The organism is Pseudoalteromonas luteoviolacea NCIMB 1942, from assembly GCF_001625595.1.
Taxonomy (GTDB): domain Bacteria; phylum Pseudomonadota; class Gammaproteobacteria; order Enterobacterales; family Alteromonadaceae; genus Pseudoalteromonas; species Pseudoalteromonas luteoviolacea_A.
Genome location: NZ_AUXT01000162.1, coordinates 1 through 57,671 on the forward strand (window position 1 = coordinate 1; position 57,671 = coordinate 57,671).

At 46.2% G+C, this 57,671-nt stretch carries 28 protein-coding genes (1 of these 28 running past the window's edge); 11 read left to right on the top strand and 17 right to left on the bottom strand.

The features are described 5' to 3' along the window. Window positions 1–146: 146 nt before the first annotated feature. From N482_RS12170 to N482_RS12185, 4 genes are all read right to left on the bottom strand, one after another. Window positions 147–659, bottom strand: coding sequence for a DUF4124 domain-containing protein (locus N482_RS12170; RefSeq protein ID WP_063377293.1), 513 nt, complete (start codon window positions 657–659; stop codon window positions 147–149). 184 nt (window positions 660–843) lie between these two features. Then, window positions 844–1,584 (bottom strand): phosphoadenylyl-sulfate reductase, encoded by a 741-nt coding sequence (locus tag N482_RS12175; RefSeq protein WP_063377294.1) that lies wholly within the window; start codon window positions 1,582–1,584, stop codon window positions 844–846. Window positions 1,585–1,620: 36 nt separating this feature from the next. Then, the gene (gene cysI / locus N482_RS12180) at window positions 1,621–3,345 is read right to left on the bottom strand and encodes an assimilatory sulfite reductase (NADPH) hemoprotein subunit (protein ID WP_063377295.1); all 1,725 of its coding nucleotides are present in this window, start codon (window positions 3,343–3,345) and stop codon (window positions 1,621–1,623) included. A gap of 54 nt (window positions 3,346–3,399) precedes the next feature. Next, window positions 3,400–5,217 carry an assimilatory sulfite reductase (NADPH) flavoprotein subunit gene (locus N482_RS12185; RefSeq protein ID WP_063377296.1) on the bottom strand — a complete coding sequence of 606 codons (1,818 nt, stop codon included), beginning with the start codon at window positions 5,215–5,217 and terminating at the stop codon, window positions 3,400–3,402. Between the two features lie 270 nt (window positions 5,218–5,487). On the opposite strand from N482_RS12185, the gene N482_RS12190 reads away from it, so the two are divergent. Then, window positions 5,488–7,116: an endonuclease gene (locus N482_RS12190; protein ID WP_063377297.1), complete on the top strand. Its 1,629-nt coding sequence runs from the start codon at window positions 5,488–5,490 to the stop codon at window positions 7,114–7,116. A gap of 189 nt (window positions 7,117–7,305) precedes the next feature. On the opposite strand, the gene N482_RS12195 is transcribed toward N482_RS12190, so the two are convergent. Together N482_RS12195 and N482_RS12200 are read right to left on the bottom strand one after the other, a co-directional pair. Further along, a complete protein-coding gene (locus N482_RS12195) occupies window positions 7,306–8,490 on the bottom strand; it encodes a DUF3103 family protein (RefSeq protein WP_063377298.1) in 1,185 nt (394 codons plus the stop codon). Window positions 8,491–9,108: 618 nt separating this feature from the next. Beyond that, entirely contained in the window at window positions 9,109–9,489 is a 381-nt protein-coding gene (locus N482_RS12200; RefSeq protein WP_063372490.1) for a hypothetical protein, read from the bottom strand. A 189-nt stretch (window positions 9,490–9,678) separates the two neighbouring features. Here N482_RS12200 and N482_RS12205 point away from each other — a divergent pair, with 189 nt between their 5' ends. The 5 genes from N482_RS12205 (at window position 9,679) to N482_RS12225 (ending at window position 14,074) form a co-directional block, all read left to right on the top strand. Continuing rightward, window positions 9,679–10,386: a hypothetical protein gene (locus tag N482_RS12205; RefSeq protein ID WP_063377299.1), complete on the top strand. Its 708-nt coding sequence runs from the start codon at window positions 9,679–9,681 to the stop codon at window positions 10,384–10,386. Window positions 10,387–10,450: 64 nt separating this feature from the next. Continuing rightward, entirely contained in the window at window positions 10,451–11,071 is a 621-nt protein-coding gene (locus N482_RS12210; RefSeq protein ID WP_063377300.1) for an endonuclease, read from the top strand. A 200-nt stretch (window positions 11,072–11,271) separates the two neighbouring features. Next, window positions 11,272–12,891 (top strand): S41 family peptidase, encoded by a 1,620-nt coding sequence (locus N482_RS12215; RefSeq protein ID WP_063377301.1) that lies wholly within the window; start codon window positions 11,272–11,274, stop codon window positions 12,889–12,891. Then, window positions 12,884–13,276 carry a hypothetical protein gene (locus tag N482_RS12220; protein WP_063377302.1) on the top strand — a complete coding sequence of 131 codons (393 nt, stop codon included), beginning with the start codon at window positions 12,884–12,886 and terminating at the stop codon, window positions 13,274–13,276. Before N482_RS12215 ends, N482_RS12220 begins: the two co-directional genes overlap by 8 nt. 111 nt (window positions 13,277–13,387) lie before the next feature. Continuing rightward, entirely contained in the window at window positions 13,388–14,074 is a 687-nt protein-coding gene (locus N482_RS12225) for a 4'-phosphopantetheinyl transferase family protein (RefSeq protein ID WP_063377303.1), read from the top strand. A 53-nt stretch (window positions 14,075–14,127) separates the two neighbouring features. On the opposite strand, the gene N482_RS12230 is transcribed toward N482_RS12225, so the two are convergent. Continuing rightward, window positions 14,128–16,497: a TonB-dependent receptor gene (locus tag N482_RS12230; protein WP_081227928.1), complete on the bottom strand. Its 2,370-nt coding sequence runs from the start codon at window positions 16,495–16,497 to the stop codon at window positions 14,128–14,130. A gap of 279 nt (window positions 16,498–16,776) precedes the next feature. Then, the gene (locus N482_RS12235; RefSeq protein ID WP_063377304.1) at window positions 16,777–18,402 is read right to left on the bottom strand and encodes a cyclic peptide export ABC transporter; all 1,626 of its coding nucleotides are present in this window, start codon (window positions 18,400–18,402) and stop codon (window positions 16,777–16,779) included. Between the two features lie 338 nt (window positions 18,403–18,740). On the opposite strand from N482_RS12235, the gene N482_RS12240 reads away from it, so the two are divergent. The 5 genes from N482_RS12240 to dhbA are packed head-to-tail and all read left to right on the top strand — an operon-like array spanning window position 18,741 to window position 24,540. Next, window positions 18,741–19,970: an isochorismate synthase gene (locus tag N482_RS12240; RefSeq protein WP_231100853.1), complete on the top strand. Its 1,230-nt coding sequence runs from the start codon at window positions 18,741–18,743 to the stop codon at window positions 19,968–19,970. 5 nt (window positions 19,971–19,975) lie between these two features. Next, complete coding sequence (locus tag N482_RS12245) at window positions 19,976–21,577, top strand: (2,3-dihydroxybenzoyl)adenylate synthase (RefSeq protein ID WP_063377305.1); 1,602 nt, start codon at window positions 19,976–19,978, stop codon at window positions 21,575–21,577. A gap of 8 nt (window positions 21,578–21,585) precedes the next feature. Next, window positions 21,586–22,452 carry an isochorismatase family protein gene (locus tag N482_RS12250; RefSeq protein WP_063377306.1) on the top strand — a complete coding sequence of 289 codons (867 nt, stop codon included), beginning with the start codon at window positions 21,586–21,588 and terminating at the stop codon, window positions 22,450–22,452. Then, window positions 22,452–23,765 carry a condensation domain-containing protein gene (locus N482_RS12255; RefSeq protein WP_063377307.1) on the top strand — a complete coding sequence of 438 codons (1,314 nt, stop codon included), beginning with the start codon at window positions 22,452–22,454 and terminating at the stop codon, window positions 23,763–23,765. The genes N482_RS12250 and N482_RS12255 overlap by 1 nt, the downstream gene beginning before the upstream one ends. 10 nt (window positions 23,766–23,775) lie before the next feature. Beyond that, window positions 23,776–24,540, top strand: a complete 765-nt coding sequence (dhbA, locus tag N482_RS12260; protein WP_063377308.1) for a 2,3-dihydro-2,3-dihydroxybenzoate dehydrogenase — start codon at window positions 23,776–23,778, stop codon at window positions 24,538–24,540. A gap of 234 nt (window positions 24,541–24,774) precedes the next feature. On the opposite strand, the gene N482_RS12265 is transcribed toward dhbA, so the two are convergent. From N482_RS12265 to N482_RS12305, 9 genes are all read right to left on the bottom strand, one after another. Further along, window positions 24,775–26,880: a TonB-dependent siderophore receptor gene (locus N482_RS12265; RefSeq protein ID WP_063377309.1), complete on the bottom strand. Its 2,106-nt coding sequence runs from the start codon at window positions 26,878–26,880 to the stop codon at window positions 24,775–24,777. A 203-nt stretch (window positions 26,881–27,083) separates the two neighbouring features. Then, entirely contained in the window at window positions 27,084–27,356 is a 273-nt protein-coding gene (locus N482_RS12270; protein WP_063377310.1) for a hypothetical protein, read from the bottom strand. Next, entirely contained in the window at window positions 27,356–27,664 is a 309-nt protein-coding gene (locus N482_RS12275) for a hypothetical protein (protein WP_063377311.1), read from the bottom strand. Before N482_RS12275 ends, N482_RS12270 begins: the two co-directional genes overlap by 1 nt. Then, window positions 27,664–29,178, bottom strand: a complete 1,515-nt coding sequence (locus N482_RS12280; RefSeq protein WP_063377312.1) for a PepSY-associated TM helix domain-containing protein — start codon at window positions 29,176–29,178, stop codon at window positions 27,664–27,666. The genes N482_RS12275 and N482_RS12280 overlap by 1 nt, the downstream gene beginning before the upstream one ends. Window positions 29,179–29,375: 197 nt before the next feature. Further along, a complete protein-coding gene (locus tag N482_RS12285) occupies window positions 29,376–33,179 on the bottom strand; it encodes a non-ribosomal peptide synthetase (RefSeq protein ID WP_063377313.1) in 3,804 nt (1,267 codons plus the stop codon). Continuing rightward, on the bottom strand, window positions 33,176–38,767 hold the full coding sequence (locus N482_RS12290; RefSeq protein ID WP_063377314.1) for a non-ribosomal peptide synthetase: 5,592 nt from the start codon (window positions 38,765–38,767) through the stop codon (window positions 33,176–33,178). The genes N482_RS12285 and N482_RS12290 overlap by 4 nt, the downstream gene beginning before the upstream one ends. Window positions 38,768–38,835: 68 nt before the next feature. Then, window positions 38,836–42,006 (bottom strand): amino acid adenylation domain-containing protein, encoded by a 3,171-nt coding sequence (locus tag N482_RS12295; RefSeq protein WP_231100854.1) that lies wholly within the window; start codon window positions 42,004–42,006, stop codon window positions 38,836–38,838. Between the two features lie 314 nt (window positions 42,007–42,320). Further along, window positions 42,321–54,485: a non-ribosomal peptide synthetase gene (locus N482_RS12300; RefSeq protein WP_063377315.1), complete on the bottom strand. Its 12,165-nt coding sequence runs from the start codon at window positions 54,483–54,485 to the stop codon at window positions 42,321–42,323. A 331-nt stretch (window positions 54,486–54,816) separates the two neighbouring features. Next, window positions 54,817–57,671 carry the 3' portion of a type I polyketide synthase gene (locus N482_RS12305; RefSeq protein WP_063377316.1) on the bottom strand. It continues 1,519 nt past the right edge of the window, so the window shows 2,855 of its 4,374 coding nt (coding positions 1,520–4,374); the start codon falls outside the window, past its right edge; the stop codon is at window positions 54,817–54,819.

Here is a 57,671-nt window from a genome sequence, read left to right on the forward strand (position 1 = left end):
TCAATGATTATCTTCTTCGGTATATGGTTTGAAGATCTGATCACACTAAGGAAGTTTAGTTCAAAAAAATCCCCGCTAATTTCTTAGCGAGGATTTGTGTATACGAGACAGGCATAATACAGCCTTTTTTATCTCATATTTTGGTGTTAAATATCTTCGAGCGCTTTGGCACGTTGATCTATGAGTTTTTGCACATTCTGTGCATCTTTCACCAGTTTTTTCACATCTGTTGGCTTCATATTATCTACATCAATCTTGCCATCAGAGGGGCTTTTTTCTTGACGTAGCTGCTCCAAAATCTCAGTATTTTCAGCAGCCATAATAGTCATTTTAGTAGGATCAAGCGTATGAACTTGACTTTTTACTCGACTATTTGGCCTGTCTGAATAATGCCAATTTCCTTTTGCATCTTGCCACTTATAAATTGTTGTTTGTGAAGTTGCTGTTTGCTCATCGTCATTAAGCACTTTCTTAGCTGAATCGACGGCCTTGCCTAACTCTCGCTTTGACTGATCTAGCAGTGCACTTGCTTGCTGCTGCGCATTGCCAAAAATCATATCTACACTAAGCCAAGGTTTTCCGTCCGGACGTTTAATGACAAATAAAGAACCAAGCCCGATAAGCATGATCATAATGATGAGGTAACTGGAATATTTCATTTAGGCACTCCCTGTTTCTTGAGGCCACACCTTTAGAGTATAGCTCTTTCTAAGCTAGAGTTTGACAATTGAGTAGAAAATTATCAATCCATAAATAACAATATTTAGTGACCTACAAACTAAAACAGCCACTCGATAAGAGCAGCTGTTTAGTCACAAGAATTAGTACATGTATTACAAGTATTTAAATACCATCGCCATCAATATGAAGGCCACACTCTCGATTTAACCCAAAGAAACGCGTTTCTTCTTCAGTCATACCCGGCTCAAGTTTTCGGGTTGTGTGTACATCCCCCATTGACACATAACCTTGCTCCCAAAGAGGGTGGTAAGGCAAGTCATGTTTCGTTAGGTATTGATATACATCTCGATTATTCCACTCAATAATCGGATACACCTTTACACTACCTCGGCTGATCTCTAAAACCGGCTTGTCAGCACGAGAGGACGACTGCTGTCTGCGTAAACCACTAAACCATGTGCCAACATTCAGCTCTTTTAAAGCACGCGTCATTGGCTCAACTTTATTTAGTGTATTGTATTTTTTAATCCCTTCTTCACCTTGTTCCCACAATTTGCCAAACTTAGCTTCTTGCCAAGCAGGACTATAGTCACTGCGATAGACCCGAAGGTTTAAGTTTAGTCTTTGTGTCAAATCATCAATGAATTGATACGTCTCAGGAAATAGGTAACCGGTGTCAGTTAAGACCACAGGAATATCTTTTTTTTGCTGTGATACCAGGTGCAACATCACCGCTGCCTGAATACCAAAACTGGATGACAGCATATGGGTATCAGGCAAGTTCTCAAGTGCCCAAGCAACACGCTCTTCGACACTTTTTTGTACCAACATGCCGTTAGCATCGGCAAGCAACGCTTGTTGTGTTGCCTTGTCTAACGTCAATATTTGCTTAAACTCGCTCATAGCTTGTCCTATTATCGGGCGCGAAGCGCCCATTAATTAAGCGTGGAAATCCGTTTTAGAAACTTTCACTTCTGCAACAATGCCTTTGCGAATAACAAAGTCACCAAAACACTCTTGTTCGTTGCGCTCTGAAGCCCACTGACCAATTAATTCATCTAATGCAGGTAGGTATGTTTCTTCACCCACATTCTCTAAGTAAAGTTTCGGTACACGTGTACCTTCACGGTTACCACCAAGATAAACGTTATATTTACCCGGACCTTTACCTACTAAGCCTACTTCTGCCAACATGGCACGGCCACAACCATTCGGACAGCCAACAACACGTAAAATAATGTCATCATTTGCGATTTCATGTTTCGCAAGCAATGCTTCCGTTTTTTCAACTAAGTCAGGTAAGTAACGCTCTGCTTCAGCCATTGCAAGTGGGCACGTCGGCATTGCCACACACGCCATAGAGCTCTTTCTTTGCTCTGTATGTGTGTCGTCAATTAAACCGTGTTCACGGGCAATCTGTTCGATCTGTGCTTTGTCTTCTTCCGCCACACCTGCAATGATCAAGTTTTGATTCGCAGTCATACGGAAGTCACCTTTATGGATTTCTGCAATCTTGCGACAACCAGTTTTTAGCGACTTTTCAGGGTAGTCAAGAATACGGCCACTCTGTAAAAACAGCGTCAAGTGATGTTTGCCATCAATACCCTCTACCCAACCGAAGCTGTCACCGCGGTGGGTAAATTCGTAAGGACGGCTCTGTTCAAATGTAACACCTGCACGTTTCTCTACTTCAGCCTTGAAAGCATCAATGCCAAACGCGTCGAGCGTGTATTTGGTCTTTGCATTTTTACGATTTACACGGTTACCCCAGTCACGCTGTACACTCACTACGTGCTCTGCCACTGCTAAGGTGTGCTCTAGCGGGATAAAACCAAAATCATCTGCACGACGTGGGTAGGTGTTCACATCGCCGTGTGTCATTGCCAATCCACCACCTACTAACACGTTAAAACCAACTAACTTGCCTTCTTCCGCGATTGCTACAAAGTTCAAGTCATTTGCATGCACGTCAACTTCGTTGTTTGGTGGAATAGTAACAGTCGTTTTAAACTTACGTGGCAAGTATGTTGAACCTAGGATAGGCTCTAGCTCTGTCGAGTCTTTACGCTCACCATTGAGCCAAATTTCTAAATACGCGCGCGTCTTAGGTAGTAGATGCTCAGAAATTTTTGCAGCCCATTCATACGCTTCTTGGTGTAGCTCAGATTCTACAGGGTTCGTTGTACATAAAACGTTTCGGTTTACGTCACCCGCCGTTGCAATCGAGTCAATGCCAACATCATGAAGTGTTAAGTGCATTTCTTTAATATGTGGTTTTAACACACCGTGAAATTGGAAAGTTTGACGCGTTGTAAGACGGATACTCCCGTAAGAAGTTTTCTCTTCAGCAAATTTGTCAATTGCTAACCACTGCTCTGGCTTAATAATCCCGCCAGGCATACGCGCACGTAGCATTACATTGTGTAGCGGCTCAAGCTTTTGCTTGACACGCTCGGCACGAATATCACGGTCATCTTGCTGATACATACCGTGGAAACGGATCAGCTGGAAGTTATCTTTGGTAAAACCACCCGTTAACTGATCACCTAAATCAGTTTCGATGGTGCCACGTAAGTGTTCACTATCGGTTTTTAATCGCTCGTTGTCAGCAAATTTTGCATCGGGATCGTGCTTACTATTTGGCTTGTAATCTTGGTTGCTCATTGTCATTCCTAAATTCGTATGCTGTGACGGAAAATAAGTGCGTTATGACGTCTATTAATAGACGTCTTTTTGATAACGGTTAGCACTACGCAGCTCTTTTAAATATTGCTCGGCCTGCTCATCGTCTTTTCCACCATGGGTCTTAACAATGTCCAACAGTGCCTGGTGTACATCTTTAGCCATACGCGTGGCATCACCACATACGTAGAAATGTGCACCTTTCTCTAACCAAGCAAAAACGTCTGCGCCCTTCTCACGAATACGATCTTGGACGTAAATTTTCTCTGCCTGGTCCCGACTAAATGCCAAATCAACACGATTTAGCATTCCAGATTTCACATACCCTTGAACTTCAACTTGGTATAAGAAATCTTGTGTAAAGTGTGGGTTACCAAAGAACAGCCAGTTCTCACCTTCCGCTTCACGTGCATCACGCTCCTGTAAAAACGCTCTGAAAGGCGCAATCCCAGTACCTGGACCAACCATGATTACAGGCGTGTTATCGTCAGCTGGCAAACGGAAGTTATCATTGTGTTCGCTAAATACTTTGACCTTTGTACCTTCTTCTACGCAATGTGCTAAGAAGCCTGAACAGCCACCATAATGTTGCTCACCAAAGGCTTCGAATTCAACTAGCCCCACAGTCAAGTGCACCTCTTCTTCTACCTCTGCTTGGCTTGAAGCAATCGAGTACAAACGCGCTTGGATTTTACGACAACAGTCCACAAGGGCTTGTGCTGCAATGTCGCTTGGATTTTGTCTAATAACATCAAATATCTGACGGGCATCTAGATACTCACGCAGTGCCGCTTTGTCGGTCACCAACTGTGCAAGTTCCTCATTCCCAGTTGCCGCAGCATATTTTTCGACAAAGCCAGGGTAAGATTGTGTCAACTCTAGCTTTTCAATTAATGCTTCTCGAACACTTAACGTATCTTCGCCTAGCTTAACTTCGGCATCAGCAGCAATATTTAAGGCAATGAGTACTTCATCAACCAGCGCTTCGTCATTTAAGAAATACACACCAAGTGCATCACCTGGTTGGTAGCTTATGTCAGACCCTTCGAGGTCGATTTCAATATGACGAACATCTTTAGTCGAATCACGTCCAGTAATCTTAACTGCTGACGAAATTTCAGCTGTAAAAGGGTTCTGTTTTGTATATTGGCTATGTGCAGCTTGCGGTGCGCCAAATGGCGCATTTACTACATTGGCACCGCCAGCACTTTGCTGTGCTTTTAACTCTGGTTCAAGTGCATCTAAGGCAGATGCAATCCAAGCTTCTGCTTGCTCATCATAATCGACATCTAAGTCAGCACGTGCCACAACGCTTTGCGCACCCAGCTTTTGCAAGCGCTCTTCAAAATCAATGGCAGTTTGACAGAAAAACTCATAGCTAGAATCACCCAACCCAAGTACGGCGATTTTTACACCCTCTAACTTTGGCGCTTTTTTGCCAACCAAAAATTCATGTAGATTTTCTGCGTCTTCAGGTGGCTCACCTTCACCGTATGTAGAAACAGCAACAGCGATGAACTTTTCTTTTTTCAAGTTGCCCGGCTTATAATCGGCCATGTTAACAAGCTTAGCCGTTAAACCACGAGCCTTAGCTTGTGCTTCAAGCTGTGCCGCAACGCCTTTGGCATTGCCTGTTTGCGAACCATATAAAATAGTAAGTGGTGCTGCTTCTTGCGCAGGTGCAGCCGTTTGCCCGATTACGCCACCGAGCGCCGCAGTATTGGCATTAGCAGCCAAGTAACCACTCACCCAAGCCTGTTGAATTGGATTAAGCTCAGCCACCAACCCTTGTAACTTTTGCAGTTGTTCTTGTGAAAGCGGACTTGCCGCAGCACTCAGTTGACTCAACAACATTGATTATTCCCCGTAACCCATTTCGATTTACTTGCTCTCGCACCTGATTGTTCAGGTCATTTTATAGCATGCAGGATACTGTTCCTATCTCACAAAAAAAAGAACAGTATCTGCTTTGTTATTCCTTTTAGTTATGAAAAGAAAAAAACTCCAAATAAAACAGATTAAAAGTAGTGAACATTTTTTGATCAAAAGTTACTTAACATATTAATAACCATCAAGTACATTATCTGACCTTAATTAACCTACTCAAAACAATAAGAGAGAAAAATGAAACACCGTAAAAATCACAGGTTCAGTATAAAGACTGCTGTTTTAATTGGGTTAGTTTGCCCAACAGTAAGCGCTGAAATCAGCAATGGTAGCTTTGAAAATTGGCTACAAAGCACGCCGAGTAATTGGTCTACTATTGATACTGGCATTACACTTAGCCAAGTAAGTTCGCCTATAAAAGACGGTCAAAGCGCCGCTGCTGTTACAGTAAATACAGCGACGCAGGGTCGTACCGACTTGCGACAGACGATTTCTGTCACTGGTGGACAAAGCTATACATTCAGTACATGGGTCTATCACACCGAAGGCAATGTAAAAGCAAGGTTATATGTTGATGGTTACAGGGGTTACTCCAACGAAAATCAAACTGCCCAATGGCAGCAATTAACCTATCAATATACAGCCAACAGCAGTAAAAACATTGAGGTCGGCCTGCGATTTTATGACACAAACGGGTTTGATGGCTCAGAAGTGGTGTATGTAGATCACTTTATGCCAAGTGACACAACGACAACTCCTCCTCCTCCTACCCAATGCCAACAAAACCCAGTCCAATTTAAACTTGTCACCGATAACTATGCCAACGAGACAAGTTGGGAGTTGAAAAACAAGCAAGGACAAGTAATAAAAAGTGGCAATGGCTACGCCAATACCACGACATATACCGAGTCACTATGTTTAGCAGACGATACATACACATTTATTATTTCTGATAGCTATGGAGATGGCATTTGCTGTTCACAGGGCAATGGTAGTTATGAATTAACATTCAATAATCAAGTACTGGTTTCTGGTGGCCAATTTAGTAACCAAGAGCAAAAACAATTCACTCTAGGGAATGGTGATGGTGGCGGTGGCCAAGACCCAACTGGTTACTACGCATCTGCCGCTGGTCTATCAGGATTTACACTAAAATCTCAACTGCATGCGATCATTAAAGATCACAACAACCGTGGTTACAGTGCCCTTTGGTCCTTCATTGATCAGTACGAACGCGACAGCTTCTTTGAGAAGGACAATACCGTGTTGGATAGATATTCTGAAAAGCCAACCACTGCTGATACCGTGAGCTTTACAGCGGTAGGCGATCAATGTGGTAGCTACAGAGGCGAAGGTGATTGTTACAATCGAGAGCACTCATTTCCTAAGAGCTGGTTTGGTGGCAAAGTAGAACCAATGAACTCTGATGTGCATCATATTTTCGCTTCAGATGGTTTTGTTAACGCAAAGCGCAATAGCTACCCATTTGGTGAGGTTGGTAGTGCCAGTTATTCCTCCAGCAACGGTAGTAGGCTGGGAAGTGCCAGTGGTATCAATTACTCAGGTACAGTCTTTGAGCCCATCGACCAGTTCAAAGGAGACATTGCGCGTATTTATTTCTACATGGCAACACGCTATGAAAATGTCGTTGCTGGTTGGCAGAATAAATCTAGCTACGGCAACGATGTATTAAATGGTACTGCGAATGTGGTTTTTGAACCTTGGGTAGTTGCACTTCTTAAACGGTGGCACCAACAAGACCCAGTGGATGATTTAGAGCGTGCGCGTAATCAAGCGGCCTATGAATACCAAGGCAACCGTAACCCTTATGTTGACCATCCAGAATTTGTCGAAAAAATTTGGTAACTAGGGTGGCATACTGTTGCTGTTTTAACGTGTTAAAACAGCTGTAAAGAAAAAAGCGGCCTAATCCATTAGGCCGCGCAACATACTCAGCGCAGAGTCTACGTGAGTGTTTAATAAAGGTAAGCTAACCTTCTTCCTATCCTGTAAACCGTTTTGATCTTCCACCACCGCCGCGATTTACAAGTGTACTTACCTTGGCTCTATCGTTAAGGGAGATAAAGTCATTTTCGCGTTATTGCTTGCCCCCATTACATTGTTGTATTGGCGGTTTTCAAATAACGTATAAAATACATCAACATAATCATCATCATTGGTGAACCAGTGACTCGGCATTGCCTTGATTAACTCATTGGTTAACTGAGGAATAATCGCGTAGCCTTGCACGTTAGGATCTGGTATCAACCTCATTACTTGCGTCACAATATTCAAGAAGGTTGTTGCAAGCTCTTGATAGTTTGTATTGTCATCATGCTCCATCAACAATACATCAGCTGCCTGCCAACGGTATCTTTCCCAATGAATAAGTATCTGGTTAGGCGTGTAATCTTGGCCATCATGATCTAAGTAAGGTAAATCCACGACGTCTAAAGCTGGCTCGTCACGGGTTGGACTCACCCCATTTACCACGGCGTACACCTCTGCTGCGCCAGAGATCCAAGGCTCTTTGTCGTCATTTAAACGAATGCGGCTTATAACAGAAGTGGATATAGGTGCAGCTTGTTGCTCCAAAAACCCTAAAGACAGTGTATTGCTGTTGCCACCAACAAGTTCGCGATTTTGATTGAAAACTTTGCGCATCACTTCAATGCCTTCGCGTTGTACGAGTTGTTTATCCAACTCTACAACCAATACCGGACGAGTAGGCATTTTTTGTGCGTCTAATAAATGTAGCTCACCATTTGCATCAAATGCTTCAACATGTAACCATTCTGTATCATCGCCACGGGGTGCAAAAGCGATTAGAGGCACTTGACCACCTTGCCATTGCGATAGCATTGAATCATCCGCTAAGCGTAGCTGGTATACGTTACTACCTTGGCTAGATAGTCCTTTTAACTGTCGAGTTTGTTCACTGGCTTGTGCACTTAATTGCGCACTAGTCGCAGGTAGGCCTAAGTCCGAAAAGTTCAGTTTATTAGCACTATTCAATTGATTTAACCAACCAGCTTGCTTGGAGCTTAATTCCAAAGCCACTGTCTGAGCCACAACTCTTTTGATATCTGCAACTTGTATACTTTGCGAATTAAACCTATCTATCGATTCTAATGCACTTAAAGAAGCGCGATTGACGCTCGATAGTTGATCGGCAATAGCTGCTGTACTGGTTATCATTATGGCTGAATTCAGCGCCACAAACTTAAGTAACCTATTCATAACATTTCCTTGAAATAATCCGTGTGTTTTTTATTTGCCCTAAGATAAACAACTATGTGTGCAACACCACGATAAAACAGCACAATAGATTTATCAAGATATTAATAACAGATTAACATGAAAAAATTCACAACATCCATATCATAATGATATATAAGACTTTACCAATTATTTAAACAAAAAACTGGATAATGAATTATCGCAATAATAAGAATTACAGAACTGTGGCATTAGCAAAAAGAAGCCAGTTTGGCATCTAAACCACACCTTATACATTGCAACAGGAACTAAAATACAAAAAATTAAATTAATATATTGCAGGTACTTAATGATATATTGGATAGGAGTTTCGCGCTGACATATAGAGTATTTCAGAAATGTAAGAACAAGCTTAGAATGGTAATTCAAGCAGCCTATTCAGTTATTTTAAACAATCAAGTTAATCTCAACATTTTACCTATTATGGGTTTTTAATTAAAAATAACGTGAACTAAAATCTTGTTCTCAAGTAAAAGCTCAAAAAAGTCGCTTAAATGCTCATTAAAATTGGAAAGATTTTGCTTACTGCTGTCATGTACCATAATCAGCACTGACAGCAATATTGCATAAGATGAAAAATTATTTTTCTAGGGGGTAAAGTGTAATCTCAATACCTGCACCAATAGCAGATATACGCAATAAAGTATCAACGTCAATTGCCTGAGAGTAGCACTTAGGAGCGGTGCCTGAGGTAAAACCAATATCAAAGGTACGTTTTTTACATCCCAACCATTGCTTCAACGCAGCTTTTGAGCACGACTCAATTAACTCACATAAGTGGTTAATCGCCTTGTTAGGACTGGTGACTTCAGCACTAGATTCAATTCTAGCGAGCTCTCTATATTCATCTTTGTCATAGTGTAATACAACAGCATTGCGCTTTAGATCCTCAACCAAAGCGGAGATGTCGTGTTTGGACTCTAGCTCTAAATCGACATTTAAAAATTGGATTTCTGACATTGCGAGTGCGTTACCTTGCTTTGTGATGGGACCTAAGCCCGCTAATTATTTAATGTTCATACCGCAAATTACCACATAATGAGCGTCAGCCCCCCTTTAAAGTCATACTTTTGGGTGCGACAATTTGTCACCTTGGATTTTACGTTAATTTCAATAAGCTATCAGCAATTTTGACTAAAAAATAGAGTAATGAATAAAACAGCCCTAAAACCTGCCAGAAAAATACACAAATACCTTGGCTATTTACTTGCTCTGCAGATCTTTGCTTGGCTGCTTGGTGGTTTTGTGATGAGTGCTATTCCATTAGAAATGGTGCATGGTAAACACTTAGCTCAGAGGCAGTTGGAAAACCCTTTTCATGCTAAAGACTACACCGCGAGCTTAGACGACATAAAACACACTATCGTCAATTTACAAAAAATTGAATATACGCATTTTCTTGAACGCCCTATTATCAAAGTCACAGGCAAAACCATCCACTTTTTTGATGGACAAAGTGGCATGCCAGTGCAACCACCATCTGAGTCTCAAGTTCGCCAACAAGCGCATGCCCATTATTTGGGTAACGCGCAGTTAGCCACAATTGAGCTGCTAGAAAAAGGCCCAAGAGAAGTTCAATACCGTAACAACATTTGGCGTGTTGAATATGGAGATTGGGTTAGTACAACGATATATCTGGACAGTATTACAGGCCAAGTCATTACAGTACGCAGCACATTGTGGCGAATTTTCGACTTTTTCTGGATGTTGCATATTATGGATTACGACGAACGAGATGACTTTAACAACCCGTTGCTAATTTCGTTTTCAGCTACCAGTGTACTGTTTTGTATCAGTGGTATGATATTACTCTTGCAATCACCACCATGGCGACGCAGACGCATTCAACGTAATTAATCACATATTGCCGTTTATTTCGTTACGATGAGTACAGTCCTGAAGTCCACCTTAGGTGAGAGGCATGCTCAAAGTAATCCCTTTGGGTGTGGCATTGCTGTTGTTAACCACAGCAGTCCACGCCCAATCTTTCGATAGCTTTTATAAAGCAAAGAAATATTTAACGCGTCAGATAACACCACATGATACAACCATATACTGTAGTTGCGAGATCAAAAAGCAGGGCAAGAAACTTACCCCTGATCCTGCTGGCTGCGGTTATCAACCTAGAAAGCCCGTTACCCGAAACGGTAAGCCGAATGTGCGTGCAACTCGAATAGAGTGGGAGCACATAGTACCTGCTTGGGAGTTTGGCCACCAGCTCCAGTGCTGGCAAAATGGCGGACGCAAAAACTGCCGTAAAATCAGCGCTAAATTTCGCCAAATGGAAGCCGACATACATAACCTCGCTCCTGCAATTGGAGAAATCAATGCCGACCGCAGTAACTTTCGCTTTGGATTACTTCCCCACACTCCTTATCAGCATGGCGCATGTGACGTAAAAATTGACTTCAAACAGCGTATTATAGAACCCCCCTATTATGCTCGAAAGCAAATAGCGCAGGCTTATTTTTATATGCATAAGACCTATGGGCTTAAACTCAGTAAGCGGCAACGTAGACTCTTTTCTCTCTGGGCGGAATAAGGCTCGCTCCTAGAAAAAGTGAAAATCCTAATATCCTTCAGAAACAGGTACAAATATAGGGTGTTGTCATTGTAATCTTGCATAACAGTTGATAATTTGAGCCCATAATAAATATATTGGACATACATATTGAAAGCGCGTACCACTTTTAATAAGGTCTTTATTAAAAGTGTTACGCCTGCAGCAATTAGGAACGGAATATGAGACAAAAAAATAATCTCTACCTTGCTATTGGTTTAGCAATGACAACAGCCTTTCTCGCAGGGTGCGGTGGTTCTTCGGGAGGCAGTTCAAATAACAATCCTGTGGTCACCCCTGACCCGCAAACCACACCGCCAACTTGGCAAGCTGGTCAATTCCGTCCTTCAAGTGAATTCGCTAATTTGTGTGCAACGCCTCGTTCAGGCATTGACCCATTTGAGAATACACCATACCCAGACGCAGCCGGCACAGCAACGCATGAAAAAATGTGGTTGCGCTCTTTTAGTAACGAGACCTACCTTTGGTATGACGAAATAATTGATAATGATCCCAGTCAGTTTTCAACTGTCGCGGCGTATTTCGAACAATTAAAAACACCTTTGACCACTGCCAGTGGCAGGGATAAAGACGAGTTTCATTTCAGCGAAAGCTACGAAGATTTTAAGAAAGAGTCTCAAGACGGCGTATCTGCCAGTTTTGGTATTAACTGGACGATTCCGCAAACTCGTATGGCCTATGTAGCCTATGTCACTGCAAACTCTCCGGCAGCCCAAGCAGGCGTTGAGCGTGGGGACAGGTTACTCAAAGTAGGTGACCTAGACTTTACGACATTTAATAACCAAGACACAGCCCAATTCAATCAAATTATTAGCGCTTTTTCTCCGGCTAAAGATCAAACCGTCGTGCTAACTTTACTCGGTCAGAATGGTGAAGAAAAGCAGCTCTCTTTAACTGCCCTCGACCTCGAATTAGAACCTGTGCGCAAAACCCAAGTTTTTGAGTTTGAGGGTAAGCAAGTGGGTTATATGCAATTTAACCAATTTATTGCTAGTGCACAGCCTGAGCTTATAAGTGGTTTTAATCAATTTAGTAGCCTCGATGAATTGGTACTAGACATGCGTTATAACGGCGGTGGTCTGGTGTTTCAAGCTTCACAAGTCGCATATATGATTGCTGGAGATCAGCATAATAACCGCAACTTTTCAGTGAAAACCCATAACGATAAGCAAAGTGCCCAAAACGAGCCTCTGGGTTTTGTAGACCAGTCTATCAATTGGAATACATTGACCTATAACGACGATAAATTACCTGCGGCGAATATGAAACGTGTTTACATGCTCACTACCAGCGGTACGGCTTCAGCGAGTGAAAGCGTCATTAACGCGCTACGTGGCATTGATATAGAGGTAATATTAATTGGCGACAACACCCGCGGTAAGCCTTATGGCTTTGTCCCACAGCAAAACTGCGGGACTGTGTACTATACTATTCAAAACAAGTCAGCCAACAACAAAGGGTTTGGTGATTACGAAGACGGCTTTGTTATTACGCCTAGTGAACAGTTAGTAGGTGAAATAGGCCTTGATGCAAGGATACCTGGGTGCAAAATATCAGATGACTTTAGCAAAGCACTGGGTGACCAAACCGAAGGGTTATTGGCTGGCGCATTACATCATATTTCTACTGGCAATTGCCCAGTAACGGTAGCACGTGCATCCCGATCTGCTGTTACTCAAGATGTCGTAGAGCAAAATATGAGTAACAATTTTTCGTTGCCATATCACCCATTCAGACAGGGTGCCATCTATACACCAATGAAAGAGCCCTCGAATGACTAGATCATGGCTTACAACCTTGGCAATAGCACTCTCTGTGAGTGCTTGTCATAGTAACGACAAAGTCCAACCTGTACCGGCGTTATTGAGCGAAACGTCGCCTTCGGTGATTTCAGAGCTACAACAGGCCATTGTCACCTTAAAAGGGGGCAAACCGCCGACGCTGGCTTACAATGCACTCACTCACTCTCCCCAGCTGATAATCAATGCTGGGGGGCAGTCTAAATTGAGAGAAAACCCTGCCCTGATGACAGTAGAGCTTTCACAGTTACCCATCAGTGCATTTGAGTTACAAATAAGAGATGACTTATGTGTGCTCTATTTTTCGCGAGCAGACAAGTTTGTGCCGTTACAACATGCTAAATGCATCCGCTATAAACCTGACTAACCCTGCTATATTTACCACACTTGGTGGCAAATAAGCTTTTGTTAATATTAGTAAACTTGCATCCTCGTCTGGGATAGGACACACTACGTTGGCTTAGTCGAGGAGTTGTACATGCACATCACTGAACAGTCACCTTTTACACCCATATTGCCCTACTCGTTTCACTCCACAGCATTTGATGCTAGCCAATATCAGGATGACGATTACACATATTTTAACCAATCATTGCCCATCAAGCTGCAACGCGCAGTGGCGAAACGTAAAGCTGAATACTTGGCAGGTAGAGTATGTGCTGCAAAAGCTATGGCTCCCCTAGGCATCACCCATTTTGAGGTTCTCAGTGGAGAAGATCGCGCGCCCATTTGGCCCGCAAAAATCTGTGGTGCCATCACCCACAGTAAAGGAATTGCAATGGCCATGGTCACCGATGCCGAGAATGTTTTGGGAATTGGCATCGACATAGAGCACTATATGGCTGACAAACAAGAGTTGGAGCTACAAGGACAAATTCTCAGAGAAGATGAAAACGAAGCGTTTGCGCAGCTTGGTCAGCTACATGGTAAGCCGCTCACACTTGTTTTTTCTGCCAAAGAAAGCATTTACAAAGCACTCTACGGCCAAGTGCACAGGTTTTTTGGATTCGATGCCGCACGTCTTATAGGTTGCAGTGAAAACTCGTTACGTTTTGCACTCACGTCGTCACTTCATGAAACGCTACCACAAGGTTTCGAAATCACAGTTTTTTATCAGTACGCACACAATATGGTATTAACCGAGTGTGTACATTTGCGACAATAACAATACAACATAAAAAACGGTGCAAAGGCACCGTTGTTTTAATGGTTAGATTATTAGAAGCTGTATTCTAATTGTAATGCCACTTGTCTCTGTTGGCCCAATTCAACATAGTTCCAACGGCGACTACCTTGTGAATTGATATATTCGCGATCGAGTAGGTTATCAACCGTCAAGAATACACCCCAGTCAGCAGGCTTATAACCAACACGCGCATTTACGATTGTGCGACCAAGAATATCTGGATCGTCTAATACGCGGTCGCCATTCTCATCAACAGTCTGATAAACTGGCGCTGCAAACTGTTTCGCACCATCTTGATAGTTTACATTGATATTGGCCAACCAACCTGTGCCAGAGTCATAATCAACGCCTAGGTTTGCTGTCCAGTTTGGACTTTTTGGAAATGCACGACCGACAAAATCATCACCCGTTACAACTTCTGAGCGATTAAACTCAAAGTCTGTGATCTCAGTTTTAGCATACCCTAGCCCAGCAAATACCTTCGTGGTGTCCGACCAAGCGTAATCAAGACTGGTTTCAAAGCCTTTTACCTCAGACTTACCCGCGTTGGCCACTTCTAGGTCAAACAGGTTGCCAGACAGCTGCACACGCACCTGTTGGTCACGCCAATCGATATAGAATGCATTGGCATTTAGTACCAACTGTTCATCAAGCCATGTACTACGTAGACTTAATTCATAGTTATGCGTGTACTCTGGATCATAGGTGTAAATCGTATTTTTGGTCGTATTTACGCCCAAACCACCTGAACGGTAACCTTTTTGATAACTCAAGCTGACTGACATATCTTTGTCGATATGTAGGGTAGAGCCAATTTTAGGTAAGAAGGTTGTAAAAGACTCTTCAGCTCGAGGCTGCACACCAGATGCACGCTGCGCGTTAGCTGCAATCAACTGGTTAACACCCGTGATAAGTTCAACCATCAATGGGTTTTGTGCAAAGCTTTTTGGATCCGGTAATGTTGTTTCAGGCGCTAAAGTTTGACTTGCAACCGATGAGTTTACACGCGTCTCTTTATCCCAACGCGCACCACCAAATACCGACCACTGATCATTTATTTGATAGACAAAATCACCAAAGATCGCTTGGTTTTCGACTTCTTCAATTGGGTTTGTTGCACCGTTTACCATCACGGGATCAGCACCAGCCGCGCGATAAATACCTATCACTTGATCAGCCATCACTTCTGCTGGTAAACCTAATTTTGTAAATTGGGCAATCAGCTGATCACGCACACCTGTCTCAACGAAACCATAACTAATTTGAGATGCTGTCGTCATGTTACGATCATCATTCGCAACAAACGCACCAAATATACCACTGAGCTTATCACCTGAATAAGTGAACTTAAGCTCATGACCGCGACGTTTGTCATCATTTGTTTGTTGCCATACATCCGATTTAGCAATGCCAAAGTCGCTGTCATTTAAACGCGTGTAATCACTGTCACTGTATGAACCCGTATAAGAAACCAGCCACTGAGCTGAGAAATCATAATCTACATTTAGTACCCAGCGCTCAGAGTCATTTTCAGTGTATGCATCGGTATTAATGAACAGGTATCTTTTATCAAATAAATCGTTTACAGGGTATTTTGCATCTGGCGAAGTATTTGATTGGAATAAAGTGCCATTCTCGCTGCTGAAATTTGAGTAACTTAAACGCGCCGTTAGTTCAGTCATTGTAGAAGGCGTATAGGCTAGGTTGACACGCACAAAATCACTTTCTTTGTCATCCATGGTTTTGTTCAGCACAGGGTTGTATATTTCACCTTCTTGCTGTTTATGCTCAGCCGCTACGCGAAATGCCAACTCATCTTCGATTAAACTGCCACCAAATGCAACAGCGGCTTGCTGTTCGCCATTTTGTCCGTAGATTACACGCGCTTTACCAGAAGAAGTGTGCTCTGCTTCACGAGTTTTAACAACCACGGCACCCGCCAAGGCACTGCGCCCTTGCAGCGTAGATTGGGGACCACGAAGTACTTCAACTTGCTGTAAGTCCCATGTTGAAAACGCACCTGCTGCCGTCATGTCTTCAGACAATGCTGCACCATCAACGTAAATACGCGCTAGGCCACCATTGCCACCACCGGTAATGGTGTATGAATCGATACCACGAATGCGATAACCTGTGCTTGGATCACCAGATACGTTCGGGGTACGCATAGTAATGTCATAGAAGTCTTGAATATTCTCTTTTTCCATAGCCGCTGACGTGATAACAGCTACACTGGTGGGCGTTTCTTGCAAGCTTCTATCGATTTTCTGCCCGGTAACAACTATTTTTTCCAACTCTTGCTGCTCATCACTTAGCGCGGCGCCACTGTGCGCGCTCAGTGCCAAAGCAACACCGCAATAAAGTGGAGAAAAACGACCTAGTCGACCCAATGATGCAGACACAGCACCCTCCTTAAATTAATATGTACAATGATAATCATTATCATTGTACATATTAATTGCATAATTAAGAAAGCGTTTATTTTCTTTTTATTTGTTTTCTATTCAAAAAATCGAAATTTTAGTAATAAAAATTACATAAATGCGGGTTTTAGTGAAAAAGGAAGGGGTTATGGAGAAATACGACACTTTAAAAAAAGTAAATTATGTGACCGTCGTTGACGATGGACACTGACAGCGTGTGCTTTAGTATGCATCGTCAAAGACTTTACACTTTACTGGCTACCCTACCATTTTGCTAGCAAGGTGATTTGTACACTCTGTTAGGCAGCCATTTTCCATACGCAGGAGTCTATCAGCGAGGTGGAAGTATTTGTCATCATGGGTGATGACAAAAATAGTTTTGCCTTTCGCACTGAGTTCCGGTAACAACTCTTTGTAAAACACATCCTTAAACACGGGGTCCTGATCTGCTGCCCACTCATCGAAAATGTAAAAAGGCCTATCTTCTAAATACGTCACGACCAAGGCTAATCGCTTGCGCTGTCCTTGAGACAGCTTTTGGGTGGTAAACGCGCCATCTTTGATTGCCACTTTGTGGTGTAAATTCAGCTTTTTAATCAGCGCATTGCCCTTTTCTTGTAAGACTTTGTCTTGGCAATCAAGTAACCTATCAAATAAATGAAAATCACTGAATACGGCACTAAATAATTGGCGATAGCCATCTAACTGGGCGGCACTAATGTGGTTATCGTCAACATGTAGATCCCCTTCATTCGCAGGATATAAGCCACATAGCAGTTTAGCAAACGTCGTTTTACCACTGCCATTACCGCCTACTAGGTAAACTATCTCTCCTCGATTTAACGTCAAATCAATCGGGGTTAACGCAAACACTTCATCACTTTGCTCGTGATAATATCCATGGCTAAGTGCTTTTAGCTCAATTTTGTCGAAAGTTTCTAATTGAGTTTGAGGCGTTTGAGCAATTAAATGCATTTTTGACGTCATTTCGGTAATGGTGTTAGCCGATGCTTTAGCCGCTGCAGCTTTTGGTATCGCGGCTAACATCACCTCAAGCGGCGTCAGCATGTACAAGAACAATAAGGCAAAGCCTGACATGACTTTGGTGGCTTCATTGCCTTGCCCTGATAGGAAGTACAATGCGCCCCCAATAAATGCAAAAATACTGAACCCGCCCCAAGATGCAGCATAGTGGTAAATAGTTGCCCCTTGCACTCGACGCGTGCGCAGTAATTTAATGGTGTCTCCAATCACTTGATCAACAAAAATACGACGCTTTGATTTATGCAACTTCAGCTCTTTAGCACCATCATAAATTGAGTCAAACTGGCTATACAGCGTGTCTTGAACTCGTGCTGCTTCAGTCACTTTTTTAAATGCCGTCGCATTGGCAAGGCTATATCCAATAGAACCCACAACCAGAGTTAACACGGCAAATATAAATACTCGCCAATCTAACCAAGCCATGTAAGCAAAACTGCCCAGTACTATCATGGCATTAGTTAAAATCCCCGGTAAACGCTGGAAAAACTCCGACACACGTAGGCTGTGTTCCGTTAAACACGATTTAATTTTGCCAGCGCCTTGCGCCTCCACATCATTGAACTCAGCATTTACGACATGTTCAGCGACTTGATTTCTTACCGTTGCCTGACTTTGCTCTGTCAGTTGCTCTGCAAATATTTTTGAGCATAACTGCAGGATAACACCTGAGATTGCCAAAATGGCAAAGTAGGTAAACTGTTCAGAGCGCGCTTCCGAAGAGCTATTGATAATTTCATTGATCAGCGCAACTAGCGCAACACTGGCAAGGCCAAACAAGGTACTGGTGACGGCCGTTGCAACAAAACGCCACCAAGTGGCGCGGATTAGATTAGCAAGCACGTTACTTCTCTTTTCGTTAATTAGGACTAGGACTAGATACAGGACGAGAGCTGTGCAAAAAAATTCATAATCCACAGTGCATTTATGCAAGGAGCACAAACAATTCGCGAAATTGACCCATTATCAGTGTGAGGCCCGCAATTGCTGCGTGTTTAACCTCCCTATTTAAATGCACTTTTTGATTAACTTCGTTTCCTAAAAGCTGATACGTCGCAACCCCGTTGTCACTGCGCGTAATATAGTCAGAACAGAACAATCTTACACAGCACTAAATCTTTTTGTGATTGACACGTCTTGAACACACATTGAGGGCTGACCGCATTTATTGCAGCAGTCGAATGACAACGCAAAAAGGTTACATTATGCATGCTGGCGAAATATCCAACTTAGCGCAAGCTCAGTCTTTGGGCGAATTTCTATTAGATCAAGATTGTCTTTTTGTATCAGGCAATAACTGCTTACTTGGTCATGGTATCAAGCACCGCTTTAGTATCCCCATTGCTAATACCGAATATTTAGTCGAGGAACTTCAGTCACAAATGCGTGTACACCAAGGAGAAAGCGACAATGCAATCGCCTTTGGTGTATTGCCTTTTTGCAAACACCAAAACGCTCAGTTTATCATTCCAAAAACTGTCGCGCGTTGGGACAAAAGTGTGTTTAGCCAGTGGCTTAATGCCCAAGTTACTGAAACGGATGCCATCAGCAATTCGCTAAAAGCAGTAAATTATCTGCAAGATAGAACCCACTTTGAGCAAACAGTTAAGGATGCGAAGTCCCTGTTTAACAGAGATTTACTTGAAAAAATCGTGCTGAGCAAACAAGTCGATTTAGAGTTTTCAAAACCACTCAACCGCAAGCATGTACTGAATCAACTGTTGCAGCAAAGCCAATCGGGTTACCACTTTGCATTTCCTACTCAAAGTGATGCGGTATTAATGGGTGTTAGTCCAGAGCTATTGTTAAGCAAGCAAGATCAAACGGTGATTAGTAACCCTCTAGCCGGCTCGATCCCGCGCGATCCGTGCGAAAAAGTTGAGGCACAGCGTCGCGCTGTTCTATTTAGTTCGAAAAAAGATCGTTACGAGCATGCCGTGGTGATCAAAGACATGCGCCAGTTGCTTGAGCCCGTGTGTGACAACCTGACGATCCCCGCTGAGCCAGATCTACTCAGCACGGCAACCATGTGGCATTTGTCTACCGTGATCTCTGGACAATTAAAAGATCCAGAAACCCATATTTTAGGGTTAGCGAATCAGTTACACCCGACACCTGCACTGTGCGGTAAACCCACGAAACCTGCTTATCAACACATTCTCGATTTAGAGGGTCATGATCGCGGATTGTTTTCGGGGATCATCGGCTGGTGCGATCAACATGGCAACGGAGAGTGGGTAGTTGTGATCCGCTGCGGCGAGTTAAAAGAACGCGTTGCGCGTCTGTTTGCAGGAGCAGGTATTGTCGCCGCTTCTGATCCAAAATCCGAGTGGTTAGAAACCGAAGCCAAACTTAAAACGATGCTGAATGCCTTATCGGTACAGCAAGCTTATTCCAGTTTTAACAAGTAAAATATATGAGCATCGAATACACACCTTGGCCAGCTGAGCTGGCCGCACAATACCGCGCCAAAGGTTATTGGCAAGATAAACCGCTGACTACGATCCTATCTGATCAGTTGACAAATAATAGTCAAGGTATCGCCGTTGCTGACGGCCAACGCCAAATTACCTATGCAGAGCTTAATGACTACAGTGATAACCTTGCAGGTTATCTCAAGTCGCAGGGCCTCCAACGAGGCGATACTGCCGTTGTTCAATTACCCAACAGCATTGAGTTTTACATTACTTACTTTGCCCTCCTAAAGTTGGGAGCCGCACCGGTTTGCGCTTTGTTTAATCATCAGCGCACAGAGTTGCAAAGTTACTGTGAGATCTTGCAACCCAAAGTGATGATCGTCTCCTCGGCTCACGCTTTATTCGGTGACGAACAGTTTACAGATGAACTGTTCGGTCGCTTTTCTTGTTTGAGTAAGATCATCACAGATCACAGCAAAGGTAATAGCGAGCTAAAACAGGGCTACCTTCATAAACACACTTTTTGTGCAAACGATCTCAATCCTGAAGATGTGGCTTTTTTCCAGCTCTCAGGTGGCAGCACAGGTACACCAAAGCTTATCCCACGCACACACAATGACTATCTCTATTCTGTCGTAGCGAGTAAGGAGATCTGCGAGCTTGATGGTGATACGCGCTATCTATGTGCGCTGCCTGCACCGCATAACTTTCCACTCAGCTCTCCTGGTGCTCTGGGTGTGTTTATCGCCGGTGGTACCGTGATCTTGGCCAATGATCCAAGCCCGACGATCTGCTTCCCACTCATTGAGCGCTTTGCCATCACGCACACCGCTTTGGTGCCACCAGCACTACAACTTTGGCTTCAACATGCCAGCGCTTCTGATACCGATCTCACGAGCTTGCAAGTGATCCAAGTCGGTGGCGCGAAGCTCAGTCGCAGTGTTGCTGAACAGGTATCACCTGTACTTGGCTGCCAACTGCAGCAGGTGTTTGGTATGGCTGAAGGTCTTGTGAATTACACCCGATATGATGACGATCAGGAGTTGATCCTAACGACCCAAGGCCGCCCTATTAGTGACCTTGACGAAATAAAAATCGTTGATGAAAACGGACAACCTGTCACTTCAGGCGAATCAGGTCGGCTGATGACACGTGGCCCATATACATTCAGAGGTTACTACAAATCTCCAACACACAATGCCAATGCTTTCGATGAGGATGGTTTTTACAGTTCAGGAGACATTGTTAAACAACTGCCATCGGGCCATTTGATAGTAGAAGGCCGCGACAAAGATCAAATTAATCGTGGCGGAGAAAAAATAGCAGCCGAAGAAGTTGAAAACCACTTGCTTGGCCACGACCACATTCAACAAGTTGCGATTGTGTCCATGCCTGACGAAGCACTTGGAGAAAAAAGCTGTGCCTTCGTCGTTGCTGATCAAGACGTTAAGCTTACCACACTGATTTTGCGTAAGTACCTTCGACAGCTCGGCATCGCCGACTACAAAGTACCTGACAAATTCAAATTTGTAGAACAACTACCGTTAACAGCCGTGGGTAAAGTGAATAAAAAAGCCCTGCGTGCCACTTTCGAACAATAGAGAATAACATGAGCATTCCAAAGTTAAACCATTACCCGCTGCCACGTGACGCAGAGTTGCCACAAAACCGTGTTGACTGGGAATTAGATCCCACTCGCGCGGCACTGTTGATCCATGATGTACAACACTACTTTGTGGGTTTCTATGGTGAAGACAATCCATTGATCGAGACCATGATCCAGAATATTCAGGCACTCAAAGCATACTGTTACGAGCACAATATTCCAGTGTATTACACGGCTCAGCCAATCAAACAAGGTAAACACGAGCGCGGTTTACTATCGGATATGTGGGGTCCAGGCCTTCAAGATCCGACGCAGCAACCCATTGTCGATGCACTCGCGCCAACCGACAAAGACGTGGTGTTGACGAAATGGCGCTACAGCGCGTTTCAAAAGTGTGATTTTGAGCAACAACTGCGTGATAAGCAACGCGATCAGTTATTAATTGTTGGGATCTACGGCCATATCGGTGTAATGACCACAGCCGTTGATGCATTCATGCGTGACATAGAACCATTTTTAGTGGCCGATGCGATTGCCGACTTCGGTAAAGAAGAACATATGATGGCGCTTAACTTTGTCGCAAAGCGCTGCGGTAAAGTGATCGCTATGTCTGAAATCTTAGGTACACAGAGTCAAGATCTGACTTCTCTTGAAGGGCTTAAAGCACACATTCTCACTTTGATCGATTGTGAAGAAGACGAATTTGACGAGCACGAAAGTCTGATCGACTACGGATTAGATTCAGTTCAAGTGATGAACTTGATCTCCCTATGGCAACAACAAGGGATCGAAACCAATTTTATTGAATTAGCCCAGATCCCAACATTGGCTGCTTGGGTAGAGCTGTTAGAAGAACGTAAGGAAGACTAATGAGCCACCCTCTCTCGCTTACTGATTCGCAGCATGCTATGTGGCTGCTCGATACCATAAGTGGTCGAGGTGAGCTATTTAACGTCGCCGAGTGCTTAGAATTTAAAGGTAAGATCTCGGCAAACTGGCTACAGCAGTCATTGCATCATGTTTGGCAGGCAAGCGATACGCTTGCTTGTCGCTTTATACGCGGTGATGACTACACGCCAAAATTGCTCCCCGATGACACTGTGCCTGAAATCATCAGCCAAGAATTGGAAAACGCCCCTGCAGATGTATTTGCCTTTGCGCAAAACTTTGCCAAGCCATATTTAGCGAAGCCTTTTGACCTAAACCAACAAGCCCTCATGAAGTTGTTTTTGTTGCGTGCACCGGAGCAAGACTACTTGTTGATAGTTGCTCATCACTTACTCCTAGATGGCTATGGCTTTGGTTTATTCTTGCAATCGCTCAATCGCTGTTACAACACGCTCAGCAAAGGTAAACCCTTACCTAAACTGCGCTTCACTCAACAGCAGCAGTTACTCGAATTACATAGCAGTGAAGCCTATTTGGCACAGCAACAGCAAGCCAAAGAGACGCTTAATCAATGGCTTGATGCTGTACCAGCGGTCAATACTTTCAGTGATTCTAAAGCTGATGTTGCAGAGCCAAATACTCGCCTGACAACCACCTTTGAACAATCGATATGGCATACTATTCAATCCGCAGCGCAAGTTGCCGATACAACCAGCAGCGAAATACTACTGGCTGCGATAGCTGCATCTCTGGTTGCCCAGCATCAACACTATCATGTGACACTAGGTATGGTGATGATGAATCGCCATGCAATACCTGAACTGAGCTGCCCGTGTGTTCAGAGCAATGTGTTACCTTTGCCTCTAGACTTCGAAGAAAACACCGAATTAAGTGCTGCTACCGCGCTCATTAATCAACAAATTAAAGCACTTAAGAAAGTGCAGAGTTATCGTGTTGAGTCCCTCAAACGAGACAGAAAAAAACTGGGTAAATCACTGAGCATCCTAGGACCAACAGTGAACTTACTGCCTTTTGCTAGCGCCCCTAAATACGCAGGCATAGCAACAAACAGCCATATTCTAAGCGCAGGTACCACCGACGATATCATGCTGCAAATTCATCTCTTAGCAGATAAGCCTGCCACGGTCGACTTTGATAGCAATACCGCACGCTACACAGAAGCTGACACTTTAACGATTCAAGCACGTATTTTTGCTGCGGCAGAAATTTGGGCTGCGCAGCCTAAACTGACCCTCAGTCAGGTCGCAGAATTACTTCGCCAAAAATATCTATAAGGAGTTTATGATGCAGCTTGAACAAACCTTAAAGGAAGAATACCGTGACAAAATTGTCTGGGTCACAGGTGTAGGCCAAGGTATCGGCCTTGCGGTAGCAAAGCAGTTTGACGCCCTCGGTGCAAAAGTCATAGGATTTGACCGCCAATTTAGTGAAACAGATGCGCTACACAAACAAGTGTTTTGTGACCTTTCGCAGCCAGAGCAAGTGGCGCAATTGCTTACAGAGCTCATTGAACAACAACTTGCCCCCTACAATTTAATCTATGTTGCTGGAGTGCTTGAGATGGGCGCACTCGAAGAATTAAGCCTAGCCCAGTGGCAACACTGCCACAATGTAAATGCTGCCAGCCTCTTCACGTTTATTAAGTACTGTGGCGCACATTTCAAACAGCAGCGCACTGGTAGTTTAGTTACTATAGGCTCCAATGCCGCTGACACGCCACGTCAGAAAATGGCTGCCTATTGCGCCTCTAAGGCTGCGGCAACGCAATTAACGCTGACCGCCGGCATTGAGTGGGCAAATTACAGCGTGCGTTGTAACGTGATAGCACCGGGCTCAACCCTCACCCCAATGCAAACTGGTATGTGGCAGGACGACCAAGGCGCACAATGCGTGATTAATGGGTTTGCGGAGCAATATAAGTTGGGTATTCCTTTACAAAAAATCGCGACCCCTGAAGAAATTGCCAACAGTGCTGTGTTTTTGGCATCGAATCTTTCTTCACATACCACCATGCAAGTGTTAACCATTGATGGTGGCGCAACATTTTAACCCCCGATGGTGGTGTCCAACTTTGACCACACAAACCAAAGCCACCTCTCCTTAGCAGGTGGCTTTTATCAACCCTATTCGTCTAAAGCGCTACTCTAAAACAACTGACTGCATTGATCTCTAAATATGCAAGAAAACAGGCATCCCAAAAATAGCCCCACATCAGTGAGGCTTTGTACTGCGAATATACACTGCTAAGCGCCTAGCGCTAAACCAGGCACTTATATCGCGTATTTAGAACGAGTATGTCAGCTGAAGTGAGTAATTGCGTGGGTCACCTGGACGAACCGTCAAGAACGCAATCTTAGCGTCATACTCTTTATCTAGTAGGTTGTGAATATTGAACTTAGCACTCAATGCTTCATTGAATTCATAGTAAGCAGAGAAACCAAGCAGTGTATTCGAACTCACATCAAAATACTCTGTGCCACGGCCGAGACCATTAAAGCCTTTTCGGTCGCCAGCATACGTTAGGTAACCACCTATGCGTAAGCCTTGTAGCCCATCTTCAAAGTCATAGAAAGAACTGAACTTGAAGACCTCTTTTGGTTGAATAATGATGGTTCTATCAATCAAAGAATTCGGGTTTGATACGTCGATATCCGCATAAGATGCTGAAGCAAACCATTGATTTGTAATATGACCCGTTACCTCGACTTCATAGCCTTTTGATTCAATACCGCTCTGCCCTACGTAGTAAATCTCGCCGGAGTCATCTTGCGCAGCAACCCGCACTGGGTAGTTGTCCTGACTGATGTCAAAGTAAGCCACATCGACTGTAAAAGCATCGTCTTGCGTTGCATACCTAACACCGACTTCCTTATTCTTACCCACAGGAGAGTCAAGTAACTGGTTGTTTTTGTCGTAGTGTGCTGGCTGGTCAGAGATATCTGTATAGCTTGCATAGACCATCGTTTGCTCGTTGAAACGATACACACCACCGAAGTAGATATTCGTGTCAGAGAAGTCGCGCTTACTCGCTACATTGCGTGACACGCCTTCTGCTTTAATGTCTTTGTAGTTAGCACCAACCAAGAAGTTCAAGCTGTCTGTGACATTTAAATTCAATGCCAAACGTAAACTTTGTGACTCTAACTGACTATGTGTTAAAGCACCATTATCATAATCGAACGCAGGCTTTTCTGGCTTAGTTTGTGCTGGCTGCTGTGCATGCTCAGCGAAGAAGTTACCGCCAGCACCGCCGACAGGACGGTAGCTCCAATACTCCTCTTCAAACTCGGTATCCGCATACGTAAAGTTCAGGTCATGATCACGACCGAACAGGCTAAATTGGCCGTTTAAGTTGAACTCAGTACGCTCAGACGTGTAATCACGTCTGTTGTCGCGCAGATATAAGAAGTAATCACCGTTGCGTTCTAAGTGGAAATCAAGATCAGTATATAAATGATCATCTTCCATTTCCGATCTGTGTGTACGCGCAACTACATTCCATTTATCGTTGATCTGATAACGGACTTCACCCATTAAATTTTCTTGATCTGTGCTCTGCGTTGCCCAATCAGGATAAAAGTTCAGCTCGCTGCCAGCTTCTATACGCTCACCCGTAATAAATCTGTATGGTAAGCCGTTGGACATCGCATCCAAGTCATCACTTTGCTGACTAGTAAAGACTGATACTTGTAAATCATCGCTCAAGTCAGCAGTCAACGTGCCATAAATTACTTTACGTAATGAGCCTGAGCGCTCTACAAACGACTCTGCGTCATCATAGACAAGTACTGTACGCGCACGAACAGAGCCATCAGCGGTTAAAGCAACATTCACATCCGCATCAACACGGCGTTTATTCCAAGAACCATATTCCGCAGAAACGGAGCCACCAGTCGTGTTGTAAGCACGCTTTTGTACAAGATTTACTGTACCTGAAGGCTGCCCAATCTCTTGGAGCATACCTGTTGAACCACGGATCACTTCAACACTTTGGAAGATACTAGTATCCAATAGGTTACTGTTTACTGGACTGCTACCAGCCCCCATACCATCGATAAGGTAACGGTTAATTTCAAAACCACGTGAGTAAACAAAACGAGAGCGGTTAGCTAATGAGTTTTCAGCAAATACACCCGCACTGTGTGATAGCGCGTCACCTACTGAGTTAACGTCATGGAAAGACATAAATTCGCTGTCAACAATCGAAATTGACTGTGGTGTATCGCCAATTGCTAGTGGCAGACCTGTTGCACCTACATCACGGTGGTGTTTACCCACCACTTCGATACGTTCTAGATCTAATTTCGCATCATCTGCGAATACTACTGAAGAACTACTTGCCAATAGTCCGATACATACCGCTTTTGCAATCGTAGAATATTGCTTCATACGTCGTTTGACTCCCTTATCCTAGTCGAAGTAAAAACTCTTAATTACTGAAGGGTAGACGATGCAATATTCAAAAAATTTAGCGCCGTTGTGTCATTTGTAGTTAAAAGCAACACAACTTCAATTAAAACCTATTAATATCAAAACTTTAAATAGTGAAAAATATTTATGATTATATTAATAGTAAAATAATTTAAGACAATTTAGGCGAATGAATTAATCCCAAATAACAAAATAAATAATCCACCCATAGGGACTAAATACTTGGCGGCAAGCAGCATTTGAGACTTATAATCACCTAGCATAGTAAAATGAAAAGCAACCCCTGCAATTATTACGATGCTAAATAACTCTGAAATAGTCAGAACGCTATGAAAATCAAAATCAAATAAATCGAGGCTCAGCCAAATACCACCCCTTACGAGTAACCAACCAACCAGTAACCCAAGTACCACGCCAAAGTTCAAAACACGCATTATAATACTCCTCCAATCGCAGCGAGGGTCAGCAGCATAAGGACTGGTGCCGTGCCTCTGTGATGTCCCATCATAACCACGATTGGCAGACCGATACTCAGTGCAAATAACACCAAGAATAACGCAGCGAACAACCCCATTTGCAGATAGTAAACAACCGTCAATACTGTCACGCTTGCCAAGAGCACCAGCTTCGCACTCACCAGCGTAAACAATCGTTCAAACACACGCACAGGTGCATACGGCCAATACTTAGATTGGCTGAATAACACAAAACCTAATAACACAAAGTAAAACCACGCAATCATTAGGCAGGCTCCAGCTCAATACTGCGTTTTTTCACTTTATCTGTTACCCGTACCACCACAGTTGCCAAACCAAAACTCAAACCAGATAGTGCAATAAATGCGATGTTGACTGTGATCATGTCTCTGCCTACAAAGCTATACAATTCATGGCCTGAGACAAAGCGAATTAAATCAATGAGTGGCAACAATAAGAATAAAACCCCCGCTCCTTGCAGCACAGCATGAGCAGAATCTTTTGCTTGTGAAAAATACAGCGTTAGTGCACCACAACCGAGCAAGCTAAAGGTCACGATAAGTTGATTTGTAAGCACCAGTAATGGTTCACCTTGACTAAACAACCGTGTGCATACCAGCAGAAGTGCCACAGCAAATAAGGCCCCACATGTACCCGCCTCTAAACAAAAACGCTGCAATTTAAATAGAGTTTGTCCAGCACGCTTTGGCTCACGAATAGCTAACCAATACAAGTTCCCTATAAGCATCGCGGCGATGGCCATCATGGAAAGTACAAAATAAAGTAAATGCGATGACTTACCTAGCAAGTGCCCTTCATGCAGCTGTACCATAATGTTGTATACATCATTTAATGGCTTGCGCTCGGGCTCATACAATAAATTGCCATGGACATCATAAAATGCGGTTACAAACTCAAAGCTGCGGTCCGACTCTCCACTCACCCTGAGTCGAACCCAAGGTCGTGGGTATATATCAAAGCGCGCGATACGCATTTCAGGGTAAGCTTGCTGATAGTCAGAAATGACTTGGTTAAGTCGCTCTGCGGTTAGCTTTGCATCCATATCATAGTTGTTGGGCTTGCGTGGAAAACCCAGTTCATCCCAGTAGCTATCACCACTTTTTTGTGCATACTCGTGATATACTGGCCCGTTAATTTCGTAGCCAACGTTAAAGTAAGCACTGCTCCAGCCATACATCAGCATAAACAACAGTACGCCAAGCCCTAACAAGACATGACTGTCTTTAAACACATCGCGAGACTTGCCTTTGGCACGGTACTGGTGAAACTTTTTCAGCAGATCTTTCCAGCGGATCCATATTCCGCTAATGGTGACCATAATCAAGAAGATACACGCTAATGCAATGATATCCGTACCAATATGGGTGGTAAAATTAATGTGCCAAAAATACAAGAAGTCAGATACCGCTTGTTGTGCTGAGTCTTGGCCAAATAATTGTTGAGTTTGATTGTTGTAGAGTAGGCGCTCGTCGTGGCCAACGTAAATTTGAAACAAGTGATTGTGCTGCGGATCAGTCGTCAATGTGATACGTTTATCAACAAAGTCAGGGACCTTCTCAGTCAAGTCAGTAACCGCTGCCTGCCAAGACATTGAGCGCTCCAACTGACTATCTTGCTGCCAAGCAAACTGCCAATTAAGCAATTGGCCGCGGAAAAAAAGTAAGCTGCCACAAACAAAAACGATGGTAAGAATACAGGCGCTGATAGCACCTAAAACAGAATGTTGCTTGGTTAATCGGGTCAGCGTTTTTTTGTCCATAAACTCCTTCCTGTTTACTCCACGGCCGCTTAGATAACGTTACGTAATAGACCGCCAAAAATGCACCACTGAGATCGACGAAAGAAGTTTAAAAAAATTTAAGAAAATAAGATTAAACAACGCAAAATGGGGCCTTAGTTTCCCAACGCCCCATTTCAATTATGTTGTCAGGGCCTTCAATCGACCCGATCATTGGACTAGCCCGCCACAGCTTTTAGCAGATGCGCGTGACTCACCACCTGCTGGTGGCCACAGGCTAACCGTTGCTCTGTTAACTGCGCGCCGTTTGCAGATAAATGACCGCGATAAGACGCAATATCACTAGCTAGGCGCTCACTTGACCACCATACTTGTGTAGTCAGTGTTGTCGGTAAGCTTGGCAACGTACAGCCATTTTCACGCTGTGCCTTTAGCTTTTCACTATTGGCAAACGTCTCAGCCAATTGAGTACCATCAATAGCGCTGTAAGGCAGCGGTAACTGAGCGCTCTCGGCTTGCCAAAATACGGTTAACTGCGCTTTAAGTATGTCAGCTTCAAGCTCAGAGCTTTCCAGCAGAGGTTTGAAGTGCGCATCAATGCAGCTTGACCAAGCCTCTCCACCATTGCCTACCACCAATGTTAGGAATTCATGCACTGCTTGAAATTGAGTGACAACACGTGGTTCGACAGTGGGGATCCAGGAATCTGCCAAATAAAGATGCGTGACAGATTGACCAGTAGATTCTAGTAATACCGCTACTTTTGCCGCAAGGAGCCCTCCCATTGAAAAACCAAGTAATTCAATGTTCTCTCCACTAAACTGCGCTGTAATTTTTTCAGCATATAGTGTCGCTAGCTGATCAAAATCAGTAGCTTCAAGGTCCACTTTACTCGGCACTAAGGCAAACAAATTCACTTGCTCTGCCAGTTGTTCAGCTAACTCACGGTAACTTAAAGTGAGACCCAGTCCATCATGGAAACAGATCACCTGACGGTTACCCGCTTTATGCGTATTCAACGGCGTAATAGCCTGTGCATCACGGCGAGTTAGAGCCATAGCCAATTGCGCCACACTCGGAGCTTGGAATAGAACACCTAAATCAAAATGTAATGACGCAGCTTCTCGGTCCGCCCAGCGCTTCACCAACTTAATCGCTGAAATAGAATGCCCGCCCAACTGGAAGAAAGATGCGCTACGACTTACCTGCGTTAGCTCCAAGACTTCAGCGAATATGGCAGCCAAACGTCTCTCTAAATCACCTTGAGGCGCTTCATAAGCAACGACTTGCGTTGCAAACGAAGGCAGTGCTTTGCGGTCAACCTTGCCATTACCCAAACGCGGCCACTGCGCAACCACCATAAATGCCGAAGGCACCATCGCCTCGGGCAGCTTTTGTGATAAGGCTGCTTGCAGCGCCGTTGCCGCCCTGCTATCGAGTGCGCCCTCAGCAAATTGGTTAGCGACAATGTAAGCTTGTAAAGTGACCTGCCCATCTACTTTATCGGCAATCACCAAGCAATGTTCGATACCCTCAACTTGCTCAATGCTATTGGCCACTTCGCCCAGTTCAATTCTAAAACCGCGCACTTTAACTTGGTCATCTTTACGGCCAAGGATCATGACTGAGTTGTCAGGCATATAGCGCGCGAGATCGCCCGTTGCATATATGCGTCGCTCCAATTCATCATGCGCTGAAAATGCCGGATGCTCTGGCTGAGCCAGATAACCTTCACTCAGCTGTGCACCGGCGATGTACAGTTCACCCACTTCACCATAACTGCACAGCTGTCCAGCTTGATTTAATATATAAGTTTGAGTACCCGTAAATACTTGGCTCAGCTTAGCCACGCCACCATCGCCCGCCTGATAGCGATGACACATCACACCGACAGTTGCTTCACTGGGTCCATAGTGATTATAAATCTCACTTTGAGGTGCCCACTGTTGTAATGAGCGTAAAAATGTATTTGGACACGCTTCACCGCCGAGAATAATCTTTTTAGGGAAGTAAGGCAGTGCTTTCAGATCGCATAGCGCTTGCAAATGAGATGGTACAATCTTGATACAGTCAATCTGGTGTTGCTGTAAAAAGGCAGTAAACGCAGCGCTGTCCATACTTTGTTGTTCGTTAGCTATACATAGCTGCTTGCCTAGGTATAACGCATTAAATAAACAGGTATAACCCAGATCGGCGGCCACGGTTGCGGTTAGGGCAAAGTTTTGCTGCGCCGCTAAATTCAATGCTTCACTCGACGCATGACAATACGCACTTAATTGCTGCTGACCAATACGAACGCCTTTAGGTGTGCCTGTAGAACCCGACGTAAAAATAGTATAAGCCAGGCTGTCTGCCATCGCTTCAAGTGTCGGTAACAAAACATCACGGCTTGATTGAAGAGAGGTCAAAGTAACACCAAAGTCAGTCGATGCAGCAATCACCACCGCATTGTCAAACTGCGCCAGTACTTTATCAATGCGCGCCTGCGGCCAGCTGGGATCTAAAGGCACAAAGCCAAAGCCTGCGCGCATGCTCGCCAGCATCGCAACGATTAATTCAGTGCTTCTAGGGAGCAATAATAATACAGGTTGCAAAGACTCAGGTTGCTCTGTCATCAAGCCTTTGGCAACTTCCTCTACTTGCTGCCAAAGCGCTGCGTAGCTAAGCGAACCAAGCTCATCTGTCAGTGCTGTATGAGTGGGCTGAGCTTGGGCAAAGCCATAAACGCGCTGTACCACACTCTCCAATTGCTCACTAAACTCAGTACCATTGATAGCCATTAACTGAGATTTGTGAATATCACTCAGTACACTGATGTCAGCAGATTTGGGCTTGGTATTGCCTGTGGCAATAACATTGAGGACTTGCGCCAATTGAGCCAGTAAACTTGTCACGGCGGCAGCAGAGTAACTGCCTTGGGCATAAGTTAAAGTCAGCGCGCCATTTTGAGAAATCACGATATTTAAACCATGACCGTGACCTATATGCCAATCAAACGGTTGTTCGCCTTGTGGCAGCAGGTAATCCGCGGCGGTCAATGCGGTTTTCAGCTGAAACTCGTTGGCACTCAGCGCATATTGGCGAAGGTTTTCGCACTGTTCGTTCAAGTCGCTCAGCCATTTCTCTAGCGATTGCTCCGGCTGATATTCAACAATTAACGGTAATGCTTTTGCGTAGCGGCCAATGGCCCCCTCAAACGCCTCATCTTCTTGACGTGGGTCGTAATGCAACGCCGTTAAAAAGCGCGGTGTGGTTGCAAGACGCGCCATCAACCACCACCACGCATATTGCGTAAGGTTTTGCGCTGAGACACCTAATGTCTCGGCGTAGCTACTCGCTCCCTGCCATACATCCGCATTTAAAGTGTGTTGTATTTGACTAACACTGCATTCACCTTCGCTTACAGCCCTCATATTATATGGCAGCTGCAATACCGAAGGCACATCACCACTCAAGTAGTTTTGCCAAAATGCTTGCCCCGCCAATCCTTCATCTTCACTCTGCATCTCTTGCTGCCAAGCAACAAAGTCAGGGAATTGAAGCGCTTCTTCATCATCCGACTGGCCATTAATAATCGCAGCTATGAGCTCAAGCGAAGGTAGATCAACAGCACCAGCAAAGCCGCGCAGTGCAAGCAGGCTTTGCTCATCCGTTTGCACATACGTGAGCTGTAAGTTGCAACCACTTTGAGGTGCCAAATCCACAGGCGACAATAACGCTAACTGCGCGAGGCTTGGTACACCCGATGGAGACCATTCAATGCTGTCTACGGCAATTTTTGCACTTTCATTAGGCAGTGCACGCAGACCTTTAAAACCAGCGACTGGTTGATAATTTGACGCTAAGCTTATGTGAGACTGCACCAGTTCGTCAGCATAGCGTTGCACACTTTGGTACGTCGCAGAGCACGGTATCAGCAACTGTACAAGCGGCAGTGACTGATTGAGATCAGCAGTGAAACACTGCTGATTGGCCGTTAATACAACTCCTTGCTGATATTCTTCGATGTATTCAGCGATCATGCTAAACACTCCTGATCGGCTTTCGCCTGTTCAGCGTTCGCCTCAACCAACTGCGCTTGAGACACCATATCGCCCATTGCGACTACGATTTTTCGCGGCTCTTCATATGGGTCACGGGCATGGGCTGCCAGCATGTTGTCTAGCATCACCACATCGCCTTTTTGCCAGTCAAACCTCACCGCACAGCGCTCATACGCTTCACCAATGATCGCCATTTCTTCATAGCTGATTGGCGTCCCATCACCAAAGAACACGTTACGCGGTAAATACTCGTGACCAACCATCTCGAGGAGATCATCGCGCACACTTGCCTCTAAACAAGATTCGTGATGCAGTTGCACTTGGTTAAAGAAAGACTCCTCACCACTCAAGTGGTGCTTAATCACACCATGCGTTTTAGTGCGAGTTTGCAAGCCTCCATTGTCCAACCAACGGAACTCAGTGTTGCTTGCCGTAAGACGCGCTTCTACTTCAGCTTTGTCGTCCGTTTTGTAAAAATCTTGCCAAGCCACATCCAGATTTGGAATAAAGTTACGTACGTATAACAGTTCTTTTTCTTTGATTTTTGCAACGAGCTCTTCTGGCAGCTCTTTGAGCATACGACGGCAATCCACGATTGGCGTAGCGCCCCCTACTTTCGAAGGCAGTTCACAGAAGAACCATTGCTTGCGTGGCCATTTTCCTAAATGCGAGCTTTCATTGTGATACAGGATCATCTGACGCTCAGGGTAAGGCGTCGATTTATAGGTTTTTTTACCACCTTCTTTTTTCGGTAAGTCGCCGTATTGACCATATAGGCCCGGCTGAATGGCATCGGCAAAAGACTCAAACTCCTGCGGCGACTGAAGCGCGAAGTTTCTAAAAATGATCCCACCGTATTGTTGTAAATAACCGTCTATCACATCGCGGTTATTGCTTGCCCAGTTAATTGGGTCAAGATCGGGGGACGTCGGCTCTACGAGAATTGGAAACTGCTCAGTCTCGGGTAAAAAGTATGTTTTTATCGGCGCAGCAGGTGCCTTTGCACGTTTCTTAAGACCTTTTTTTAATCCTGAAAATGAATTTCCTCGGGCTGCTTTTTGCATAGTTTTAAATTCCTGAATCATTGGCGAAATTACATTGCGAACAGGCTGTTCGCTCATCTCTATGAGTTGCAACACGCATTGCTGCCAACGCCCCAACCATTGCTGCATAATCTCTGGGTTATAAAGCTGTTTTCTAAACACCCACTGGCATTGCAACTCATCCGCCTCAATGACGAAGAGCGCGCTATCAAATTTACTGCTAATCGCACTTAAACTCTCCACAGGTTCTAGGCTAATTTCAGCCATTGGCCATTGTTGCTGTGGCGTGTTTTGCATCACAAACAATTGCTGCACCAAAGGTTGAATATTGTTCACACGCGGTGTATCGACCAACTCAGTTAGTGACTCAAGCCCCAATGCTTGATGCGCCATTACTTGCAGTGACAAATCTTGTGTTTGTTTAATAAAATCAATAACTAAAAACTCTTCCTTGAGCTTACTTCGCTGTGGTAAAACCCGCACGAAGAAGCCAATGAGCGCCTCCAATGCTGGATTGTCACGCCCTGCAAAATCACTGCCCACAATCACATCTGGCTTGTCATTGACGGCGTGCAAGAATAAGAAGTACCCAGATAACAACAGTGCATTGAGTGAAAGACGCTGCTCGCTGGCAAATGCTTTTAAACGCTTGGTTTGATCTGCATCAAATGACCCTGTTACCAAACTGCCTTCATTACTTAATTGTGCGGGGCGGGGATAATGGTTTGGCAAGGCGCTATTTGCTGGTGCCGCCGCAAGGTGGTCGCGCCAATAATCACGTAACAGCTGACCGGCTTCTTGACTTTGCATGGCCTGCTGCCACTGCGCATAATCAACATAATCAATCTCTAGCGGTTGCCAGTTTGGTGATTGCTGGGTTGTTAGAGCTTGATAGGCCTTGCCCAGATCATCAATTAACACGCCCGTCGACCAACCATCCGATATGATGTGGTGCATGCTGACGGATAACAGAAACTCACGCCCCGCTAGTTTCACTAACATAGCACGCAACAGCGGAGCTGAATCTAAATTAAATGGCTGATTTTCAAATTCTTTTTGTAGCTTTTGTGTGTGTTCATCCCGCAGTATTAGGGCAAGGTGTGACAGGTCATGGGTGGCTAACTTAAACTCAACGTCGTCGGCGACAATCATGCTTGCTTCGCCTAAATGCTCTTCAAAACGCATACGCAATGATGCATGACGGGCAACCACCAGTGAAAATGCCTGTTGTAACAAATCGATATCCAACTCACCGCGCAGTGTCACAGCACCTGAAATATTAAAAGCATGTTTATCTTGTTCTTGCACCATCTGGTCTGACAACCACAAGCTCATTTGCGCGGGGGCAAGATCGTAACTAGGCTGCCTGTCTACCTTCTCAAGTACAGGGAGTACATTGGCTGATGCAGAGGTCAATCGTGCTGATAAGGCTGCCACCGTGGGCGCATCAAAAATATCTTTAACAGCGCAATTGAGCGTTAATGACGCACTGATGCGACTTGCCAATTGCAATGCAATGATTGAGTCGCCACCAAGCGCAAAGAAGTCATCTTCACGACCTATCGGTGAATACTTCAGGACCGTTTGCCAGATGTCCGCTAATTGCTGCTCTTGTTCGTCAGCCGGTGCGACAATGTCTTCACGGTGACTGTCTTGTACCTTGGGCAGTGCATGACGGTCAATTTTACCAGAGTTATTCAGTGGCAATGCATCGAGCACCACAATCACGCTCGGTACCATGTAATGTGGTAACACTTGCGCCAATTGGGTTTGCAAAGTATTGCTCTCAAGATCGCAACCAGCCACATACGCGACCAAACGTGCACCGGTTGGTAATTCTTCAGCTATCACCACGGCCTCAGTGACGTTCGATTGATGATAAAGCTGCGCTTCAATTTCACCCAATTCAATTCTAAAGCCGCGAATTTTCACTTGGTGATCGGTGCGGCCAAGGTACTCTAAGTGTCCTTCCACATTATATTTCACCAAATCTCCGGTGCGATACAGTCGGCTGCCGTTATCGCAAAATGGGTTTGCCACAAAGCGTTCAGCACTGAGATCTGGACGATTTAAATAACCTCGCGCAAGGCCTGCACCGGCGATATAAAGCTCGCCTGCAACCCCATTTGGTACAGGATTGAGCGCCGCATCCAAGACATGAAATTGAGTCGCGCGAACGGTTTCCCCGAGGTGTATTTGACCATCAACCACACGTTGACAGGATGACCAAATCGTTGTTTCAGTCGGTCCATACATATTCCAAAGTGTCACGTTGTGAGCCAGTAGCGTCTCGGCAAGCTCTGCTGGCAGCGCTTCGCCGCCACACAGCCCCAGCACCGGGCGCTGTATCAGATTTTCAGCCAGCAGTGCCCGCCAGCCAGCAGGGGTTGCTTGAATTAAAGCAACCTCCGCCAATATCGAGTCGTTTAAATCACTTTGTTGTTCTGCGACCAGCACCTGTGCGCCGGCATAAAGTGGCAGGTGTAACTCAAGGCCAGAGATATCAAATGACAAAGAGGTCAGTGCCAGCACTTTATCGCTCGCTTGCAGAGTAAGCTTGTCCTGCATCGCGGCTAAAAAGTTACTGAGATTTTCATGGCTAATCGCCACCCCTTTTGGTTTGCCCGTGGAGCCTGAGGTATAAATCACATACGCTAATTGCGCCCCGTGAATATCAACAACAGGCGCAGATTCAGGTTGTGATGCTAGCGCAAGTGTTGCAGTATTAATCGCCACAACCTTTTCAGCCAACTCCAATGGCGTATTGTGCAGCACCAGCAAAGACTCACTGTGATCCAAAATATAGTCAATGCGTGATTGTGGTAACTTAGGATCAACAGGCACATAAGTGCCACCAGCACGCATCACCGCCAACATCGCCACCAGCATGTCGATGCCTCGGCTAAACATCAGCGCCACGGTTTGCTCTGCCTGTAGCCCCTGCGAAATCAAGTAATTAGCTAACTGCGCGCTGCGCTTATTTAAGTCCCCATAAGTCAGGGAATGACCCTGTGGCTCCATCGCGGCAACTTGTACAGCATGTGACTCAAAACGCTCGGTCAATTTTGTTAAATAGCTTGGTGCTTGCGCGATTGGCTGAACGTCCGCAAGGGATTGCTGCACTGTCAGAGAGACGTTACCCATTGCTTGCTCTGGCTGTGCAACCAATCTCTCAGTCAATACCAAGAAGCTCTCAAGAAGATGGGGTAATACCTCTGCATCACAGTGCATGGGGTCGCCCTCAAACTGAATCAAAATCGAGTCTGCCTGCTCGACCACTTCCAATGAAAGCGGAAACTTGGCCTCGAATTGATCCACAATAATGGGCGTCAAAGGCAATGGCATCGGTCCATCACTACTTGGCTGATACTCCGAGAAATTGTACATGGCTTGGAAGTGACTTTGCTCTGCCGTTTGCTGCCATCCCAGCTCTCTTGCCAGCCATTCATAGGGCACCAGTTGATGATCAATCACGGCCAAGGTGTGCTGCTGTACAGCGCGTGCAGCTTCAATCAAAGAACGCTCCGGTAATGCCTCATTTTTATAAAGCTGGGTGTTCACAAAAAAACCGACAATGTCACTAATATCCGGGTGGTTTCTCGCCGCGGTTGGCACCCCTAATAAAAACTGCTGAGCATCGCTAAAGCGTGATAAAACAACTTGGTAAAGCGCCATAGTCAACGACGATAGCGTCAAGCTATATTGCTGACACAAGCCGCGCAACGACCGCGTCATCTCAGTCGATAGCTGCGTTTTTGCCAAAATGGCGTAGCGGCCATTATCAACTTGTGTCGCCTTGGGTATATTGAATTGCTGCGGCTCAAAGTTTACGTAGTCACGCCAGTAATCGCAGGCCTTTTGACCCATTTCAGCTTCAAGCGCATCCCGTTGCCACTGGGCATAATCGAGATACCTTAGCGCCGTTGGCGCAATATGTTCACCAAAGTATGCGCGAGCAAGGTCACGTAAAATCAAATTTGCCGACCAGCCATCACTGGCAATGTGATGGTTGTCCAAGAGCAGGATCCCACCTTTACCAAACGCGAGCCAAGCGGCACGCATTAATGGCGCATGAGATAAGTCAAAAGGCTGGGCAAACCAGTTTTTCACCACATCTGACGATAATACCTTAACGGCTGACCCTACTTGTTGCGCCTCAGGCAGTGCCAATTCAGTAAGTGGCACTTGAGCATTGTCGACAAGGTACTGAACTGGCGAATTGTCATCGCTAAAACGCGTAGCCAGTGCCTGATGGGTGTGTACTAATACATTCAATGCCTGTTGTAGCTTGGTTAAATCCAACGCTGTCTCAATGTAATAAGCACGGGGCACATTGTAAGAAATAGACTCAGGCGTCAGCTGTTGCTGCAACCATAATCGTTGCTGCTGAAATGACAAGTGGCCAAAGTTATCCGCATGACGACGGATCTCGCTGTGTGTTTCTGGTTGCTCAGCAAATAGTTCACCAAGTAAGTCTAGGTCTAATTCATCGGCCAGTGCGTCAAGAATATCGTCGTTGTTCATGTGTATCTCTAAAAAAGGGAAAAGGGAGTCACAGACTCCCTAATGTAAAGATTGATTTGATTAAGCGATTAGCTGCCTAAACCCAACTTTTGTTGTAGCACTTCGCGCTGCTCTGGCGAGAGCGTAGCGAGCTTTAATTGGGTCATGGCGATTTTTTCTAGCTTTTGCGCATCAGGGTGCTTGGCACTCAATGCGGCCGCCAACTTCACGATGGTGGCATTGTCAAAAATAATGCCAGGGTCAACATCCATCAACAGTTGCTTTTTAATCCGCGTCACCCATTTGATGGCTGCCAATGAATGGCCACCTAAGTCGAAAAAGCTGATATCACAGCTGACTTTTTCAACTTCTAAAATATCTGCCAGCGAGTCTGCTAACCACTTCTCCAGCTGTGAACTGGGTGCCACATAAGCTACGTTTTGCAGTTCATTCGCCTTAGGTAACTGAGTACGGTCAACTTTGCCATTGGTAAGTAGAGGCAGTTGCGCTAATGCAATGAAAAATTGCGGTACCATGGCTTCAGGTAAATGGTCACGCAGATGCGTTTGCAAGTATTGGTTCACCTCACCGTCTAGTAGGCCAGATACTGGATTACCTTGGTATTCAAACCCGGTTAAATAAGCCACTAATGCGGTTTGACCGCCAAGATTTTGCGCCATGACGTAACACCCAACTGACTCAAGTGTACGGCTTACACTTGCGGCAACTTCATTGGGCTCAACCCTAAAGCCGCGAATCTGTACTTGGTCGTCCTTTCGGCCCGACAAGCTAATCGTGCCATCAGGCATATATCGCGCGACATCACCTGTTGGATATAATCTGGGTGCCCATTGGCTATCGCTGACAAAGCCTTCGCTTTCAGCTTTACCTAAGTAGCCACGCGCCAGTTGCGTACCAGCAATGTGTAACTCACCTTGCTCACCCACCGCACACAGCGTACCGTGCTCATTAAGAATATAAATTGACGAACCAGCAAAGATGTGGCTTAACTTTGCCACTGTACCTGCAAAGCTTGATAAATCATGATACTGATGAGACAGCACACCGACCGTCGCTTCGGTCGGCCCATAGTGGTTAAATACCTTCGTATTTGGACTCAAGCGATGGATCTTTTGTAGTAATGTCGGTGCACTGGCTTCACCACCGAGGATCAGCTTGTTTGGCAGAGCTTTTGGCTCACTCTCTAACAGCGCTTGCAGATGTGAAGGCACAATCTTAACCACTTCCACTTGTTGCGCACTGACATACTGGGCAAAGGCCTGACCTTCCATAACTGCCTGCTCTGGGGCAACCACTAAACTACCGCCATTGTAAAAGGCATTAAATAGGCACGTATTACCGATGTCAGCCGCAACGGTTGAGGTTAAACCATAGCGCTGTTGACCAAGGTTCATCGCTTCACTTGAGCCAAAGCAGTAATGTGCCAATTGAGCGTGTTCAATCACCACGCCTTTTGGTGTTCCCGTAGAACCAGATGTGAATAGGACATACGCCACTTGTTGCGCGTTAGGCAACGCAATGGTGTCTGCGACCGTCAGCTGTTCTGCTGCAGCCAACAACTCAACTAAACCTATGCTGTTCTCATCACTTTGTACTGCAATATGGCGGGTCGCGCCAGCTGCTGTAATAATTTGTTGTTGACGCGAGAGTGGCCAAACAGGGTCCACCGGACAGTAAGCTGCACCGAGACGTTGAATCGCTAGAATCACCAACACTTGCTCAAAGCTGCGCGGCAGTGCAACCGTGACGATGTCGTTGCTGGCGACGCCCTTCGCTTGCAACACATTGGCAATACGCAGTAAACGCGCATCTAAAGACGCATAGTCTAAGCTTTGTTGGCCATCTGTCAGGGCAAGTTGTGTCGGCTGAGTCGCAGCAAAATGTGTGATTTTATCAAACAGTAGCGCGACTTCTGTGGCTGCACGGTTTAGGCCTAAGTGGCGTTTTTGCTCTTGCTCGGTGGCTATCTGTAATTCACCCACTGGCGTATTTAGTTGACTACCTAGTTGCTGCAATAATTGCTGATATTGCGCTAACAAGGTTTGTGCAGCTGCGTCACTGTAGGCTTGACTATCATAGCGCAGCGCCAGTTGTGCTCCCGTGTCTTTTAGCACACAGGTTAAGTGTAATTCGCTGCTATCGTCCAAACGCAATAGCTGACCATAAGACTCGCCATGCCATACCTGCATAACACAGCTTGGAGACCAGTTTAATTCATACTTTTCAGTGCCTTGATAAGCTTCGGCCCACTCAAGGTGTTGCTCACACTGGAAAGCAAACTGACTAAGCCACGCGGTCAGCGTTTGCAAAGGGTCCACGTCAATGACAATCGGTAAGTGCAATTGGTACACGCCTAGCGCGCCCTCAAGTTCTTCGCTCATTTGTCTTGGGTCGTAACCCAGTGCGGCACTAAACCCTGCATTCTTGCTAATGCGAGCAAGTAACATCCACCAAGTCGCATGCAAAATCACTTCGCTGTCTAACTCAAGTTGCTCTGCCAAACCATCAATACTTTGCAGAACTGAATCGCTCAGTGACACAGCACAACTTTGCTGCGTGCACAAATCAGTGGCGGCAGGCGCCTTGTGATAAGGCAGTTGAAAGTTGTTATCTACATGCTGTAATTTTGTGCTTACTTGCTGCCAATACGCCGCCCCTTGGGCCGCTTCTGGCGTTTCATTCATCTCTTCAAGCCAAGCTAAAAAGTCTGGATATTGAATTACTTCAGTGTCGCCTTCCACACCATTGAGTAATTGACCAATATATTCATAAACGCTGGCAATATCTAACGCTAAAGCATTGGCATGAATCAGCAAATACGCTTGCTGCTGGCAAACAAAATGGCTGAGTTGAATGTTTTGTCCATGTGCCGTATCCAATGTGATAGGAATAAGCTTAGCTTGCTCAGTAGCCACTAAGTCAGCTTGGCTCGTAACCGCTTCACAGATTAAACTGTGTTGTGCATTAGGCACCTGACGCGTGCCTCTAAAGCCTTCTACCTGTGTGAATGCAAACTGCAATATGAGCTGTTGCTGCGCAATGGTTTCAGCACGCTGAGTCAGCTCTGCCACTGTTAGGCTGGGTTCGATTGGCACCAAAACACTGTGCACGGTAACGGCGGCATCATCTTGCTTTGATACATGTTGTTTTTGTTGAACACTCAGGCCAAGGCCCTGCGGATACGCATCGATATATTCTTGGATCATGCCAAATGTCTCTTGCAGTAAATTTAGAGCCATTTGGCACACGCGATTGCATCCAAATAGCCCATTATGAAAAACCAATAATGTGCATGTCCCTCAAGGTTTGGTGCCAATAACATTGACGCATAAGGCGTCCTAAAAAATGCATTAAATGAGGCTATTTTGCCCACAACCTAGGGATGTGTCTTAATGACGAGCAAAGCCCTAGTTTTTTTAAGGAAAACCCGTAAGTTTCTGCCAATCCCATGGCTGATAAGTATTTTGTTGATCAAAATCAAGGCTGGTTAAATAACAAAAGCCAAGTGCATTAACACAACTTGGCTTTTGGGTTGACGGCACTAGGCGAAATACTATTTTTTCAACTTACCAAATTTCGCCATTTTACGTTTTTTCATGCCACCACTGCGTTTGGGTTTTGGCAGTGCTTGTTCAGGCTGAGACGCCAAGGTTGCTAACAAACCAAGCCACTCTGTGAGAGTCGCCTGCATCTTATCTTTCACATAGAGCTCACGTTTGAACACCATGTTGCCACTCAAACCTTGCGCCGTTGGCTCAATAAAAATGGCAGAGTCGAATTTACTAGTTACCCCTTCGCTCGGCAATTCACTGATTTCAATCCCCTCAACAGGCCAGCGCGGTTGCGGCGTATTTTGCATTACAAATAGCTGCTGGAAAATCGGCGACACGCCGTTTTGACGCGGAGTATCTGCCACTTGCGCAATATTCTCTAGCGTCAGAAGTTGATGATCTTGAACTGCTAACAGTTGCTGTTGAACCTGTTGTGCAAGGCTAATAAAGCTGTCGTCGGTTTTTAGCATAATACGAACAGGTAATACCTTAATAAAGAAACCAATCAACGGTTCCAAAGCAGCCTCTTCACGACCCGCTAAATCAGTGCCTACCACTAAGTCTTGCTGCCCCGTTTGCTGGCTTAAAAACGCCATATAACTGGCTTTCAACAAGGCAAATAACGACAGGTGATGCGCTTCGCTCAATGCTCGCAATTGCGCGCTGAGTTCTGGCGCGATATCAAACACCACCTGCTCACCTTGACTGCTCGGTTTATCTGGACGCGGCAAGTGCAGCGGTAAAACACTAACCGGCGGAGCAGCTTGTAGCTGCTGTTGCCAAAATACCTTGTTGTGCGCGCCTTCTGGCGACGCCAAGCGCGCAGTTTGCCAGCTTGCGTAGTCTGCATACTGAACTTCCAACGGCGTTAACTTAGCGGCTAGACTGCTATCTCCAAGCCGCTCAGCATAGAATACACCCAGCTCTTGAACGAGATTGGCAATCGACCAGCCATCGCTGATGATATGATGCATGCTAACCAACAATTGATAGTGTTGCTCACCCAGCTGCAATACCTTGGCGCGCATGAGTGGCGCGGCGCTTAAGTCAAAGTGCTGTTGCTCAAACTCGTTGCGTAGATGCTGCGCCAACAGCGTATTGTCTATCGGCTCAACAGCCAATTTAAAGGTCAGGTTCTCAAGCACTTCAACGCGAGGCTCGCCCTCAACATCCACAAATCGCGAGCGTAAAATCTCATGACGCGTAAGCAACGCATTGAATGCCTGCTCAAGGGCAATCACATCCAACTCGCCGCTCAGTTCAACCGCCCCCGCAATATTGTAAGCAGCTTTATCGGCTTCATTGGTGCTGAGTCTATCCGTCAGCCATAAGCTTTGTTGCGCGGGAGATACCTGCATCAGCGCGGTACGCTCAACGCGTGACAACGCCAATCGTTTAACGCCTTGCGAGGACTCTGATACACACTGAGCCAGAGCTGCTAAATCTTGGGCACTGAAGATATCTTTCACTTCGATGCCGTACTCGCCGAGCTCATTGAAGCGCGACACCAAGCGCAGTGCTGTTATCGAATCACCACCAAGGGCAAAAAAGTTATCGTGACGCCCCACCTGCTCAACATGCAACAATGACTGCCACACGTGCGCGATTTGCTGCTCTAATTCGCCTTGCGGTGCAACATAACCGCTGGCGTTATCCGCTAAGTTCACGTCAGGTAAACGCTTACGGTCCACCTTACCATTTTGGTTAAGTGGTAGCTGTGCCATGATTTCAATGGCTTGCGGTATCATGTAATCAGGTAAGGTTTCACGCAGTTGCGCTTGCAACTCATTCGCTGTGTGTACGGTAACCGCATAGGCAACTAAAACAGGCTGTTCCTTGGCGCTTTGAACCACGACAATGGCTTGCTCTACGCCCGCAAGTGCGCTGAGCTGCGCTTCGATTTCTCCCAACTCAATACGATGGCCACGTATTTTGATCTGATCATCCACACGGCTAAGATATTCTAATTGTTCATCCTCATTCCAGCGTACTAAGTCACCGGTGCGATACAAACGCCCGCCTTGATCACCAAACGGGTTGGCCACAAAACGTTCAGCGGTTAATTCTGGCTGGCCAATATAACCCGCTGCAAGACAACTGCCGCCGATATACAGCTCACCTGTCGCACCTTTTGGAAGCAGGTTAAGGGCGTTGTCCAATACGTAAACTTGACGGTTACCCATAGGTAAACCGATCGGAACGTAGCGACCTGCCACTTGCGACTGTGCATCTCCTATCCACAGCGTTGGTGTTACTACCGCTTCGGTGGGACCATAAGCATTGACAAACTGTGCCTGAGGTAGGCTCTGCTGTGCTAACTTAAAGTCCCCTCGGTGCCAGCCTTCACCGCCAACAATACATAAACGCACCGATCCCAACGTTGAAACATGACGTAAATACGCAGGCGGCAGATCCACAACAGTAACGCCCGCTGTGGCTGCGTAGTCAACCAGCGCATCGGGACTCAGAGCCTTAGGATCAACCACACTCAGTTGTGCACCGCATAGTAGCGGCATAAGCAACTGTTCAAGCGCTGCATCAAAGCCCATAGAAGCGAATAACAACGCATGATCTTGACTCTGATATTGGTAGGTCTGCTGCATAGCGTAGCAATGATCTGCCAAGGCTTGATGAGACACGGCAACCCCTTTTGGTAACCCCGTCGAACCAGAAGTAAAGATCATATACGCCAGCTGCTGAGGTTGAATCACTTGATTTATTGGGGTGGCAGGATAGTCAGCAACCAAGCCGCTCTCCAGACACTGAATATATGCACCTTGCAGCTGGGTGCTTGTGTCATCACTGAGCATCAAACTTGCGGCACTTTGCTGAACGATATACTGCTGACGTTCAATTGGCAGGCTCGGGTCAATCGGCACATAGGTCGCACCAGATTTCAACACCGCCAGCGCGGCAACCACCATCTCAGTGCCACGCTCGAAGCGCACAGCAACCACTTTGTGTTGCTGTGCACAAAGATAATGTGCCAAACGGTCGCTCTGCTCTGCTAATTGCTGGTAATTCAACTCAGTATCTGCAAATTTCAAAGCCGTGTGTCGTGTGTACTGCGTTGCAATATCGCGCAGCCGCTCTATCACTAACGGCGCGGGTGCATGTGCTTGGCCCTGACCTAAAGCATGTAATTGCGCTTGCTCTGCATCAGGGATCAACTGCAAGTCTGCAACGCGCTGGGGTTGTGAACCAACCAAAGCGGTGAGTAGTGTGTTAAGCGCGCTTGCCAGCTCTACACGACGCGCCTTACTGAAGCGCTCTTTGGCAAATTCAAACTCAATGTTAGTAAGGCCATCATTGTTTTCATAACAGTTAAGTACTAATTCAAACTGCGCTTCGCTGGCGTCAATGGTCACAGGGCTCACATCCAGCGCTGGTAATGTAAGCAAGGCATCGCCGTCCACACGTTGATGGTTAATCATCACTTGGAACAGTGGCTGTGCTAGGTCTCGGTCTAGATTCAGGCTGTCTAACAGCTGCTCAAATGGCAAGTCTTGGTGCGCTTGTGCGCCTAACATATGGGTTTTGACTTGCGCAAGCACCTCGCTCAGCAGTGTATCACCGCTTATTTCAGTGGTGATCACTTGAGTATTAACAAAGAAACCCACTAAAGATTCAGTGCCCACAGTGTGACGATTGGCAATCGGCATCCCAACGCGGATCGTAGACTGGCCACTGTAGCGATGCAGTAATACCTTGAGCGCTGACATCAAGACATTGAATAGGCTGGTATTATTAGCTTTAGCATAGTCCACTAAAGCCGCTTTTAACTGCGTATCAAGCTGCACTTGCTCCGTTACTGCTTGATAGGCACTTTGTACAGAGTTTAAATCACTGGGCAGACGCAGTGCTGATAAGTCATCCCCAATGACGCCATGCCAATATGCTAGTTGCTGGGCTTTCACCTCGTCATTCAACCATGCGCGTTGCCACCTGGCATAATCGCTATAACGTATTGTTGCTGTGTCAGGCAAGTGCAACGCGCCCGCCTGTGCTTGACCATATGCCTTGGCAAAATCGTTAATAATAATCTGTAATGACCACGCATCAGAGATAATATGGTGCATTACTACCACCAGCTCATGACGCATGTCACTGTATTTTATAAGCCCCACTCTAAACAGGTTGCCCTGAGTCAACACAAACGGCTGAGCGACAAAGTTTGCTCGCCAAGTGCGGCTATCTGCGCCTTGAGACGCGTCAAACACCTGATAAATACACGCACCTTCAGTGGCAATATACTGAGATACCTGTGCATCTTGGTCTTCCACATACACAGTGCGCAGTGCATCATGGCTGTTTTGGACGTAATCCAATGCGCTTTGCAATGCGCTGGTATTGAGTTGCCCATCCAACATCAACGCGCCCTTAATATGGTACGCGCTGCTCTGCGGCGAGAGCTTCCATAAGAACCACTGGCGTTGTTCGGCAAACGATAATCCAGTATAAGTCTCAGCATCACGTACCAGCGGTAACCGATTAGTTGCGCTGTTGCCGTCAATCATTGATGCCAATTGCGCAAGGTCCTCGGTGCTGAATAGCTGCGCAATTTCAAAGTTTAACCCTGCGCTCTGACCTTGACTGGCGACACTCAATGCTTTGATTGAATCCCCCCCAAGGGCAAAGAAGTTATCACGACGGCCGACTTTTTCTGCCCCCAGTACCGACTGCCAAATTGCCGCGAGGCGCAATTCAGTCTCAGTTATTGGCGCCTCATATGCTTGGACAGCTTGCCACTGCGGTTTTGGCAGCGCTTTGCGGTCAATCTTGCCATTGCTATTGTGTGGCATGTTGTCAAGTGCGATGACAAGTGCTGGCACCATGTAGTCAGGGAGCCACTGCGCAATGTGGCTTTTTAGTTCGTCACCATTAAGTTCTAAGCCCGACACATAGCCAACCAATTGTGTGCTGCCAGTGCTGTTGTCATCCACAACCACGGCTTCAACTACGCCGTCACAGCGATAGAGCTGCGCCTCAATGTCACCGAGCTCAATACGATAACCACGGATCTTCACCTGATGGTCGGTGCGGCCTAAGTACTCAAGCTGACCGTGTTCATTCCAACGCACTAAGTCTCCGGTGCGATATAAACGGCTACCATCCGTTGCAAACGGATTGGCCACAAAGCGCTCGGCACTGAGCTCAGGTCGCGCTAAATAGCCGCGAGCTAAGCCGGCGCCCGCAATGTAAAGTTCCCCAGCGACACCTTGTGGGCATAGGTTTAGCTGGTTATCAAGCACATACAACTGCGTATTTAACGTCGCAGCGCCAAGGTGCACTGGTGATTGCTCAACACGGTAACAACTCGACCAAATGGTCGTTTCGGTTGGCCCGTACATATTCCAAAGTTCAACACCCGTTGCGGTTAAATCAGTCACGAGTTCCGCAGGCAGCGCTTCGCCGCCACACAGCGCCAGCTTGCCAGCCACGTCGGTCAGTAGGTTGAGCGCTAACAGACTGCGCCAACCCGCAGGGGTAGCTTGCAGTAAGTCTTGCTGTGCTAATAATTCAGGTGTGAGCGTCGTAGCATTGTTTGCGACGGTCACAGCACCACCGCTGATCAACGGCAAGTAAATTTCTAGTCCAGAAATATCAAACGACAATGAGGTGAGTGCGAGCGCATTCACCGCCTCACTTAATCCCAATTGCTGCCTCATTCCCAACAAGAAATTGAGTAAGTTGCCATGACTTATCGCAACGCCTTTGGGTAAGCCGGTAGACCCAGAGGTATACAGGGTATACACCAGTTGTGCATGATGACGCGCTTTGATTGGCGTACTGTCTGCGTAATTGTCTAGTGCAATTTCAGAAACATTTAAACATCTTACGGCATTGCCAAACGTTGCTGCTGTATTGGTCAAGACAAGCGTTGCTCCGCTGTGCTCACAGATATAATCGCGACGCGCGTCAGGCAGCTCCAAAGCAATTGGGACGTAAACGCCGCCCGCTTTACCGATGGCTAACATTGCCACAATCATATCAAAGCCGCGTGTCATGCTCACGGCCACGGGCATTTCGCTATCAACCCCCATTTCAATGAGTGCCTGTGCCAATTGATTCGCACGGCGGTTCAACTCACCATAACTAAGTGCTTCGCCTTGCTCATTGCGCACAGCTATCGCATGTGGCAATTGCTGTACCTGCACTTCAAATAGGGCCAATGCATCTAGATCAGGCAGCGCTTCACTGCGCCCCTTACCCAGCTTGCCTAGTACATCTTGCGCACGCTCATCCAACAACTGAACTTCACCAAGCGAATTGTCCACTTGCGCCTGTAATGTATCTAGTAAGAACCCTAAATTATTAGCAAATTTCGCCACCAACTCAGCGCTTAATTGCCAGCTCTGATAAGCAAAATTAATCGTTAGACCTTGTGCCGTCTCGACAAAAACGGTCAGCGGATAATTGGTTTCTTCGCGGTTCTCAACCAAATTAAAACGTGCGCCGCCCAATTCAGACGCACCCAAAGTCTCAGAGATTGGGTAGTTTTCGAAAATCAGTAAACTGTCAAACAAGCCTTGCTGGTTGAAGTCCACCTGCCCTTCAGCTAGTTTTTGAATTTGATACAAAGGTGTGTGTTCAAACTCTCGGCTTGCCATGCTGTCTTGTTGGCGGGCTTTGAGCCATTGCCCCACCGAGAGCGCATTGTCTAGCGTGCTGATCACCGGTAAGGTATTGATAAATAGACCCACCGTACGGTCACTACCAACCAAGTCGGCAGGGCGGCCAGACGTCGTCGCGCCAAAGCAAACTGCTGATTTGTTCAGCATTCGACCCAAAAGCAACGACCAAGCACCTTGTAAAACAGTATTAACGGTGATCTGTTGCTGTTGTGCAAAGCTTTGTAATTGCGCGGCTTGTTGCTCGCTTAATTGCAACGTATGCTGCGCATAGCCCAGTGACTCATCCAAACGACCGCGCACTTGCAACTGAGTTAAATATGAGGCATCACTCAGTAGCTCAAGGCGGCTTTGCCAGTAGCTGCCTCCCGCGGCGTCATCTTGGTTCGCTAAATACCCCAAGTAATCTTTAAACTGACCACCAGGTGACGGTAATGTTTGCGCTTGATAAGCTGCCATAACTTCGGCCAACACCGCCGTGCTGCTCCAACCATCTAGCAGCATATGGTGATAGGTCCAAATAAAATGATGCTGCGCTGGCGCTTGCTGAACTAAGGTGAAAGACATCAGCCCAACTTGCTCTGTGACTGCAAAACCTTTATCAAGTATTGATTTGGCAAGGGTATGTGTCGATTGTGCAGGTTCTGCTTGCCAATCAAGCTCTGTAAATGCAACTTGATGGCCTTCTACCACATACTGTAAAGGCTGCTTAGCCGCCGAAATAAAGCCGCTGCGCAATGCGTCATGGCGCTCAACAACCTGTTTCCAAGCGGCTTTAAAGCGCATCACATCAAGGCTGCTAATATCCAATCTAAGCTGATTGAGATACGCTGCACTTTGTTCCACCATGGAGTGGAACATCATGCCTTGCTGCATGGGTGAAAGAGGATAAATACTGGAAACTCCCTGCTGTGAAATGGGGAGTGCATCCAGCTCTGCTTGAGACAGCGCCAGCAATGGCACATCGGCAGGGGTTAAGCGCACGTTGGCATCGAGGCAATGCTCGATTACCCGGCCAAACGCCTGTTCAAGCAAGTGGGCGAACTCGGCCATATCGGCCTGTAACAGGCATGCACAGCTGTAAGTCACGGCCAATTGCAACTGGCCGTTTTGAATTCCCCCATTGATGGCAATGTCTGCACTGAGTGCGTTTTCAGGGGCTATGCTACGGCCCACACCCTCAGTACTCATTTGCCACTCAGCCAGCTGCGTATTGCCATTGGCATCAAGCTGACCTAAGTAATTAAATTCAATTTGCGGTTTGCGCGCGCTATGCAGCGCTTGCTTTTGCGCCTCATTGCCAAAGCACTTAAAAGCACCGTAACCAATGCCTTTATTTGGCAGAGCACGCAAACGCTCTTTGGTATGAATAATCGTCTCTGCAATATTCGCGAAGCTGGCCAATTTAACGGGATACAGCGCCGTAAACCAGCCTATTGTACGGCTTAAATCTAGTTGCGACTGCCACGGCTCACGACCATGCCCTTCAAGAAATACCTGCGCTTCATCGGCACCGGTCCATTGCTTCAAGGCCACACTTAACCCCGCCAATAACAGCTCGTCGATTTGTGTTCGGTAAGGGCGCTGAGCCTGAGTTAACAATGCCTGAGTATGTGACTCGCTGAGCGTGATATTCAGCGTTTGTACACTGTGCATGGTGTCATCGCCATCAGCAACAAAGTTCGGTAAGTCTATCGCGTCGCTATGCTGCGACTGCCAAATTGCAAATTCGTCCTCGTGGGCAGTGGGGTAAGTTTGTAATTGCTGCGACCAGTATTGATAGCTGTGGCTCTTTGGTGCAAACGCGACCTCTTTACCAGATGCAGCCTGCTCAATACCTTGCAATAAGTCATCCACCAAGATACGCCAAGACACCCCATCAATGACAAGGTGATGGGCAATTAAAATCAACTGCTGACGAGTATCACTGTGAACGTATACAACGCGTAGTGAATCACCACGCATAATGTTTAAACTCGCTTGTGCCTGCTCCGCCAATTGCAGACAGTAACGGTCGAAATCTTGCTCTGTGGTTGATTGATACCACACCACTTCACGGTAATCCGCTTCGTCATAGTCGCGATAAGATTGCAGCCACTCGCCCTGCTGCTGATATTGCAGTCTCAATCCATCATGATGCTCAATAAGTGCTTGCACACTCTCTGTTAGCGCCGCTAAACCTATGGTGGCTGGTGGCGTTAAGCGAATGGCTTGGTTCCAGTGATTAACTTGTTTGGGCTGTCTTGCAAAATAAGTTTGCTGAATTGGTAACAAGGGGACTTCGCCACTGACAATTTGTGGGATCTTATCTTCTTCCCTTAATTCATTGAGTTCATTGGCCAATTGCGCAATTGTTGGCGCTTCAAATACCAGCTTCGCACTGAGGACAAAACCATGCTGGCGCATCGCTGCAACAATTTGTAAGCTCAGAATGGAGTCGCCACCTAAGGCAAAAAAGTTATCATCACGGCCAATTGGGCTTTGACCAAGTACCTGCTGCCAAGTTTGACACAGCAGTTCTTCACGCTCGCCCTGAGGTGCTTGATAGGCAGTCTGAGTTTGCAGACTCGGGGCTGGCAGGGCTTTGCGGTCCACTTTACCATTGCTGCTCAGCGGTAATACATCCAGTACCATAATGGCACTCGGTACCATGTAATCCGGCAGTGTATCAATGAGCCCTTGTTGCAACTGGCTTTCATCTAATGACTCGCCACTCACATACGCGGCCAAACGCGCGCCACCATTGGGCCCAGTGATGGCCACAACCACCGCTTCTTTCACGCCCGGCTGGGAAAATAATTGGGTTTCGATTTCGCCCAGCTCAATACGTAAGCCTCGGATCTTTACCTGATGGTCGGTTCTCCCTAGATATTCAAGCTCGCCCAATTCACTCCAACGCACCAAGTCTCCGCTGCGATACAAGCGACTGCCGTCATTGGCAAATGGGTTGGCTACAAAACGCTCGGCACTGAGATCTGGGCGGTTAGCATAACCGCGGGCGAGGCCTATTCCGCCAATGTATAACTCACCCACAGCACCAATTGGGCTGAGGTTTAACTGTTGATCAAGCACCCACAACTCGCAGCCTGCAATCGGTTTGCCGATAGGAACCGCGTTGTCGGCGCGGCCATCACATTCGTAATAGCTGACGTCGATGGCGGCTTCTGTCGGGCCATATAGGTTGTGAATTTCAAGCTCTGGTAGCAACTTCAAGGTGTCCGCTTGAAGGGCCGCAGGCAGTGCTTCACCGCTACAAATAATGTGTTTAATACTGTCACATTGCTGCGCCATTGGTTCACTGATAAAAGCCTGCAACATCGAGGGCACAAAGTGCAGTAAGGTCACTTGCTGGGCCTGAATAAGCGAGGCCAGTTCACGAGGCTCTTTGTGGATCTCAGGCTCCGCTACGACTAAGGTTGCACCGCGCATCAATGGCCAGAAAAACTCCCAAACAGACACATCAAACCCATACGGTGTTTTTTGCAGAACACGATCTGTTGCGCCAATTGGGTAGGCTTGGTCCTGCCAGCTAATGCGGTTATATAGAGCGTGGTGGTTATTCACCACGCCCTTGGGTTTACCGGTCGAGCCCGAGGTATAAATCACATACGCCGCCTGCGCAGGCAAAATAGTCACATTTGGGTAATCATCATTTTGCCCAGCTAGCGTGGTTTCAAGCGTTGACCACACATAATAAGGCACTGAAAACGCGTTATTTTCGCGATTGCCCAGCACCAGTTTGAAGGTGCTATTTTGCGCGATATACTCAACCCGGTCGGCCGGTAAATGAGGGTCAAGGGGCACATACGCTGCGCCACTTTTCATCACGCCGATTAACGCTATCACCATTTCGAAACTACGGTCGAAATACACCCCGACTTGGTCTTCAGCCCCAACGCCTTGTGCTATCAGCCAATTGGCCAACTGATTGGTGCGTAGTTCAAACTCCCCGTAGCTCAGGTGCTCACCAGCAAATATCAGTGCGTTGTGCTGCGGTGTTTGCTTAGCCTGTTCACTGATGATATCGGCAATAGAGCGTTGCCAAGGAAATGCATCTACGCCTTTTGAGAATGCTTCAAGGCACTGCTGGCGCTGCTGCGGATACCAATCCAAGTATTGCAATGGAGAGTGTGGGTTGCTGACAACCGCAGATAATAATGCAGCGAGTTCATCTAAACAGTGCTTGGCAAAGGCTTGACTGTAAAGTGTGTTGGCGTAGTACAGGTGTAACGTTGTATCACTCGTAACTTCCTCAATCACATCTAATTGCAGGTCAAAAGGCATCGAAAAGCGCAGTGCTTGGGTGTCTTTGAGTGACACGCCTTGCAATGCATCCATAGCACCCTTGTCACGTTTTAAGTAGTTAAACATGACCTGAAAAAGCGGGTGACTTCCGGTGCTGCGCTCAGGCTTAATGACATCCAAAAGGTGTTCAAACGGCAAGTCTTGATTAGCCTGTGCAAATTGTGAAAACGATTTGGCTTTTTCCAGCAATGAGACAAAATTGTCTTCTGGCGCAACTTCTAATCGTACTACTTGAGTATTAATAAAAAAGCCGATGAGACCATGGGTTTGTGCATGGTGGCGATTGGCAATAGGTACCCCGACCTTCACATCACTTTGATCACTATAGCGATGCAGAAGGTACTGAAAGGCACTGAGCAGCACCAAATATGGCGTCACTTGGTGCTGTTTTGTCAGCCCTTGCACTTGTTGCCACAATGAATTTGGCAAAGCCAAGGAGTGCGTGCTAATCGGGTAGTTACCCCCTTGTCTTGCCAAGCTATTTGCAGGAAGACGTAGTGGCTCAAAATCGTCCCCAAGCGCCCCTTGCCAATCCGTTAACTGCTTGGCCAATAACTCCGATTGGTCTTGCTTGGCCAGCCATAACGCATGGTCCAAATAGTCTGCTTTGGTTTCAACTTCGGGTAAATCTTGCTGGGATTGCAGCAATGCATATGCTTGAATAAACTCATTAAATAGCTGCTGCATCGAAGTGCCATCGGTAACGATATGGTGCATCACCACCAGCAAGGTGCATTCGCCCTGTGCTTCTAACAAGGCTACGCGTAGCAGAGGCTCGGCCGTTAAATCAAAGGGTTTGTCTGCAATCTCAAACGCCTGCTGCGCTATATCGCTTTGCGTTGGAATATCAATAAAGGTAAATGCATTGTCGTTTTGCAATTGCTGCACGGTGATGCCAGCATCTTCACTAAAACGACTATTCAAGATCCCGTGTTTGGCAACCAAGTGCGCAAAGCCAGCTTGCACCCACGCCTTATTCAATTGCCCCTGAAACGTCAGCGTACCCGCTAAGTTATAGACGCTATCTTGTGGGTCCAATTGCCACGCGGTCCACAGACGTAGTTGGGCGGGCGTTAAAGGCACTTTGGCCATTCTATCTTGACGCACATCCAACTGATTTTGTTGCGCTCTGGCCTGACTATCGACCAATTTGGCTTTAAGTTTTAGCTGTTGTTCTTCAGTTAATGCGCCACCGCGCTCGCGTCTTCTTCTGCGCTTTTGCTCGCTCATGCTGATTCCACCTGGATCTCGATTATTATGCACTGCTAATCTGGTTGACTGGGTGATACGGGTTTCAACTTACATCCCCGTTTCACCACATCGCAATTCTTGGCGCTATTTACCTACTGACAGACATAAAACCACACCACTCATATAAGTGTAAGCTATTGTTTTAAATCACTTAAACTAGCTTTATGACTGAGTTTTGTACATCGCTTGTTATTTTGATGTGTTGGTAAATTTGCCCTTGATGCCAGCTAGACGTTGGGAAATGAAAAAAATAAAGCAGGAGGCCACAATGGCCTCCAAAAAATTCAGTGGTAGGTTAGATATGGCAAAGTTACTCGTTAAGTAACTGCTCTTCGATTAAGAAGGTAAGATTATCTAGATTAGGATCTTCAAAGAAGGTAGCCGGTTCAACTTCAACTGTGAACTGCTGCTTCACTTTTGCCAACATTTGAATTGCAATCAGTGAATCACCACCGAGCTCAAACAAGTTATCGAAAATACCGATTTCATCAAAGCCCAAAAATTCACTCCAAATTGCAGCCAACTGTAACTCTAGCTCACTCTCTGGCGCTTCAAACTCTGTGCCTAGCTCGGGTCGCTTGTGACCTTTTGGTGCCGGAGCTTTGGCCTGCATCAAGCGCTCAGTTAGCTCAGCAACTTTGTCTGCACGAGCTTGCCAAGGCAAACTTGCTGCGTACAACTGCGGCGCTTGAGACTGACCAATACCTGCGAGTAAAGTGTGTGCTGCGGCTTCATCAATACCAAACTCTTCCCCCACACTATGCCCTGCTGCCATACCTATGTTTGCCCACGCATCCCAGTTAACCGACTGCACCAAGAAAGGCTGTGGCTGCGCTGCCACCGCATCTAAATAACTGTTGGCCGCACAGTAATCACTTTGGCCAAGTGCGCCAAGGACCGAAGCCAATGACGAGCATAGGATCATGCGCTCCAGTTGATGGGATTTAAATGCTGCCAAGAGGTTATCAGTCCCTCGAGTCTTAGCAGCCATGCTCTGCGTCGCTTGCTCTGCGGTGAGCTGCGCCAACATACCACCACCCGGTAGGCCTGCTGCATGGATCACTTGCGTAACCCTGCCCAGTGATTGTTCGGCGTGACTAATCGCTACATTCAAGCTCGCAATATCTAATACGTCCGCCTGCACCACCGCAATACGTGCACCAGAGTCTTGCAACGCTTTTAATGCGCTTAATTGGCTCACCAATTTAGCGTCACAGTGCTCATCCGCAATCAATGCAGCCCACTGCTCGCTTGCAGGCAGCGCGCTACGGGTTTGTAACACCAAAGCATGACCTTGAGCTGCCAAAAGCTTAGCAAGTACTAAACCCACACCGCCTAAGCCACCTGTAATAAAGGTCACAGCTGACGATGATTCCTCGCTCACCTGCGTAGCCACTGTCGGCAATGCTTGCTGGGTCAGCACAAAACGCTGACGGCCACGATAGGCGATTTCGCGCGCGTCATTTGCCATATCGACCACCAATTGCGTGGCAAATTGTGGCAGGCCATTGTCGCGCAGCGTGTTTGATACTTCGCGCAACTGGCAGAAAATAGCTGCCTGCTCCATACCGACAACACGGGTAATGCCAAGCGCCGTGGCTTTTTCGGCAGACATAACCTCATCACCTAAAACGCTAAATAGCTCGCTTGCAACTACAGTCCAATTAATTTGGCCTTGCCCTAGTAACCATTTCGACAGTGGTAGCAACAATTGATAGCCACAGGCGTGCTCATCCAATAGACGACAATCAACAATACGCGCAAAGCCGTCAACTTGCTCATGTAACATATTTAATTGGCTCGCATCTTGGCAATCTAGGCGATACTGATTTTGCTCAACAGTAGTGAATGAATCGCCCTGCCAAACTTGGATAACAGTCGCGCCTTTTGCAACTAGAGCTGAGCTTAGTTGTGTTATGAGCGGTGCATCCGAGGCAAATAACACCACCTTTTGGCCCTGTAAATCAACAGATGAAGATACTGTACTGGGCTGTTGTTGCCAAATTGGCTCAAGCAACTCAGGGCCGGTATTTTCGCTAACACTTGTATTTGAAGCTTTCACCGTTTTGGCATCAACCCAAAACTCGGTCTTATCAAATTGATATGCAGGGAATGCCATTTCAACGCCCTGCGCGACTTCGCTCACTTCTGACCACTTGATTTGCACACCAAGCTGCCACAGCTTCGCCAAGGTCATCACAAACGGGGGAATTGGCGCTTTGAGGTCGCGCGCGTGAGCAATTGAATTGAGCACGGTCACCGTGTCAGATACAGATTGCTTAGCTAGCTTTTGCAGCGTATCGCCCGGGCCTGCCTCAACGAGTACATCACAGCGCTGCGCCAGCGTGTTCACACCATCCACAAAGTTAACTGCTTGGCGGATATGATCTAACCAATATTGCGTAGACGTCGCTTGCTCTGCTGTGATCCAAGTACCCGTTAGATTAGACACAAACGGTGTGCTAGGCGCACTTAACTGCACTCGCGCCAGTATATCTGAAAATTCGTTTAACACCGGCTCAGTCAGGTGGCTGTGGAATGCATGAGACACGTGTAAACGTGCCACACTAATATCGGCTGCTTTCAGTTCACCTTGTAGGGCTTTAATCGCCTCTTTGGTACCTGCAACCACCGTATTACTTGGACTGTTGCACGCTGCGATATCTAATTGCTCGTTTAAGTACGGCGTCAGGCTTTGTGCATCGCTCATAACCGAAAGCATGGCGCCTGGCGCCATTTTTTGCAGCGCTTCACCACGTGCGGTGACCAGCTTAACAGCTGTATCTAAACTCATCACCCCACTCAAACATGCCGCCACGTATTCACCAATACTGTGTCCTAGCATCGCCTCAATATGAACACCGTGACTCTGGTAGCACTTCGCCATGGTATATGCCACCACAAAGAGGGCTGGTTGAGTCAATCGAGTTTGACCAAGCAACTGGTTAGCAGCCAATAATTCATCATCATTTGGGGTAAATACTCGACGTAGCTCATCTTGTAGTTCACCGTTGAATAACGCAGTCACCTCCTCAAAGTGAGCCTTAAATGCCGGCACGTGTTTCAACAGCGGTTGTGCCATCGTCACGTATTGCGACCCTTGACCTGAAAACATCAAACCAATTTTATGGTTGGTTGCTTTGTCACCACTGACATCTCGCACCA

What these genes read in the sequence shown, in the direction of transcription:
- N482_RS12265 (WP_063377309.1), bottom strand. Translation starts at nt 26,880, where the DNA reads ATGAAGCAATATTCTACGATTGCAAAAGCGGTATGTATCGGACTATTG.
- N482_RS12285 (WP_063377313.1), bottom strand. Translation starts at nt 33,179, where the DNA reads ATGATCGCTGAATACATCGAAGAATATCAGCAAGGAGTTGTATTAACG.
- N482_RS12195 (WP_063377298.1), bottom strand. Translation starts at nt 8,490, where the DNA reads ATGAATAGGTTACTTAAGTTTGTGGCGCTGAATTCAGCCATAATGATA.
- dhbA (WP_063377308.1), top strand. Translation starts at nt 23,776, where the DNA reads ATGCAGCTTGAACAAACCTTAAAGGAAGAATACCGTGACAAAATTGTC.
- N482_RS12290 (WP_063377314.1), bottom strand. Translation starts at nt 38,767, where the DNA reads ATGAACAACGACGATATTCTTGACGCACTGGCCGATGAATTAGACCTA.
- N482_RS12170 (WP_063377293.1), bottom strand. Translation starts at nt 659, where the DNA reads ATGAAATATTCCAGTTACCTCATCATTATGATCATGCTTATCGGGCTT.
- N482_RS12220 (WP_063377302.1), top strand. Translation starts at nt 12,884, where the DNA reads ATGACTAGATCATGGCTTACAACCTTGGCAATAGCACTCTCTGTGAGT.
- N482_RS12255 (WP_063377307.1), top strand. Translation starts at nt 22,452, where the DNA reads ATGAGCCACCCTCTCTCGCTTACTGATTCGCAGCATGCTATGTGGCTG.
- N482_RS12215 (WP_063377301.1), top strand. Translation starts at nt 11,272, where the DNA reads ATGAGACAAAAAAATAATCTCTACCTTGCTATTGGTTTAGCAATGACA.
- N482_RS12275 (WP_063377311.1), bottom strand. Translation starts at nt 27,664, where the DNA reads ATGATTGCGTGGTTTTACTTTGTGTTATTAGGTTTTGTGTTATTCAGC.
- N482_RS12190 (WP_063377297.1), top strand. Translation starts at nt 5,488, where the DNA reads ATGAAACACCGTAAAAATCACAGGTTCAGTATAAAGACTGCTGTTTTA.
- N482_RS12205 (WP_063377299.1), top strand. Translation starts at nt 9,679, where the DNA reads ATGAATAAAACAGCCCTAAAACCTGCCAGAAAAATACACAAATACCTT.
- cysI (WP_063377295.1), bottom strand. Translation starts at nt 3,345, where the DNA reads ATGAGCAACCAAGATTACAAGCCAAATAGTAAGCACGATCCCGATGCA.
- N482_RS12295 (WP_231100854.1), bottom strand. Translation starts at nt 42,006, where the DNA reads ATGGCTCTAAATTTACTGCAAGAGACATTTGGCATGATCCAAGAATAT.
- N482_RS12185 (WP_063377296.1), bottom strand. Translation starts at nt 5,217, where the DNA reads ATGTTGTTGAGTCAACTGAGTGCTGCGGCAAGTCCGCTTTCACAAGAA.
- N482_RS12175 (WP_063377294.1), bottom strand. Translation starts at nt 1,584, where the DNA reads ATGAGCGAGTTTAAGCAAATATTGACGTTAGACAAGGCAACACAACAA.
- N482_RS12250 (WP_063377306.1), top strand. Translation starts at nt 21,586, where the DNA reads ATGAGCATTCCAAAGTTAAACCATTACCCGCTGCCACGTGACGCAGAG.
- N482_RS12200 (WP_063372490.1), bottom strand. Translation starts at nt 9,489, where the DNA reads ATGTCAGAAATCCAATTTTTAAATGTCGATTTAGAGCTAGAGTCCAAA.
- N482_RS12225 (WP_063377303.1), top strand. Translation starts at nt 13,388, where the DNA reads ATGCACATCACTGAACAGTCACCTTTTACACCCATATTGCCCTACTCG.
- N482_RS12240 (WP_231100853.1), top strand. Translation starts at nt 18,741, where the DNA reads ATGACAACGCAAAAAGGTTACATTATGCATGCTGGCGAAATATCCAAC.
- N482_RS12300 (WP_063377315.1), bottom strand. Translation starts at nt 54,485, where the DNA reads ATGAGCGAGCAAAAGCGCAGAAGAAGACGCGAGCGCGGTGGCGCATTA.
- N482_RS12270 (WP_063377310.1), bottom strand. Translation starts at nt 27,356, where the DNA reads ATGCGTGTTTTGAACTTTGGCGTGGTACTTGGGTTACTGGTTGGTTGG.
- N482_RS12245 (WP_063377305.1), top strand. Translation starts at nt 19,976, where the DNA reads ATGAGCATCGAATACACACCTTGGCCAGCTGAGCTGGCCGCACAATAC.
- N482_RS12280 (WP_063377312.1), bottom strand. Translation starts at nt 29,178, where the DNA reads ATGGACAAAAAAACGCTGACCCGATTAACCAAGCAACATTCTGTTTTA.
- N482_RS12210 (WP_063377300.1), top strand. Translation starts at nt 10,451, where the DNA reads ATGCTCAAAGTAATCCCTTTGGGTGTGGCATTGCTGTTGTTAACCACA.